This is a genomic window from Amycolatopsis tolypomycina (assembly GCF_900105945.1).
GTDB lineage: Bacteria > Actinomycetota > Actinomycetes > Mycobacteriales > Pseudonocardiaceae > Amycolatopsis > Amycolatopsis tolypomycina.
Map to the genome: position 1 here is coordinate 1020851 of NZ_FNSO01000004.1, position 57671 is coordinate 1078521.

Here is a 57671-nt window from a genome sequence, read left to right on the forward strand (position 1 = left end):
GGCCGACCAGCGGCACGTACGCCGCCTTCGGCATGACCGGCTGCTGGTCCATCTCGATGCCCATGGGGTTGTCGTCGGTCGCCGCGAGCACGCCGACCGCGCGCGGGCGGTTCGCGTCCCGGCGCAGGTAGCCCTTGCGCTGCAGCGCGCGCAGCTGGTGCGAGACCGACGACGTCGACGTCAGCCCGACCGCCTCGCCGATTTCGCGGACGCTCGGCGGGTAGCCGAACCGGCTCACCCACGTGCGGATCACGTCGAGCACCTGCTGCTGGCGGACGGTGAGGGTCTCGTCCACGTCGTACACCTCGGGCATGGCGTGCACCTTGCCCGAGCCGCCGGGGGACCCGCTGGTCCTGCCCGCCTTGTTCTCCTTCGCCACTGCGTCGCCTCCCAGACGTTCGCTGCACGTATTGCGCGCCGGCCGCCGCCCGCGGGTGCGGGCAGCCTCGCCGGCGGCATCTGCCCGGCAGATGCCCTGGTCACCGACGTTAGCCCCCGGGCACGACGATTTCAAACATCTGTTCGATCGACACGCCGTGTCCGCTCGATTTTGTCGGTGGTAGGTGGTAGACCTTCGCACGAGCGTTCGATAGAACGCCTGTTCGACCTTGATCCACGGGCCGCTCCCGGTCCGGGAAACGGGCGGACACCAGGGTTTCGAGGAGGTTCGGATGTCCATTCTGGCCGAACGCGGGCACGTGCGCCCGGCGACCCCGGTCCCGGCGCCCCTCCGGCCGGTGCGCCTCCTGCGCGGACGCCGCGGCGAGGTGCACCGCCCGCCGACACGCGCACGGGTCGTGGCCGGCCGCCGGGCGGCCGGCGCGCCCTGCGCGGCCCCGCGGAGGGTGTCGGTGCGGTGGCCGTGGCTGGTGGCGCTCGCCGTCGGAAGCTGCCTGGTGGTGACCGGCCTGGGCCTCTTCGGCGGCGGGGTATCGGGCGCCCCGGTCCCGGACCGCACGGCGACGGTGTCGGTCGAGCAGGGCGACACGCTCGCATCGCTGGCTGCGCGGTTCGCCCCGGAGAGCGAGGCGGGTGCCGTGGTGGCCCGGATCAAGGAGCTGAACCGCCTCGACGGCGCGGCTTTGGTGCCCGGCCTGCCGCTGACGGTCCCGGTTTCGGGGCCGTGATCCCTGTCCCGGCCGGGGGCGGGTTCCGGCGAGGCCGCTTTCCCGTGGGTCCAGTCGAGGTGGGCAATGCCGAGGTGACGGCTCGGCTGCGGGAGGGCTGACGCTGGTGCAGTGAATGACTCATTCATGACGCCGCAGTCCGCACGAGCCCGCCCGGCTCCGCGAACCCCGCCGCAAGATCACCCGCCCCAGTGAAACCTGTGCCCACCGGAACCGCCCGCGCACCCGTTCCGAGGCGCCCCGTCGCGCCACCCGAACAGACCAACCCCGCCCCGACCTGGGCGCGCGCCCCGCGACCGCCTCGCCACCGCCGTCGCGGCTTCTCCGAACGTGCCGAGCCGACCTCACCCGGGCGAGGTGGGAGCCGTCGTGTCGCTTGCGCACACTCCCGCCGGGTTCTACGCTCGCCCGCTATATGTAGTAGTTACACCGCTGTAGTTGGTCCACAGGTTGGGGTAGACTGGGCAGCAGTTGTCCACAGCTGGTCGGCTTTTACCCACCGGATGTCCACAAAACGATCACCAGGTGCGCAGGGGTTGCGTGGTGGCCGCGGGGGCGTCGACCGGGGCGGCCGACTTGGAGGGGAAGGTGATCGGCGGATGCGGTGCCCGTTCTGCCGGCATGCGGACTCTCGGGTCGTCGACTCCCGAGAGGTGGATGAAGGCCAGGCGATCCGCAGGCGGCGCTCGTGCGCGTCGTGCGGGCGGCGGTTCACGACGTCGGAGACGATGGTGCTCGCCGTCGTCAAGCGGTCCGGGGTCACCGAACAGTTCAGCCGGGACAAGGTGGTGAGCGGCGTCCGCCGCGCCTGCCAGGGCAGGCCGGTCGACGACGACGCGCTGCAGCAGCTCGCGCAGCGCGTGGAGGAGTCGATCCGCTCCGCCGGGCTGGCGGAGATCCCGAGTCACGAGGTCGGCCTGGCCATCCTGGGCCCGCTGCGTGAGCTCGACGGGGTCGCCTACCTCCGGTTCGCCAGTGTCTACCGCTCCTTCTCCTCGGTCGAAGACTTCGAGAAGGAGATCGCCGACCTCCGTGAGGCCATGGCGGGTGCTGCTGCCCAGAAGGACAGCGATCAGCGCGAAGACGGCGACTGAGCCGTCCCGCTGCGGGAGAGGGTTCAACCGATGACGGAAACCGTGGGAACGGGGGCCCGCGCGGCCGCCGGCAAGAAGAGCAAGGCCGCCGGCGGGCTGAGCGTGCAGCGCGTCTTCACGACCGAGGGGCAGCACCCGTACGACCAGGTCACCTGGGAGCAGCGGGACGTCGTCATGACCAACTGGCGCGACGGCTCGGTCAACTTCGAGCAGCGCGGCGTCGAGTTCCCCGAGTTCTGGTCGGTCAACGCCACCAACATCGTCACCAGCAAGTACTTCCGCGGCGCCGTCGGCAGCCCGCAGCGCGAGCGCAGCCTCAAGCAGCTCATCGACCGGGTCGTGCACACGTACGTCAAGGCCGCGCGCGACCACGGCTACTTCGCCACGCCGCAGGACCTCGAGATCTTCGAGCACGAGCTCACCTGGATGCTGCTGCACCAGGTCTTCAGCTTCAACTCCCCGGTCTGGTTCAACGTCGGCACGCCGTCAAAGCAGCAGGTCAGCGCCTGCCAGCCGTACGACGCCCTGGTGAGCACGCCCGGCGGTGCCGTGCCGATCGGCCGCTTCGTCGAGCTGAACGCCGTGGGTGCCAAGGTCTACGACGCGCACGGGCTGACCAAGGTCGTCGCCACCAAGGCGAACGGGATCAAAGAAGTCCTGCGGGTCACGACGAAGTCCGGCCACGTCCTCGACGTCACGGCCGACCACCTCGTGTGGCGTGCGAGTGCGGGCGGCGGGAAGTTCGTGCCCGCCGGCGAGCTGCGGGTCGGAGACCAGCTCGAATGGCACCGCCGCAGCGCGTTCGGCGAGGAAGAGATCCGGGAAACCGACATCGCCGAAGCCGCGCTCGCGGGCTGGTTGCAGTCGGACGGCTTCGTCGGCCAGTACCAGGGAACGAATCGCTCGCTCACCATCGAAGCCATGACAGTGAACGACGCCGAACTGGCGTGGGTGCGTGACGCGCTCGACCGCGTCTTCCCGGATGTCCACCGCCACGAACGCGCCGTCGAAACCCAGGACGAAACGCTCGACTGCCGCCGTACCCGGCTTTACGGCAATGTTCTCGAGAACTTCGTCGAGACCTGGGGCCTGCGCGCCCGGGGAACCGAGATGGCGGTACCGGAGCACCTTTACACGGCGCCGCTTCCGGTCGTGGCCGCGTATCTGCGAAGCATCTTCCAGGCCGAGGGCTACGTCTCCGCGCGGGAACGATCCACCTTGGTCGCGCTGGACATGATCGGCGAAGACCTCGTCCGTGGCCTCCAGCAGTTGCTGGCCCGGTTCGGCATCTTCGCTCGCGTCGGCCGCAAGAAGGAGAGCCGTCCGAACCGGCACGACCTCTGGGGTCTCCGGATCCAGAACGCCGGCGACCGGCGGATCTTCGCGGACGAGATCGGCTTCATCGATCCGGTGAAGACAGCGAAGCTCGAGGCGTCCTTCGAAAAGCCCGGCCTGCCCGCCCACGAGCGGAAGCGGCTGGAGATCGCCGCGATCGAGAGCCGCGGCGAGATGCCGGTCTACGACATCCAGACGGAATCCGGGGAGTACCTGTCCGGAAACCTCCGCGTCCACAACTGTTTCATCCTCGCCGTCGACGACACCATGGAGTCGATCCTCAACTGGTACCGCGAAGAGGGCCTGATCTTCAAGGGCGGCTCCGGCGCCGGGCTCAACCTCTCCCGCATCCGCTCCTCGAAGGAACTGCTCACCTCCGGCGGCACCGCGTCCGGCCCGGTCTCGTTCATGCGCGGCGCCGACGCGTCCGCGGGCACCATCAAGTCCGGCGGCGCCACCCGGCGCGCGGCGAAGATGGTCGTCCTCGACGTCGATCACCCGGACATCGAGGAGTTCATCCAGACCAAGGCGCGCGAAGAGGAGAAGATCAAGGTCCTCCGCGACGCCGGGTTCGACATGGACCTCTCCGGCGCGGACATCTCCTCGGTGCAGTACCAGAACGCGAACAACTCGGTCCGCGTGTCCGACGAGTTCATGCAGGCGGTCGAGAACGGCACCGACTTCGGCCTGCGCGCCCGGCTCACCGGCGAGGTCATCGACCGCACCGACGCGAAGAAGCTGTTCCGCACGATGGCGCAGGCCGCGTGGGAGTGCGCCGACCCCGGCATCCAGTACGACGGCACGATCAACGACTGGCACACCTGCCCGGAGTCGGGCCGGATCACCGCGTCGAACCCGTGCAGTGAGTACATGCACCTCGACAACTCCAGCTGCAACCTGGCGTCGCTCAACCTGCTGAAGTTCGTCACCCCGCAGGGCACCTTCGACGCGCCGCTGTTCGCCCGCGCCGTCGAGTTCGTCATCACGGCGATGGACGTCTCGATCTGCTTCGCCGACTTCCCGACCGAGCCGATCGCCGACACCACGCGGAAGTTCCGCCAGCTCGGCATCGGCTACGCCAACCTCGGCGCGCTGCTGATGGCGCTGGGCCACGCGTACGACTCCGACGGCGGCCGCGCGCTCGCGGCGGCGATCACGTCGCTGATGACGGGCGTGTCGTACCGGCGTTCGGCCGAGATGGCCCAGGTCGTCGGCGCGTACGAGGGCTACGCGCGCAACGCCGAAGCCCACCAGCGCGTGATGCGCAAGCACGCGGCGGCGAACGAGCTGGTCCGCACCTACCACTCCAACGACGCCGCGGTCCGCGCGCTCGCGACGGAGGAGTGGCAGAAGGGCATCGAGATCGGGGCGAAGCACGGCTGGCGCAACGCGCAGGCGTCGGTGCTCGCGCCCACCGGCACCATCGGCTTCATGATGGACTGCGACACCACCGGCATCGAGCCGGACTTCTCGCTGGTGAAGTTCAAGAAGCTCGTCGGCGGCGGCTCGATGCAGATCGTCAACCAGACGGTGCCGCGCGCGCTGGAGGCGCTGGGCTACCCGGCCGAGCAGGTCGAGGCGATCGTCGAGTACGTGGCGCAGCACGGCCACGTCGTCGACGCGCCGGGGCTGCGTCCCGAGCACTACGAGGTGTTCGACTGCGCGGTCGGCGAGCGGTCGATCGCGCCGATGGGGCACGTCCGGATGATGGCCGCGGTGCAGCCGTTCCTGTCCGGCGCGATCTCCAAGACGGTCAACATGCCGGAGTCGGCGACGGTCGAAGAGGTCGAGGAGATCTACTTCCAGGGCTGGAAACTCGGCCTCAAGGCGCTCGCGATCTACCGCGACAACTGCAAGGTCGGCCAGCCGCTGTCGACGGCCAAGAAGACCGCGGAGACCGCCGCCGCCGAGCCGGAGAAGGTCGTCGAGTACCGCCCGGTCCGCAAGCGCCTGCCGAAGAAGCGCCCGAGCCAGACGGTGTCGTTCACGGTCGGCGGCGCGGAGGGCTACCTGACGGCGGGCTCGTACCCGGACGACGGCCTCGGCGAGATCTTCGTCAAGCTGGGCAAGCAGGGCTCGACCCTGGCGGGCGTGATGGACGCGTTCTCGATGTCGATCTCGGTCGGCCTCCAGCACGGCATCCCGCTCGAGTTCTACGTCTCGAAGTTCTCCAACCTCCGCTTCGAGCCGGCGGGCATGACGGACGACCCGGACATCCGCATCGCGACGAGCGTGATGGACTACCTGTTCCGCAGGCTGGCCCTGGACTACCTCCCGTACGACAAGCGCTCCCAGCTGGGCATCCTCTCCGCCGACGAGCGATCGGCCGAAGTAGAGGCGACGTACGGCAACCCGGGCGTCGACCTGGAGGCCCTGCAGTCCACAGTGGACGCCTCACCCGAGCCGCACGCGGACGCCCCGGAGCACCCCCACCGCGAAGCCCAGACGACAACGGAGCTGATGGAGCTCCGCCTCGGCAAGGCAGCGGACGCCCCGTTGTGCATGACGTGCGGAACCAAGATGCGCCCGGCAGGTTCGTGCTACGCCTGCGAAGGCTGCGGCGCCACATCCGGCTGCAGCTGAGGAGTTTCCGGCTGAACCGGGCGGTCGGCGCCCGGTTCAGCCGGAGATGTAGTGCGCGTAGGTCTCGAAGCCGTACCGGGCGATCTTCAGCGACCACGCGTGGTAGAGCGCAGTACAGCGGCCGGCCACCGTCACGTGTTCGCCGATCAGGCTCGCCAGTGCGGTGGCCAGCTTGGCGCAGCCGGGGCCGGCCGCGCGCAACGTTTCGACGACGTCCTGGCGGCAGTCGCGGTCGTGGTCGCAGGTGCGGGCCTCCGCCAGGCAGGTGATCAAGGCCGCGAACTCGCCGGGCGAGCGGACGAGCCCGGTCGCGAGCACCGCGGCGACCTGGTACTCGGCCCGGACGAACTCCGCTCGGCGCGCGTATTCGCCGACGAGCACGAGCCGGTAGATGTTGGTGAGCTTCTTGACCGCGCGTGCGCCCGGGAGCGCCATGGCGAGCGACGAGAGCAGCGCGAGCTCGGCCGTGCCGATCCGCAACAGCCGGCCGGGCGGTGGCCCTGGCCGAGGCGCGGTGAGCGACAACAGGCGGCCCGGAGTGCCCGGCATCGGCCCTTCCGGCGCGGTGACCCGCGTCCCGGGTACCTCTGCCGGCTCGGCGGCCACCAGTGCCGTGGTTTCCTCCTCGGCGTCCGCCGCGATGTCGTGCAGCAGCCGCCGGAGGAACTGAGGTGCCCGGGCACCCAGCGGGCGCAAGGCGAACACGACGTTGAACACCTTGTCCAGCAAGCCGAAGTCGAGGATCTGCCGTTCTTCCGGGGTTTCCGACGCCGCGTTCGGGCGCGCGGCCTTGAGGGCGCGGAAGAGCGACGGCGGGTCCACCGCGACCACGACGAAGAACATCGGGATCGACATCAGCAGGTTCACCGCCTGCAAGACGTCGGTGACGCGGGCAGGCGGACACCGATCCAGATCGTCGATGTAGACGACGATGCGCCGGACCACCGGGGTCGTGCCCGACGAGCCGCCGGCTTCGGCCTTCTCGACGGCGTCGGCCAACCGCCGCAGGTCCTGGTGGACGAACCCGGTGAGCCCGCGGAAGTGCGCGTACCGGTCCGGCTCCGACAGTTCGGTGACCAGTTCGTTCATCCGGAAGACCGGGTCCACCTCCTTCAGGTGCCGGGTCTCCTCGTCGATCCGGTCCTGGAGGCGTTTCTTCTTCTTGCCGAGTTCCTCGGCGAGCCGGTCGTTCTGCCTGGAGAGCCACGGCAGCGCGATCTTGAGTTCGCCGGCCACGCCGATCCCGCCGGCCACCAGCGACGCCGCCCATCCGTAGCCATCCGGCAGCCACTGCCTCACCAGGAACCAGGCGGCGGCCGCCGTCGCGGCGAGTGACAGCGTCCAGGCGGCCGTTCCCCAGCGGCGGCCGCGGAGCTGCTTGCGGATCTTGCGTACCTGTTCGGTGGGCGCCGGGGTGGCGGGGTCGGCGTGGAACTTGAGGATCCGGCCCACGGCCCGGCTGAGGTACGCCGCGCGCCTGATCGGCCCCGCTGGGGGCAGCCCGGTGCCCGCGGACTCGGCCGCGTCGAGTTCCCGGGCCAGGCTCTGGTGCAACCGCAGCAGGCCATCCCGGCTTTCGTGGGCGCGCCTGCTCGCGGCCAGGTCGGTATCGGAAGGGGGACGGCGGGTGCGGAGGTCGGCGTCGTCGTCGGGGTGCTGCCGGAGCGCGGCCAGCAGCTGCTCGATGAGCCCGGTCCAGAGGTGGTCGTCGCTGTAGTGCCAAGCGTTGAAGCGCACCTGACGTACTTCGCGCACGAAGAACGAGTCGTCGCGGTGGGTGAGATCGTGCACGTAGTTCTTGATCTGCAGGATCAGGCTCGACTTCCCGGATCCCCAGTCGCCCAGCAGCGCGACCGACAGTGGCGCACGGGTGTGCTCGGCGGCGATCAGCTCGGCGATCGCGCGGACGTCGTCGGTGGTGCCGACGGCGTCCTGGGCCGTCGGCGCGTCACTGGTCAGGAAGGGGTGCGGCCGGCGGCCGAGCGCGGTGACACCGCCCTGCTCCGCCTCTTCGTCGCGGGTGGTGTCGATGGTCCGCACGAGTTCCAGCTCGCCGCGGCTGCCGCCGGCCACGACCAGCTCCCCGTCCGGCATCAGGGCGATCGTCTCGACGGCGTCGACGAAGTCGGACTGCACCTGGCCCAGCAGCTCACCGGTCGTCACGCTGCGCCGCTCGACGGCACCGTCGGCGCCGCAGGAGATGATCGACTTGCCGTCCCGGGACAGCAGCACCTTCCGCACGTCGCGGTGCCCGGTGGGCACCGGATCCAGCAGCCGCCGCCCGGAGGGGAGCTCCCACACGGTGATGGCGCCGTCGTTCCCGCCGACCACGGCGACGTGCCCGTCGAAGTCGACGGCGACCGAGCGGACCTGCCCACCCTCGACGGCGACCTGCTGGAAGCCCCGCTCGGTGCGCACGCCCCGGCTGAGGTCCCGGAAGGTGACGTGGCCGGAATCGTCGCCGACGACGGCCGCCTTGCCGTTGCCGGACAAGGCGATCGCCGACACGGCCTTGGTCGTGACCTCCCACGGAGGGCCGATCGGGTCCCAGGTGGATGCGCTCCACACCTTGATCCGGCCGTCGTTCCCGGCCGAGAAGACGCGTTTGCCGTCGGGGCTCACGGCGACGGCCCACACCTTCGCCCCGTGCACGAGCGGCAGCTTCCGGTCCACCGGTGCCCGTTGGTACTTGTCCCAGACGATAACCGTTCCGTCCTCGCTCCCGGAGACGATCAGCGCCCGGTCGCCGGGCCACGTGCTGACGGCCGACACCGGCGCGTCGTGCCCCTCGAAGACGAGCTCCTGCTCACCCGTTGCGGTCCACACCCGGACGGAGTGGTCCGCGCTCCCGGTCACCACGAAGTCGTACTTCTCGTCGGCGACGATCGCCCGGACCGCCGCCGTGTGCCCCACGAACGGCCGCTTCCGACGGCGGTCGCCGTAGCCGTCCCCGGTGAACTGGTCGAGCATCCCCTGGCCGCCGGCCACGATGGTCACCGGTTTGCCGGCGGCTTCGGGCACCGCGAGCGCGAAAACTCCGGCGCCGTCCTCGGCGACCAGGATCTCCTCGGTCGGGACGGTGCGGTTGCCGAGGTGCCAGCTCCGGAGCATGCCGTCGTTGCTGCCGGAGACGAACCGGCTGGCCCCGGACGCCGCGAGCGCGTGCACGACGTCACCCGGCACCGAACGGATGATGTCGAGCTCTCCCGTCTCCGGGTTCCAGAGCGCGATCCGGCCGCCGTCGCCGCCCACGAGCGCCTGACCGCCGGGTACGGGGAGCAGGCACCGGAACGTGCCGCCCTGGGCGAGGAGCAGTTGCGGGCCGAGTTGTTTCGGTGTCCGACCGCTCAGGTCCCACACCTGAGCCACCGCGTCGCGGTCACGCGTCCCGGCGACGACGGCCCGGGCGTCGTCGGCCAGGAACACGGCGGTGTGGATCTCGATCCCGGTCTCGGCGTCGGCGACGAGGACACCGTCGAAGTCGCAGATCCTGATCCGGCCGTCCTCACCGCCGCTCAGCAGGTGGTCTCCCGCGATGTGGAGCGCGCGGATCGGACCTGACCCGCGGATTTCGGGCAGTTCGGTGCTGCTCGTCCAGGTGTCCTCCGCGAACTGGGACCGGAACACCCGCCCGTCGGCGCCGGCGCTGAAGACGAGCCCGGCGCTCTCCACCATGGACAGCGCCAGCGTGCCGCCGGGGTGGACGAACGTCGAGTCCCGCCGGCGGAACGGGTCGGTGCCCCACAACCGGATCGTGCCGTCGTCCGCGCCGGTCACGAAAAGCCGACCGTCCGCCGTGGCGGCGAGCGCCCTGATATCGGTCGAGGTTCTGGTTCCTGGGCTGAGCATGGCCACACTATCGGCCGGTCGCCGGGATTTGTTTCGGATGTCCGGCCGTCGTGACATCGGCGTATCCGGGTGAATCGTGATCTCGGATTGTCGCACTTTCCCGTAACGGCCCGTGCAAGAGCGTCGACTTGGGTGGGTGAACCGGATCAGCCGGATGAACCAGCCACGGTGGAGGACCCCTTGATCGGCCGGGTCGGCATGGAAAAGAAGACGCGGGACGCGGTGACTGTCCTGTTCTGCGGACTGTTGCTCATCCTTTCGGGTGGTTTTGCCGATGCGGCTTCCCCGGCGAGCCGCCAGGGCTCCGCGGCGGCGCCGGAGGTGGAGGTGAAGCCCGCGCAGATCGTGCTTCTGGTCGACGAATCGGGCAGCATCAGCGCCGAGGACATGGTCCGGGAGCAGGACGCGGCCAGCTTGATCGCGCAGGCGGACCTGTCCGCCCGCTCGACGGTCTCGGTCGTCGGGTTCGCCAGTGACAGCGGCACCAAACCGCCGGTGGACGTCGTTTGCCCGCCGCTGGTGATGGCCGGCCCGGCCGAGCGGGAGCGCATTTCCCAATGTGTCCGTGATCTGCGCAAACGCACGACGGCCGAAGGTGCGGGAACAGATCACGCGGAAGCGCTCAAACAGGCCATGAGTTATCTTGGCAACGGCTCTTCTGACGACGGGCCGAAATTGATCTTCCTGCTCACCGACGGTGTCCTCGACGTCAGTGACAGCCCGCGTTACGGCGTCGGCAAGACCGCGCAACAGCGCAATGACGCAGCTCACGAAGTGATTCGTCAGAATCTGGCTGCCGCCAGGGAGCACCACGTCCAGATCTGGCCGCTGGGCTTCGGGAAAGTCGACAAAAACGCGCTGGACGAATTCGCGCGGGGCGGGTTCCAGAGTTCCTGCGGGCCGCAGGCGCCGACGCCGCAGGCCACGGTGGTGTCGGGCTCGGCGGATGTCGCCGAGGCGTTGCTGCGCTCCTTCAGTTCGGGGCGGTGTGCCGGCGTCGGCCCGGTCGCGAAGAACGAACTGGGGTCGGGAGGGAACCTCGAGGTGCCGGTCACGGTCCCGGCCATTGCCACCGACGGGTCCATCGTGGTCGTCAAACACGATGGCCGGGTCGTCGTCGACTACACGGACCCGGAAGGCAAGCCGGTGCCCAAGTCGGGCCAGAACGCGAGCGGCAAGTTCTCGGTGAGCGGTGAGAGCGGCGGGGTCGAGGTGCTGCACATCGTCGACCCCGTGCCGGGGGACTGGCGGGTCCGCCTGACCTCGCCGGCCGGTGTGCCGCCCCAGGACGTCCTGACCACCGTGACCTGGCAGGGTGCGGCGCAGGCCGCCCTGCTGATCGACCCGCCGTCACCCGCGGTGGGGCAGCAGGTGACGGTGTCACTGCAGGTGCTGCTGCGCGGCGGCAAGGCGGTCACCGATCCGAAGCTGTTGCAGGGGTTGAGCTTCGGCGTGCAGCTCGCCGGGGACAAGCTGCCGGCGCGGCCGGTGAACGTCCGCGACGACGGTCAGGACCCGGATGCCGCCGTGGACGGCACCTACACCGGGCGGACGACGATCCCGGCCGACGTGCCCGGTCAGGCGACCTTCCGCGGCCAGGTCACCGGGCTGGGGATCAGCGCGGCCGACGCGGTCGCCACCGTCCGGACCGCGCCCGGCGTGCCCCAGGTGCTGGCCACCGCGTCCCTGCCCACACTGGCCACGATGATCGCGCCGGGCGGGTCCACGGCGGCCCAGGTGAGCGTCACCAACAACTCGGGGCAACGGCGCCGGCTACGCGTCGAGGTGCGTGCCGACAGCGGGGCGACGATCACCGTGCCCGACCCGGTGCACGAGGTGGACCCGGGCACGAGCGTGTTCCCGTTCCAGCTCGTGGTCGGCCCGCAGAGCCCGATCGGGCTCACCTCCGGCACGGTGCGGATCGTCGACGACGCGAACCCCTCGCAGGTCTTCCACGAGAAGCCGTTCAAGTTCGCCGTCGGTTACCCGCCACCGTTCCCGTGGGTGCCGATCATCGCCGGAGTGGTCCTGCTCGCCGGGGTGGCCGTCATCGCCCTCGCGGTCTCGCGCCGGCGGACCCAGGAGGTGAAGGGGCTGACGGTGCAGGCGATCCGGCACGGCCGGCGGACCTACCTGGACACCGAATCCCGGCGCGCGAAAGCTTTCCGGTTCACCGTCGCGATCGACGCGCAGGTCCCGGTGCTCGACCACGCCCGTCCCGGTGACCCGGCGGCCTACCTGCTCACCCGGTCGCGGGCCGGGCTCAAGATCAAGACGCCCTACGGGGAGACCCGGTCGATCCAGCTCGGCGAAGAGGTCGAAGTGGACGAAGGCCTGACGCTGGTCGTCACGCCCACGGCGAGCGGCGCGGACACGCCGACGGCGGTCTACCCGGCCGGTCCGGCGACGGTCGCCGAGGACTACCCGGACCCGGACGCCACGCGGCCGGTCGCGCATGACCCGCTGCTCTGACGAACTCGCGCCGCCTCAGGATTTCCGGCCTCGCCGGCAGAAGGAGAGAAATGCAGATCTACCAGCCGATGTTGTTCGTGGGGCTCGGCGGCACCGGCTGCCGGATCGGCGCCGAGCTCGAACGCAAGCTCCGTGAAGAGCTCTGCGGGCCGGACGGGAACGCGCTGCGGGACCGCATGCCCGGCGAGCAGATGGCGTCCTACCAGCTTCCGGGGTGTCTGCAATTCGTCTACGCCGACCTCGCCGAAGACGAGTTCGGCCACATCGAAAACCGGGTGGTGCCCGACCGGACGCATCTGCCCGCCGCCGAGCGGACCTACACGATGGTCCGTGAACTGGTGCCGCCGTACGACACTTACCCCGAGGTGGCCCGCAGCCTCCGGCTGAGCGCCGCGCCGGTCGTCGAAGGCTGGCTGCCGCCGCCGCAGAACGAGCCGCGGGTCGGGCCGCTCGCCAAGGGAGCGGGCCAGCTGCCCACGGTCGGCCGGGCGGCGCTGTACGAGACGTTCCGGCACGGGCTCGCCCCGGCCCGGACGTCCTTGCTCAAGGCGATCGGGCAGATCAGCAACTCGGGCGGGCAGCTGTCGCGGCTCGGCGGGAAGCTGCGTGAGTCGGTCGACGTCTTCGTCGCGTTCTCGGTGGCGGGCGGCACCGGCGCGGGCCTGTTCTACGACTACCTTCACCTGGTCGGTGACGTCCTCGCCGCGGAGAAGTACAAGGCGCGGATCTTCCCGCTGGTCCTGATGCCATCGGCGTTCCAGGAAGGCCTCGGCGGCGGGCGGGCCGCCGAGCTGAACGCCGCCTGCGCACTGCTCGACCTGTTCCGGCTGGTCGACGACCAGAACTCCCAGGTCGCCGGCACGGCGCTGGACCGCCGGGGCATCAACGGCGCCCTGTCGGTGAGATACCCGGGTGGCAGCGAGATCCGGCTGCGGGCTTCGACCGTCCAGACGGCATTCCTGTTCAGCCTGACCGCCGGTATGCACCGCGACGACCTGCACCGGTCGGTGGTCTCCCTGCTGCTGTCCCTGATCGGCACCGATCTGCCCGCCGACGCCGAAGGCGTGAAGTACCTGGACCGCAATTTCCAGTCGTTCGCCGACAGCTTCATCAACAGCGCGAGCGAGCGTGGCGTGGCCGCTCCGACCGGCGTGGGCAGGCGCGGGGTGTCGACGAGCGCGGTCGCGTCGATGACCGTGCCGGTCGAGGATCTCGCCGACATCGTGAGCTCGCGGCTGCTGGCGGAGGCGATCGACGAGATGGCCACCCCCGGCGGCATGGCGGGGGAGAACAACCGGGACCTGATCACCCGGATGTTCCAGGACGCCAACATCGACCCGCTGCTGCACCGGGCGCCGCTGCCGATCGCGTCCCCGCCCGCGGTCGACGGCGGGGAAGCGATCCTGGCGATGCTCAACACCCGCAAGCGCACCATGGAGTCGAGTATTCACGCGCTCGAGCAGACCCTCGCCCAGGAGGTCCCGGAGCTGGCCGAGCAGTGCGATCCCGCCCGCGCGGCGAGCATGCTGGTCGGTGAACTCGGTGCCTTCCGGCTCGGCCGCGTGGTGCTGGGGGAAGCTGCGCTGACAGACCCGTTGAGCCGGATGGGGTTCCTGAAGCTGGTCGAAAGCCGCCGGGGGGAACCGCCGGCGCCCGCGGGCATCACGCTGGGCGGGCCCGAGCCCGAGGTGCGCAAGACCAAGTGGTGGAAGAAGATCCGGTTCTCGGACCCGATCGTCCGGGCGTCGTTGCAGCGCCAGGAGGAGTGGTTCAAGTGGCGCGCACAGCGGGCCTGGCACGCGGCGTGGAACGCGCAGGCGCCGCGCTGGGAGCGGAAGCTCCGGTCGGCCGAGCGGGAGATTTCCGCCCTGCTGGAGGGCTTCCGCGAGCACGCCCGGACCGAGGACGCCCGGTTCGCCCGCCGGGCGAAGGCGCTCTACGAGCCACGCGTCGGCGTGTCGTACCTGCTGCCGCGCCAGGGGCAGCTGCCGGCGTTCTACACGGCGGTGGTCCGCCGGCTCGTGTCCGTCTACGCCGACCAGAACCGGCTCCGGCCGACCGCGACGCCCGCCGCCGTGGTGGACGCGATCATCGGCCCCCAGGGCTGGAACGCGGTGCTGGCGGAGTTCGCCGACCACGACGTCAAGGAAGGTCCGATCCGGGCCGTGGCCAAGGTGCGCGAGCTGGTCAAGACCGAGATCATGCGGCTGTTCCGGTACCACGACGACGTCTACCAGCCACTGCTGGCCGGGCTGCACGAGCTGCTGTCCGCCGCGGCCGGGCGGAAGTCGGGCTCCGTCGACGAGGACGACCTCGCCCAGTTCCGTGAGAAGCTCGCCGGCCTGGTGCCCGGTGGGTTCGCCCCGAGCGGCCGGGGACGGCTGAAGATCCTGTTCTCGTACCCTTCGCCCGCCGGGAAGCGGGACGCGGGACTCGAAGAGTTCCTGCGCAAGGAAGTGAACCTGCCGCGCGAGGTGGACGCGGTCCCGGAGTTCCGGCCGATCGACGCCGAGTCGATCGCGGTGGTGCTCTTCCGCTCGTCGATGGGGCTCACCGAGGTACCGGAGGTGCAGAAGGTCCTGGTGCACTGGGCGGACGCGGTCGCCGAAGGGCGCAAGAACGACTTCCTCCCATGGCGCCAGCGGACCGGGTACCGGTTCGGCTACCTCGCGACCACGGCCGAGGACCGGGCCCGGATCCTGCACCACGTGCTGTGCGCCGCCTGGAACGGCTTCCTGCAGGTGTCCGGGGACGAGACGTCCCCGGACTCGGTCAACCTGTTCCTCGGCGACTCCGAGATCAACATGCGGCTCGACCTGACGTCGTACGCGCGGCTGTCCAGCTGGAGCAGCCTGCTGGCCGAGTACGAGCGCTGGGTGCTGGCCGACTCCGAGCAGATCCGCCAGGACTTCTGCGACCGCCTGATGGAGACCAAGCCGCTCGGTCTCAACGGCACCGTGACCGAACCCGCGCCGGTGTTCCACATGCTGATGGCGCTGGCTCGTGACGAGGCCGAGAAGACGGCCAAGCTGCTCGCCGAAAACCGCAACGCGGGGCGACGGCGGTTGGAGCTGGTGCACGAGTTCTGGACGACGACGTTCGAGTCCGCGCTCACGCTGGACTTCATGGGCGCCGAGGACGCCCCCGAGGACAACCTGGCCCGGCTGTACGAGTGGGTGGCTCGATGAGCGGCGATCGCCCGTCGGCGGTCAAGGTCCTGGACATCCGCGACGGCGGAGCCGATCTGTCCTTTCTGGACAAGCTGAACCGGGCCAGCGCCCACCGCCTTGGCCTGACCGCCCGGGTCGTGGTGGTCGACAACACGCAGTCGCTGCTGGACAACCACCTCCGGTTCCAGCGGCTCGTGTCCTTGCACCACGTACGCGCGGTGATCTGCGTGGCCGTCGGCCCGATCGACGTCGGCGGCGAGATCTCCCTGCGCCAGTCTTCGGCCTTCCGGGCCGCCGGCGTGACGCTCTGGGTCGGGGACGAGTGGGGCAGCACCTGGGCGGGGGGCGGTGCCCGGCCGGAGCCGATCGTCGACGGCACCCCGGCCCTGCCACTGCTCGTTGCCGCGCTGGGCAGCCCGCAGGTCTTCGACGAGGTGTACGAGACCGTCCGGCGCGTGCCGTACCAGGCCGCGTGCCCCGGGCTCGATGTCGTGCGCCCGCGGACCGGCGGGGCCGACCTCGACGCCGTGCGCGCCACGCTCCTCGAAGAGCTGGCCCAGCGCAGCCGTTCCGCCGGCCCGGTCGCCGGTGTTCCCGGGCCGGCCCGGGCCAGGTCGCCCCTCGATCCGGTGCGTGACGTCGTCACGGCGGGGTCCGATCTGGACGTCGGCCGGCGTGCCTTGCGCGACGCGGTGGCGGCCATGGCGGATCAGGCGGCGGCAACGGCCGCCACGACCGGCCTGGTCCGCGCCGGAGGTGCCGTCGACACGGACCGGCTCCGTCGGGCGGCGGCGGGGCATTTCGGCGCCTTGGACCGGATGCTCAACCTGATGGACCGGGAGTCGGCGGGCCAGGACGCGGGCGCGGACCTTCGCCGCCTCGGCGTACCCGCCGCCGACCCGCCCGATCATCCCCGCCTCGCGGGACTGATGGCCGGCCTCGTCCGCGAGGAACTGGGCCGAGGCCGGTCGCTGCGCGACCTGAGCACGGCGCTGCGCCGGGTTTCGAACCGCAGCATGATCCGCGACACCGACGTCGTGCGAGCCGAACTCGCTTCGCTGCGCGAGGTCTTCGAAGCCCGCCCGGCCGCGGCGCCGCGGCGGGTGTGGGCGGTTCCCGCGGCGATCGGCTCGGCCGTCGCCGCACTGCTCGCCGCCGGGGCGGCGTGGGCGAGCGCCTCCGTCGTGGCCGGCGGGGTCGCCGCGCTGCTCTGGAGCGCACTCCTCGCGCTGTTCCTGTTCCACCTGCCCGGCACCGGCTCGGCGACCGGGACGCGGGCCGGACTGCTGGGCGTGGGCACGGTCGCCGTCGCGGCCGCGGCCTACGGGGGCTGGACGGGTGCCACCGCCGAGGTGGTGCCCGCGCCCGGGGCCGCCGCGGCCGCGGCAGCTGGGCTCGTGGTGCTCACCGCCGTGCTCTGGTGCCGGGCCGCCACGGCCTGGCTCGTCGCGCTGGGACTCCCGGACCTGGATCGGGCGCTCGGCCGGGCCGAAGCCATCACGACCGAGCGGGTGGCCGACCACGTCCGCTCGCTCGAGCACCGCAGGCGGCTTTCGGATGCGGCCCTCCTGCTCGCCTCCGACGGCAACGCGCTGGCCGATTTCTACCTCGCCCGGGCGGCCGAACGCCGGGCGGGGGGCCAGGGCCGGACCGCGGAAATCCCGGCCGAGCTGCGCGCCGTCCTGCGTGGTGACCTGGTCTCCCTCGTGCTCCGGGCGCTCGACGAGCATCTGCGGGCCATCGGCTCGGCCGCCGTCCTCGCCGCCGATCCGTCCGGCGTCACCACGAAGGCCGCCCGGGATCTCGCGGCCTACGAAGCGTTCGTCGCCGGTCACGGCGTCTACGACCGCCCGCCGATGATCGAGGACGACGGCTTTCGCGCCGAGCTGAACCAGGGCTTCTGGCAGAGCTCCGACGCCGCCAAACGGATCCTCCGCTCCGACGGCCGCGCCGAGCTGACCCAGCTCTGCCAGGTGGGCGACATCCATGCACTGGACGTCTCGTGGGATCACGTCCAGGTCCTGAGATTCGCACCGGCGCCCGCCCAGCGGGTGCTCCTGGAAGCCGGCTCCGGGGCCGACGTCGTGACGACCAACCTGGACATGGCAGGCGTGCTGCGGCTGGTGCCGCTGGGTGCCGGCCGGGTCACCCACGAATACCCGGCGACGGCCGACGGGCCTGACGAACAGGAGCACGCCCGGTGACCGAGACGACCGACCCGCGGACCCTCGACGGCCATGACATCGACGGCCGGGTGTCGCAGTGGAAGATCACCGGCGCCGAGCCGCTGCCGGCGGCCGGCAGGCTGGCGGCCACCCGGGTGCACCTGGCCGACGGTGCCACCTACGTGTTGCGTTCGCCCCGGGGCCGGGCCGACGAACAGGCCCGGCGCGCGCTCGACAACGAAATCCGCGTCCTCGCCCGGCTCACCCTCGCCTTCGGCACGTGGCGGCCGCGGCCGTTCCCGGCGCTGATCGGCTACGACATGGACAGCTCCGAGCCGTGGGCCCTGGTCGGTGACTACCGCGGGATCCCGGCGCGCGAAGCGACGGCGGCGCTGCTCGGAACCGGGCTGATGGAGTTCACCGGCGGCTTGTTCGAAGCGCTCGCCCACCTGCCGCTCGCCGAGGTGGTGCACGGCGGCATCGGGCTGGACACGGTCTACGTGTCCGACGGCCGGATCCAGCTGGTCTCCTTCGACGACGCCGGGCTCATCGGGGAGCCAGGGCCGCGCCGCTCCGGCCCGATGGCCCCGGACCAGGACATGCTCGCATCGGGGCTGCTGCTCTACGAGGTGTTCACCGGCACACCCGCGTCGTCGACCCGGCCCGACCTCTCCGACGTGCCCCTGCTCGCCTCGCAGCTGCCGGACCTGTTCGCGGAACGCCGGGCGCGGCCGTCGGCGGTCGCGGTGATGGAACGACTCGGGCGCCGGGACTTCCCCAGCGTCGACGGGCCGGACGAACTCGACGCGGGCCGGGCCGCCTTCGAGGAGGCTCGCCGGCGCAAGCTGCCGCCCGAGCCCCCGACCGTCCGAACCCGGTCGGTGCCCCCGCCGGCGCGGCCGGTCCGAGCGGTCGCGGTGCCGCCGGCGGCGAGCCCCCCGAAGAGCTCGCCGACGAGCCGGTCCACGGTCGTCCTGCTGACGATCGGGGTGCTCCTGGTCCTCGCGGCCGTGGCGTATTTCGCTCTGGAGGGAATGCCGTGGTGACGCCCGCCGTACGACACGTCACGTGTCCGACCTGCCTGGATTCGTTCGCCTGGCAGGAGACCGAGCTGCTGGAGTACTCGCCAAAGGAGGGCAAGTACAACCCTGTCGTCTGGCCCGACGGGAAGAATCCGGCCAAGGTCGCCGACGCCCGCAGCCGCTGGTACGTCCGGTGTCCCAACCCGTCCAAGGACGGCGCCAACCACTACCTGCCGGCGACCTACGTCGACTACGACGATCCGTTGGTGATCGCCCTGGTGGGCCGGCCACGGTCGGGCAAGACGCACCTCGTCGTCGCGATGATCCGTGAGCTGCTCGGCGGCGCGGCCGCCGTCGCGTCCGGGCTGAGCGCCAAGGCGCTCGACTACCACCAGCACGTCACGTTCAAGCGGACGTTCCTCGACACGTTCGAGCGCGGGTACCAGCTGCCGGCGACGATGAACGAGTCGGGCAGCTACCTGGCCTGGCTGGTCGTCGAGGTGGGCGCGGTGAAACGGCCGGTGGTCTTCTTCGACGTGGCGGGGGAGGACTTCCGCAACCCCGGGGAGAACGGGCGCCACACGCGGTTCCTCGTGGCGGCGGGAGCCCTGTTGTTCGTCGAGGACGCTCCGCACGTCCTGCCCGCTTTCGCGGAACCGGAGGACCTCACCCTGGACCCGTCGTTGTCGAGCCCGTTCGGGGCGAACGCGACCAACGAGTACGTCCAGGAGGCGGTCAGCAGGCTGCCGGAGGGTGGGCGGCGGCTGCCGGCCGTGGTGGCGCTGACCAAGTCGGACCGGTTGCGCTACCTCTCGCCCGCCGATCGCTGGCTCCGGCACGACACCGGCGGCCACGTGCACGCGAAAGACCTGCTCGCCGAGAGCCGGGACGTCTACGCGCTGCTGCACCGGGCCAACGCGAGCTCGATCACCCGGCTGTACCACGAATTCGAAAGGTGCACGATGCACTTCGTCTCGGCCACGGGGGGCGCGGTCGGCAAGGACGGGCGCTACCGGTCCGGGACCCGCCCGGCCCGCGTGCTCGTCCCGTTTCTGTCCCTCCTCGCGATGGCCGGCGTCCTGACCGGCGCCGACGTCGAGGGAGCGGGCCGATGACCCATGCCGGGCCCGTTGGGCACATCCTGTTCGGCATGATCCCCCGAGGGGGGATCGGGGTCGTCGACCACTCACCGGAGATCCCCGCGGTCCGGGCCGAGGAGTGGGACGGCCGCCTCAACAAGCACAACCGGCTGACTCCCACCTTCGGGCAGAACGGACCGCAGCTGCCCGATCGAGCGTTCTCCTACCTGGAGTTCCGGGACGGCACGGCCGCGCTGCTGGCCAGGTTCGGGGGTGTCACCAGCGGGCGGAACAACTCCCACGCCCTGGTCGGCCCGGCCGCCACCCTGCGGCCGCACGCGTTGTTCCTCTCCGAGTGGGACGGCTGGCTCGACGGCGCGCGGCCGATGCCGCTCCGTCCGCCGCACGCTGAGGAATGGCGCCACCTCAAGGCACCGTGGCTGAACCGCGCTGAGGCCGCCGCCCACGCCGACCCGGCGCGGCTCACCGCGCTTGTCCGATCGATGTTGAGCCGTCAGGACGTCTACCTGACCCTGTCCGGATTTCCCGAACCGTTGCTCCTGCTGACCGCCGCGCACGAGGTGCTCGACCCGGCCTTGTCCACTGTGCACGATCCGTTCGACTGGACGTACTCCACGTACGAGGACTCGGACACGCGACCGGAGGCGTCCCCGCAGGTCGAGGGGGCACCGCGGTTCCTGTGCGTGGACGAGCTGCCGACTTCGGGCGAGACCGGCCGGGAGCGTCTCGGCGGATCGGATGCGCCGCCGCACGACAGCTACACCGACACGGCGTCCGCGCTCGTCGAGCACTACCTGAAGGACCCGCGGAGGCACCGCCAGGCGCTGGACACCCTGCTCGCCCGTGCGCACGACCGGAGCCGGCGGCTCGCGGTGATCATGCAGCACTTCCCGGAACGCCGCCCCACCCTCGGCGGCCGGAAATCGTTCGCCGACGGCGGCAGGCACGCCACGGTTCCCGTGGGCTCTCCGGTCGAGCTGCCGCCGAAGCCGTCACCGAAACCGTCGCCGAAACCGCGGTCGGGCGAGGAGGCCGTGGTGGGCGAACGGCAGCTGCCGCAGCCGTCCGGTCCGCGGCCGATGGCGGAGCCGGCGCGACCCGAACGGGTGCCTGCGCTGCTCGCGCAGCTCGGCGAAGCCGACCTGCGCGACGACGTCCGGCGCGAGCTGGTGACCCGGCTTGCCGAGGCGTGGCACGCGCGCGGCGAGCACTCCGACCGTGCCCGGCTGGATGACGTCATCATCGGCCTGCGGCGGCAGAATGCCGTCTTGTTCGCCATCCTGCTGCTCAGCACGATCGCCGTCGTGGCGGCGTTCCTCCGGTGAGGCGAGGCCGCTAAAGCGCCCCGGCCGCCAGGGCGCGGAGTGACGCTGTGATCCGCTCCGGCGTCACCCCGCGTGACGTCTGGTGCAGGAACAGTTCCGGAGCCAACGGCGCAAGCAGCACGTCCGCCAGCACCTCCGGGTCCGGCGCCCCCGCCGCCTCCGCCAGCACGCGCACATGCGTCCGCCAGAACCCGTACGCGCCCGTCGTGAACCGCGAATGGCCCACCTCCGCACCCAGCACCAACGGCGCGTGCCGCGTGAGCAACTCCACCATCGCCTCGTAGAACGCCGCCAGCCGCTCGGCGGGCGGTGCGCCCGGGCCCAGTGGTGGGTCGCCGCGCAGCAAAGACTCCTGGAGGCGGCGCTCGTGCTCGTCCAGCAGCGCCACCGCGATCGACGCTCGGTCCGGGTAGCGGCGGTACAGCGTTCCGCGGCCCACCCCCGCCGCCCGGGCGATGTCCTCCATGGTCACCTCGGCCGCGCCGCGGGTGGTGAACAGCTGCTCGGCCGCCGTGAGGATCTTGGCGCGGTTGCGGGCCGCGTCGGCGCGTTCGGGCATGTCCGGAGCCTAGGGAATAAGCGGACGAAGCGTCCAGTTGAGGCAAGTGGACACCGTGTCCACTTGAGGAGGAATCGTGCCCCACCTGCTGCACCTCGACTCCAGTGCCCGCCGCGCGTCGTTCTCGCGGGAGCTGTCCGCCCGGTACGCCGCCGGCTGGAGCGGCACCCGGACCTACCGCGACCTCGCCGCCGAGCCCGTTCCGGTGATCGATGCGGCCTGGACCGAAATCTGCGACGCTCTGCTCGCCGCAAGAATCACCGACCCCGCGCGCTACGCCGACGTCGTCGAGACGCCCGATCAGCAGCGGGCCTGGGCGGTCGTCGAGCCGCTGCTGGCCGAGCTGCTCGAAGCCGACGTCGTGCTGATCGGTGCGCCGATGTACAACTTCTCGATCCCGGCCGCCCTCAAGGCCTGGATCGACCAGGTGACGTTCCCGAAGATGTCCCTGCGCGGCAAGGAGTTCGTCATCGCGGGCGCCCGCGGTGGAACCTACGCCGAGGGCACGCCGCGAGCGCCGTTCGACCACCACGAGCGCTATCTGCGGGACTTCATCGCCGGGCACTACGACGTCGACGACGTCCGGTTCGTGCACGCCGAGCTGACCAACGCCCTGGTCGACCCGCACCTGGCCGCGCGCGACGGCGAACGGAAGGCGTCGCGCGAAGCCGCACTGGAGGCGATCTCGTGGGCTGGGTGACGCTCGTCTTCGCCGGGCTCGTCGAGATCGCCTGGTCGCAGAGCATCAAACCGACGGAGAACTTCACGCGGCCGTGGCCGACGCTGCTGTGCTTCGTGCTCGGCGCCGCCGCCGTGTACCTGCTGTCGCGCGCGATGGAAACCGTCCCGGTGGGCACCGCCTACGCGGTGTTCACCGGGATCGGTGCCGTCGGCGCGATCGTGCTCGGCGTCGTCGTCAACAAGGACCCGCTGAGCGTCGGCCGGGTGGCCGCGCTGGCCCTGATCGTCGGCGGCGTCGTGCTCGCACGCGTCACTTCGTGAGCTGCGCCCACAGGAACTCGAAGACCAGCGCCCACTTGAACGCCAGCTGCTCGTTGTCCGCCGCGGCGCCGTGGCCGCCCTCGATGTTCTCGTGATACCGGACGTCGTGCCCCTGCTCACGCATCCGCGCCACCATCTTGCGGGCGTGGGCGGGGTGCACGCGGTCGTCGCGCGTCGACGTCACGAACAGCGACGGCGGATACGGACGTCCACTGTGGACGTTCTGGTACGGCGAGTACTGCGAGATGTACTCCCATTCCGCGGCGTCGTCCGGGTCGCCGTACTCGGCCATCCAGGACGCGCCGGCCAGCAGCAGGTGGTAGCGGCGCATGTCCAGCAGCGGCACCTGGCTGACGATCGCGCCGAACCGCTCCGGGTAGCGCGTCAGCATGACGCCCATCAGCAGCCCGCCGTTGCTGCCGCCCTGGATGCCCAGCTTCTCCGGGGTGGTGATGCCCCGCGAAACCAGGTCCTCGGCCACGGCCGCGAAGTCCTCGTACACGCGGTACCGCTGCGCCTTGATGGCCTGGGTGTGCCAGCCGGGCCCGTACTCGCCGCCGCCGCGGATGTTCGCGACGACGTACGTGCCGCCGCGGGCCAGCCAGCCGCGGCCGATCATGCCGCTGTAGGACGGCGTCAGCGAGACCTCGAAGCCGCCGTAGCCGGTCAGCAGCGTCGGGCCGCCCTCGGCGCCGGACGGCCGGACGACGAAGTACGGGATCTTCGTGCCGTCCTCCGACGTCGCGAAGTACTGCGCCACGCTCATGCCGGAAGCGTCGAAGAACGCCGGAGCCTGCTTCAGCACTTCGACCTCTTCGCCGACATGCCCGTAGCTCAGCGTCGACGGCTGGAGGAAGCCGCTGGAGTTGATCAGGTACTCGTCGCTGACGTCGGGGTCGGTGTCGAAGATGTCCGCGCTGCCGAACTCGGGCCCGCCGGCGAGGGGCTCCCCGGTCCAGGCGCCGGGGCCGGGCGTCAGCGTGCGCAGCTCGGTGCGGACGTCGCGCAGCGTGCCGAGCAGCAGGTGGTGGCGCGTCCAGGCCCAGTAGCTCAGCGAGGTGTGCTCGTCGGGCGTGAACAGCGTCGTGAAGTCCCGGTCGCCGGCCAGGAACGCGTCGAAGAGGATGGCGATCAGCGAACCGGCCGGGTGTTCGGTGCCCCCGGTGGTCCACGCCGTGCGCGGCCGCACCAGCAGCCACTCCCGGTGCACCGACGCGCTCGCGTCGTCCGGGACGTCGATCTTGACCAGCCCGCCGGGCGTCCGCAGGTGCAGTTCGGAGCGGTAGAAGTCGATCGCGCGGCTGACGAAGTCGCGTTCGAAGCCTTCGGTCGGGTCGTGGGACGCGCCGATCGAGACGTCATCGGGCTTGCCCTCGAAGACCGTGACGGCTTCGGAGAGCGGCGTGCCGCGGCGCCACTCCTTGGCCAGCCGCGGGTAGCCGGAGCTGGTCAGGGAGCCTTCGCCGAAGTCGGTGCCGATGTAGACGCGGTCGGTGTCGATCCAGCCGATCCGCGTCTTCGCCTCCGGGACGGTGAAGCCGTCCTCGACGAACTCGTGCGCGTCGAGGTCGAACTCGCGCACGACCGTGGCGTCCGCGCCGCCACGGGACAGCTCGACCAGGCCGCGCCGGTAGTCCGGCCGCAGCACGGTCGCGCCCTGCCAGACCCAGTTCTCGCCCTCCGCCTCGGCCAGCGCGTCGACGTCGAGCAGCAGCTCCCACGCGGGCTCGGCGGTGCGGTAGGACTCCAGCGTCGTCCGCCGCCACAGGCCACGCGGGTGGCTCGCGTCCTGCCAGAAGTTGTAGAAGAACGCGCCGCGGCGGCGCACGTACGGGATCCGGTCGTCGGCGTCGAGCACCTCGCGCAGCTCGTCACGCAGTTCGGCGAACCGCGCGCCGGCGGTCAGCTCGGCCAGCGTCTCGTCGTTGCGGGCGCGCACCCAGTCCAGCGCGTCGTCGCCGGTCACGTCTTCCAGCCACAGGTAAGGGTCCTCGACACTCATGGGTTCAGTCTCGCCTGGTCCGCGGCCCGGTGGCCACCCGGTGGCGTTTTCGTTTCGTGATCCCTGCCTCCCGGGGTGTCCGTATGCTGGTGCGACACAGCAGGGGGAGAACGTGAACGACACCGAGCCGTCATGGCCGGGGCCGGGGCGGCCGCCGGAGCCCGCGTGGGCGCCGGAGCCGAACCCGTGGGCGCCCAACTGGGCGGCGGCCCCGCCGGTCCCCATCGCGCCCCCGCGCAACCGGCTCTGGGGTGCGGTCACCGGCGTGCTGATCGTCGTCGTCTCCGCCTCCCTGATCGCCGCCACCATCCCGCGCCGGGTGGACGGCCAGGCGTTCGCCGCGGCGGGTGCCGACGCCGGCCGGGCCTACGGCAACACCGGGAAGACCCCGAAGGCCGTCCCGGAGCTGGCGGGCAACCCGCTGCTCGGCGACGGCATCAGCCCCGGGCCCGCCGACTGCGCGCTGCCCGAGCTCGGCCGGGACCCCGAGCAGCTCAAGGCTTACTACCGCGCGCTCGTCGGCTGCCTGGAGCAGTCGTGGCGCCCGGCGCTGGAGAAGGCGAACGAGCCGACGCTGACCGCGACCGTGTCGGTGACGCTGCCGGAGCACAGCGCGTGCGGCGAGGCACCCACGGAGAACGAAGCCGTCGCCTACTACTGCGGTGGCGACACGACGATCTACGCCCCGACCGACTGGATGCTGTCGGACGCCGGGCTCAACAAGGCCCGGCACATCGCGACGATCGCCCACGAGTACGGCCACCACGTGCAGCGCGAGAGCGGGATCCTCGCCGCGGCGTCGGACAAGATGACCTCGCCGGACGAGAACAGCCCGGCCGACAAGGAGGCCGTGCGCCGGATCGAACTGCAGGCCAACTGCTTCGGCGCGCTGTTCCTCACCGCCGTGGCCGGCTCGGGCTCGATCAGCCGGTCGCTGGCGAACGCCGCGGTCGCCGACTACGGCCGGGCCAACGACAGCGACACGCACGGCTCGCGCGAGCACCAGCTGTCCTGGGCGAAGGCCGGCTACGACGGCAAGGCGACGAAGGCGTGCAACACGTGGAGCGCCCCGGCCGGCGAGGTCAGCTGAGCGTCCAGGCGGGGTCGCGGCCGAGGAGGGCGAGGAACCGGTCGAGTTCGCTCGCGCCCGCGGGCACCTCGACCCGGCGGGCGAACGAGCCGTTCTGCTCGCGGCCTTCGTCCGGGATCCGCTCGGCCAGCTTCGTGGCGATGTACACGGCTTCGGCGTCGGGCTCGTAGGGCAGGCCGAGCGTGCGGGCCAGGTCCCAGCCGTGCGCGACCGTGTCGACCAGGTGCATGTGGGCGGCGATCGCGCCGGGGAACGTGCCGAAGTGGTTGATGACGAGCGGCCGGTCCAGCACGGCGTCGTCGGCGAAGGCGTCGAGGAAGTCGTCGACGGACGCCCGGTAGGCGGCGTGGACGTCGTCGCCGAGGACGCCGGCGTCCCAGTCCGGGGCCGAGCCCTCGCGGGCCGCCGTCGCGAAGGCGTGGTTCTCGCTGACCTGGTGGCGGAGCAGGTCGGCGAGCGTCCAGCCGGCGCACGGGGTGGGGCGGGCGAGGTCGGCGGGTGTCACGCCGGCGACCAGCTTGTCGAGGAGGAGCAGGGTGCGGCGGTCGAGTTCGCGGAGGTCCATGCCGGGCACGTTAGGCGGGCCAGCGGACCACGAACAGTGCCAAAACCGCGGCAACCTTCGTGGGCCAATCTAGACTGGCGCGGGTGGAGATCCACATCGACCTGACCGGGCCGCGCGGCCACCGCGACGCGATCTACCGGCAGCTGCGCGCGGCGATCCTGGCCGGCCGGATCCGGCCCGGCGAGGCGTTGCCGCCCACCCGCGAACTCGCGCAGCGCCTGGCGGTCTCCCGCACCACGGTGAGCGCGGCCTACGACCGGCTCACCGCCGAGGGGTTCCTCGCCGGGCGCGTCGGCGCGGGCACGTTCGTCACCGCGTCGCCGGTTTCCGCCGAGCCGGTGCCGGACGTTCCGGGCGTGCGGCCACTGCCGGAGTGGGACGCCGTCCCGCCGCCGCCCGCGCCCTTCGCCCCGGCGCCGGAGTTCGACTTCCGGCCGGGCGTCCCCGACCTGTCGCGGTTCCCGTTCGACACCTGGCGGCGGCTGGTCACGCAGCGGCTGCGGGCCGGCCAGGCCGACCTGATGACCTACGGCGACCCGCAGGGCCACCCCGCGCTGCGCGAGGAGATCGCCCGGCACGTCGGCGTTTCGCGGGACGTCCGCGCGAGCGCGGCGCAGGTCGTCGTCACCGCCGGCGCCCAGCAGACGACCGACCTCGTCGCGCGGGTGCTGCTGCGGCCCGGTGACCTCGCCGCCGTCGAGGACCCGGGGTACCCGCCGCCGCGGCTGGTGCTCGGCGCGCGCGGCGTCCGCGTCGCCCCGGTACCGGTGGACGCCGCCGGGATCGTCGTCGGCGCCATCCCGGCGGGGACGCGGCTGGTGTACGTGACACCGTCGCACCAGTACCCGCTCGGCCTGGCGATGTCGCTGGACCGCAGGCTGGAGCTGCTCGACTGGGCCGAGCGGACCGACGCGGTGCTCGTCGAGGACGACTACGACACCGAGTTCCGCTACACCGGGCGGCCCCTGGAACCGTTGCACAGCTTGGATTCCCGCGGCCGCGTCGTGTACGTCGGCTCGTTTTCCAAGGTGCTTTCGCCTGCGCTGCGGCTGGGTTTCCTGATCGCGCCGCCGTCGCTGGTGCCGGCCCTGGTCAAGGCCCGCTACCTGACCGACTGGCACGCGCCGAACGTCGAGCAGGCGGTGCTGGCGGCGTTCATGGCCGAAGGCGGTTTCGCCCGGCACGTCCGGCGGATGCGGAAGGTCTACCGCGCCCGGCACGAGATCCTGTCCCGGTCGCTGGCTTCGTTCGCGGACTTCCTGACGCCGTTGCCGTCGTCCGCGGGCCTGCACCTGAGCGCGGTCGCGGCCGCGGACTGCGGCCCGCTGGTCCGCGCCGCTCGCCGTCGCGGCGTCCGGCTGTACTCGTTGGGGGACTTCGGGGTGGGGGTGCGGCGGCACGGTCTCGTCTTCGGTTACGGTGCGGTCGCGACCGAGCGGATCGAGCCCGGACTGGCCCGGCTGCGCGCACTGGCGGACGAAGGAGCGGCATGACCGACGACGTGATGGTGGCGATCGACGCCGGTCTGCGGCAGCACATCGGCGGCGACCGCGCCGGCGCGTACGCGACCTTCAAGCAGCTGTGGGCCTCGATCGGCGACGGCGGCGACCCGCTGCACCGCGTCGCGCTGGCCCACCACATGGCCGACGTCTGCGACGACCCGGCCGAGGAGCTCGAGTGGGACCTGCGGGCCCTGCACGCGGCCGACGCGCTGACCGACTCGCGGGCCCAGGAGTACCACTCGTCCCTGGCCGTGCGCGGGTTCTACCCGTCGCTGCACCTCAACCTGGGCGAGGACTACCGCAAGCTCGGCGACCTCGCCGCCGCGCGCGAGCAGCTGGCGCTGGCGCGGGCCCGCCTGGACGCCCTCGGCGACGACGACTACGCGGCCGGGATCCGGCTGGCACTGGACGGCTTGGCCGAACGGCTGGGCTGAATCGGTTCGAATACCACGAAGACGCCCCGTTTGCCGGACTTTCGCGGGGCGCCGGAGGGCCCTAACCTGTGGTGATCCAGCTCACCGACGGGAAGGATCGCCATGCGGATTGCGGATCTGCTGCGCACGAAGGGGTCGGCGGTCGCGACGGTCACCCCCGACACGACGGTGACCACGCTGCTGGCCGGACTGGCCGAACACAACGTCGGCGCGATGGTGGTGGTCGCGCCGGACGGGACGATCGCCGGAATCGTCTCGGAACGCGATGTCGTCCGGCGCCTGCACGACCACGGCCCGGCCCTCCTCGACGGCCCGGTCTCGGAGATCATGACGAAACTGGTGGCGAGCTGCACCCCGGACGACTCGGTCGAGGGGCTGTCGGTCCTGATGACCGAACGCCGCATTCGCCACGTCCCGGTTCTCGCCGACGGACGGCTGGCGGGCATCGTGTCCATCGGCGACGTCGTGAAGAACCGGATGGAACAGCTGGAGCAGAGCCAGGAACAGCTGCAGGCCTACATCTCGCAGGGCTGAACGGCCGTGGTGGCGCCCGCGGGGCTACGCTCTCGCGGGCGCTCTACGGGTATTTCGCAGCGGCGGACGACGACGCCGCGGTCCGCGCCTTCGACCTCGACGGAAGCGGTCCTCAGGAGCTGGTGGTCAAGAACGCCGACCCCCTCGACGACCTGCTGCCGGCCGAGATCCACCTGACCGGCCGGACGGCTGCCGAGGTCGAGGCGGACCCTCGGCGCGGGCAGCTCGTCCAGGAGTTCCACGACGGCGAACTCGTGCTGCTGTCGCTGTCGGACGAGCTTTCGGTGCTAGCGCGCCGCGGAGAACGGTTGTACTGCTGGATTTCCCTGTAGCGCTATTCCCGCCAGCCGGACAGTTCCACGCCCTTCGCGACATCCACCCGGTACGACAGCGTCACGGTCTTGGTCTCGTTCGGCGCCAGGGTGAGCTGCCACGTGAACTCGCCCAGCGCCGACGTCTCCACCGGTTCGGGGGACGTGCGGACGTCCTTCACCGTGATCGTGTCGTCCCGGGAAACCGGCGCCTGGTCCAGCACGGTCACCACCGCTTCCCGCGGCCCGTGGTTGCCGACCGAGATCCGGTACTCCGCCTCGCGCCGCTTCTGCCCGGACAACGTGGCCTTCGAAGCCGTCCGCCGCACCAGTTCCCGCTCGACCCGGATCCGGTCGTCGACCCCCAGTGCCAGCTCCAGCTCTTCGCCGGGGGCCCACGGTTCCAGCACCGTCGTCCCGACGAACTCCGCGTCGTGGAACACCGAAGCGCGCCCGGGCCGCAGGGCCTGCTCCGACGTGTTCACCACCGTGGCGCGCAGGTACGCCTCCTCCGCCAGCACCGGTGCGGTGACATACCCGAGCGAAGCCGTGAGCGAAAGCTGCGCCAGCGTGGTCCGGTGGCCGGAAGCCCCCGACGGGACCGCCACCGGCCGCGAAGGCCGGTAGGTGACCGCCGTCGTGCCCTGCTCGACCGTGGCCGGTTTCGGCGCCATCGCCGGTGCCGCCGGCGCGAACTGCCGTGCGCGTTCCGGCATCGCGGCGGCCGAGTCGCCGTACGCCGCCGCGGAGGCCACGTACGCGCCCGGCTCCGGCAGGACGCGGTCCAGGTACCACGGCCGCAGTTCCGGCACCACCACCGACACCGCGGGCCGGGCCGTCGACAGCGCCAGCTCGCACTCCGGCCAGTCCTCGCCCGTGTGCTGGCTGACGAGCCCGTACGACACCACGGTGACTTCCGTGCCGCGCACCCGGACGTCGTAGCCCGGTTCCCAGCTCGCGCCGGGGACCACATAGGACAGTTCCAGCTCGGCTTCCGCAGTGGTGTCGGAGATCTCCAGCTCGACGATCACCGACGTGCTGTCCTGGCCGGACTGCGCGCGGTGCGTTTCGATCCGCCGGTCGAGCGCGGCGAGGTCCTCGCGCAGCCGCGCGATCCGCTCGGTGAGCACCCGCCGCGCCTTCAACGCGGACGCCAGGCGTGAGCTCAGCGCGTCGGTGACCTCGGCGACGCGCGAAGGTTCGGCGGTACCGGCGGCCAGGGCCTTCGCAAAGCTGCCGCCGCTGCGCTTCGCGAGCGAAGTCAGCAGGTCCACCTTCATCGTTTCGGCCGCTTCGTCGTCCAGGACGCCGTCGAGCGTCGCCTGGTCGGCACGCCGTTGCTCGACGAGCGCCTCCAGGGCGGGGTCGGCCGGGGCGGCGTGCCATGCGGTGCGCACGTCGACGCCGGTGATCAGCGCCGGTCCGCTGCCGGTGACGCGCACCGAACCCGGGTCGAGCGCCGGGGGCAGTCCGGCGAAGGTGACGCGCGGCCCGCCGCCGAGCGGGGTCGTGGCCCGGCGGGTGATCCGCGCCTGCTGCGGGTAGACGGTCACGGCGGTGATCGGCGCTTCGACGGTCGGCATGCCTCCGACGTTAGTCTCTTGACACCCCCGCGGGCGGAGCGGAAGTGTCTTGAAGCGTCCGCTTCGCCCGGCTTGGGGGTTTGAGTGAAAGCCGCAGTCCTGCTCGCCGCCGTCCTCGCGCTGCCGCTGACCGCGGGTATCGCCGAAGCCGCGCCACCCGCCCCGGTGTTCACCGGCGGCCAGGCGCAACCGGTGTTCGACCCGGCCGACGTCGTCCGCGAGGACGTCTGGGTCACCGCGCCCGTCGACAGCGACCACGACGGCGCCGACGACCTCGTGCACGCCCAGGTCGTGCGCCCGCGCGCGACCCAGCAGGGCCTGAAGGTGCCCGTCGTCTACCAGGCCAGCCCGTACTACGCCGGCGGCAACGACGTCGCCAACCACAACGTCGACGTCGAGCTGTCCGCGCCCGGGTTCGCGCGTGGTCCGGAAGGCCCGCGCGTCGCCGCGCACGGCGTCGGCCCGGCCACCCCGATCAACTGGCGCTACCAGGACTACTTCACCGCGCGCGGGTTCGCCGTCGTCTACGGCGAATCGCTCGGCACCGGGCTGTCGACCGGCTGCCCGACCACCGGGGACGTCAACGAGACGATCGGCGCCCGCTCGGTCGTCGACTGGCTCAACGGCCGGACCGCCGCGAAGGACGCGAATGGCGTCGCGGCGAAGGCGGACTGGACGACGGGCAAGACCGGCATGATGGGCGTCTCCTACAACGGGACGCTGCCCAACGCCGTCGCGAGCACCGGCGTCGAAGGCCTCGAGACCATCGTGCCGATCGCGGCCATCTCCAGCTGGTACGAGTACTACCGCCACGACGGCGCGGTGGTCGCGGCCGGCGGGTTCCAGGGCGAGGACGCCGACGTGCTCGCCGAGTACGTCTACACCCGGGCCGACCGGCAGGTCTGCCGCCCGGTGATCGACGGGCTGACTCGCGACCAGGACCGCGTCACCGGCGACTACACGCCGTTCTGGGACGTCCGCAACTACCGCAACGACGTCGGCAAGGTGCGCGCGTCGGTGCTCGCGGTGCACGGCCTCAACGACTGGAACGTCAAGACCGAGCAGGTCGCGACCTGGTACGAGGCGCTGAAGGCCCGCGGCGTCGAGCACAAGATCTGGCTGCACCAGGCCGGGCACGCCGACCCGTACTCGCTGCGGCGCGACGTCTGGCTCGCGACGCTGAACAGGTGGATGTCGCACTACCTCTACGGCATCGACAACGGCATCCAGAACGAGCCGAGGGCGACGATCCAGCGCGAGGACAAGTCGTGGGTCGACGAGGCCGACTGGCCGGCGCCGGGCACCGCCGACGTCCGCGTGTACCCCTGGCCGGGCGGCCGGGCGAAGGGCACGATCGACACCCGCAACCCGGTCCCGGGCACCGCGGCCGCCGAGACCCTCGCCGACGACTCGGCGAAGACGATCGAGCAGCTGGCCGGTCTCGCTTCGTCGGGCAACCGCCTGCTGTACGCGACTCCTGCGGCGAAGCAGTCCGTACGCCTTTCCGGCACGGCCCGCGCCGACCTGGCGCTGGCGTTCGACCGGCCCGCGGCGAACGTCTCGCTGATCCTCCTCGACCGCGCCCCCGACGGCACGTCGCACGTGATCACCCGCGGCTGGACCGACCCGCAGAACCGCACGTCGCCCGCCCGCACCGAGCCGATCACGCCGGGGCAGACCTACCGGATCGGCGTCGACCTGATGCCGAAGGACTACGTCCTCGCGGCGGGGCACCGGCTGGAGGTCCTGGTCGCCTCCAGCGACCACGACTACACGCTGCGGCCGAAGCCGGGCGCGGGGCTGGCCCTCGACCTGACGAAGACGTCGATCACGCTCCCGGTCACGGGCGGTAAGCCCGCGCTGCGGGCCGCGTTCGGCTGAGGTCCTCACCCGGCCGCGCTCATGCGTGTAACGGTTCTCGCAGGTCAGGCGACTAACGGGCGCTCTGTCCGCTGCGAGAGGACCCGTCATGACCTCGACCGCCGAACCCACCTTGGAGCGCCTGCGCACCCAGCTGTCCGGAACCGTGCTCACTCCCGGTGAACCGGGCTACGACACCGCCCGGTCGATCTGGAACGGGGAAATCGACCGCCACCCCGCCGTCGTCGTGCAGCCCGCCGTCGCCGCGGACGTGGCGGTCGCGCTCGCGTACGCGCGCGAAGCCGGCCTCGACGTGTCGGTGCGCGGCGGCGGGCACAACTTCGGCGGTGCCGCGGTCGTGGACGGCGGCCTCTGCGTCGATCTGAGCTCCCTCGACGCGATCATGGTCGACCCGGAAGGCCGGACCGCCCGGTGCGGCGGCGGGACGACCTGGGCCCAGCTCGACGCCGCCACGCAGGCGCACGGGCTCGCGGTGCCGGGCGGCACGGTCAGCCACACCGGCGTCGGCGGGCTGACCCTCGGCGGCGGCTTCGGCTGGCTCACCGCCAAGCACGGCCTGTCCTGCGACAACCTGCTCTCGGCCGAGGTCGTCACCGCCGACGGCGACATCCTGCGCGCGTCGGCCGAGGAGCACGCCGACCTGTTCTGGGCGCTGCGCGGCGGCGGTGGCAACTTCGGCGTCGTCACCGAGTTCGAGTTCCGGCTGCACCCGGTCGGCCCGATCGTCCACCTCGGCCTGTTCTTCTGGGGGCTCGAAGACGGCGTGGCCGCGCTGCGCACGGCCCGCGAGGTGCTCGAAACGCTGCCCGGCGAGATGGGGGTGCTCGTCGCCGGGCTCAACGCGCCGCCCGCGCCGTTCGTGCCCGAGGCCCACCACTTCCGGCCCGGCTACGCCCTGCTGATCGCCGGGTTCGCGGGGGAGGACCAGCACGCCGAGGCGATCCGGCCGGCACGGTCGGGACCGGCGCCGCTGTTCGAGTTCGTCTCGCCGATCCCGTACGTCGAGCTGCAGCGGATGATCGACGACGCCGCGCCGTGGGGCATCCTCGGCTACGAGAAGGCGGCCTTCGCCGAGGCCTTCAGCGACGAGCTCATCGAGGTGATCGCGGACTTCCTGCCGCGCAAGAGCTCGCCGATGTCGATCATGCCGATCTTCGCGCTGCGCGGGGCGTTCGCCGAGGCCGCCGACGAGAGCACGGCCTTCGGCGGGGCCCGGCGGCCGTGCCTGGCCGTGAACATCGCCGCGCTCGCGCCCGAGCCGGAGCCGTTCGCGGCCGACCGCGCCTGGGTGCGGGACTTCTGGGCGGCGGTGGCGCCGTTCTCGGCCAACGCGGGCGGCTACGTCAACTTCATGGCCGAGTACGAAGCCGATCGCGTCCGGACGTCGTACGGTGCCGAGAAGTTCGCGCGGCTGGCCCGGATCAAGGCGGCCTACGACCCGCGGAACGTCTTCCACCACAACGCGAACATCCCGCCCGCGCCGTGAGCGGTCAGCCCGCGATGCCCGCCCGGTAGGCGAAGGCGACGGCCTGCGCGCGATCGCGCAGGCCCGCCTTGGCGAACAGGTGGTTCACGTGGGTCTTCACGGTGGCCTCGCTGACCACCAGTGCGCGGGCGATCTCGGTGTTCGACAGGCCCGCCGCGATCAGCCGCAGCACCTCGACTTCGCGCGCGGTCAGGCCTTCGACGGCCTTGCCGAGCGGCGGGGTGCCGCGCGCGGCGGCTTCGACGAGCCGCCGCTGCAACTCGCCGTCCACTGTGGACTGGCCGGCGGCCGCCGAACGCAGCGCCCGCGCGATCGACTCGGCATCGGCGTCCTTGGTGAGGAACCCGCGGGCCCCGGCGCGCAACGCGGCCAGCAGCGACTCGTCGTCGGCGTAGGTGGTCAGGACGACGACCTCGGTGCCGGGGTGCTCGGCGCGGATCCGCTCGGTGGTCTCCACGCCGTCGCAGCGCGGCATCCGCAGGTCGACCAGCACGACGTCGGGGTGGTGTGCGGCGACGAGGTCGAGTGCGGCCAGGCCGTCGGCGGCGGCGCCGACCACCTCGACGCCGGGCAGCAGCCCGAGCAGCGTGACCAGGCCTTCGCGGACCACGGCCTGGTCGTCGGCCAGCACGACGCGCAGCGTCACGCCGGCACCGTCAGGTGAATCCGCCATCCGTCCTCCCCCGGCCCGCTGTCCAGACGCCCGTCGAGCAGTGCGACCCGTTCGCCCATCCCGCGCAAACCGTAGCCTGCCGCCGCCGCGTCCGGCGGGCGCCTGCCCTGCCGGTCGGCCACGGTCAGCTCCACCGACCCGCCGGCGTAGCCGAGCGTGACGTCCACTTCGGCCTGCGCCGCGTGCTTGCGGGTGTTGGCCAGCGCCTCCTGCACCGCGCGGACCAGCGCGGTGCCGACCGCCGGGGCGAGCTCGCGCGGCTCGCCTTCGACCGCGAGGTCGGCGCGGGCGCCGGTGTCGAGCCGGTACGCGGCGAGCAGGTCCGCGATCGCGCGTTCGACCCCGACGGCGTCCTCGCGCAGCGCGGCCACCGCCTGCCGGGCCTCGGCGAGCCCGTCCGCCGCCAGCGCCTGCGCCCGCTCGATCTGGGCGACGGCGTCCGGGCTCGCGCCGTCGCGCACCAGCATCAGCCGCGCGCCCTGGAGGTTCAGCGAGAGCCCGGCCAGCGAATGGGCCAGGACGTCGTGCAGCTCGCGGGCGATGCGGGCGCGTTCGGCGAGCGCGGCCGCGCGGGCGTGCTCCTCGTTGGCGGTCTGCGCGCGGGCCAGCGCCAGCTCCGTCTGCTCGACACGGGCGAGCCGGGCCCGCCGGTTGAGCGCCATCAGCACGATCACGGCCAGCACCGCGTACGTCGACAGGGCGTCGTCCCACAGGTCGTGCCGGGCCGCCCAGGTGGTGATCACCCCGGCGTCGAGCGCGATCGCCAGCACGATCGGCACCGTGGACTGCTTCAGCACCACGAAGAACGTGGTGCTGAACATCGCCACCGACGCCCAGCTGCCCGGGTGGAGCACCCACAGCGCGCCCGTGCTCGCGATGAGGGCGAGCGTCAGCGCCGTCATCGGTGGCCGGAGGACGGCGTCGTGGATCCACGGCAGCGGGAGCGACAGGGCCAGGGTCACCCCGATCAGCGACCAGGTGAGCGCGTCCGCGCGGGGCATGGCGGCGACCATCGGGACCGCGACGAGCGCCCAGCGCAACCAGCCCTGGGCGCGGGGGAACGTGGCTGGTCGGATCGGCATTTCGGCAGTCCTCCGCGAGTGCTTGTACGGAAAATGTACCGACGGGGACTTCCCTTCGTGGTGTCAAGTTGTCCCGTTTGTGCAGGAGGTTCTCCCATGTCCAGGTTGCGACGGCTCGCCCTGATCGCCGCCGCCGCGGCGCTGCCCGCGCTCGGCCTTTCCCTCGCCGGTCAGACGACGGCCTCGGCCGCGCCCAACTTCCAGGTGCCGTTCAAGTGCGGCGTCACCGTCACCGCCGCGACGTTCAGCGGTCACAGCCCGGCCTACTCGGTCGACTTCCAGAAGGACGGCATCACCGGCATGCCGGTGCTCGCCTCGGCGTCGGGCACCGTGACCCGGGTCGCCGACGAAGGCGGCTCGAGCTACGGCAAGTGGATCGAGGTGGACCACGGTGGCGGCTGGCGCACGCGGTACGCGCACCTGTCGGCCCAGGAGGTTTCCGTCGGGCAGTCGGTCGCGGGCGGCAAGCAGATCGGCAAGGCGGGCGCGACCGGCGGCGTCACCGGCCCGCACCTGCACTTCGAAGAGCGCCTCGACGGCGTGGTGCAGAAGGCGAAGCTGAACGGCGTCGCCGTGCCGTACTACGGCCACACCAGCTTCACGAGCAAGAACGGCTGCGGCGGCAACCCGTACTCGGCCGACGAGGTCTGCGGTGACGGCTTCGACGTCGTGGACCAGCAGGCGCTGGCCAACTCCTCGGGCACGGCCTACCTGCTGTACAACGCTTCCACCAAGGCGAACTGCGTGACCACGCTGAAGTCGACGTCGCTCGGCACGGCCAGCCAGGTGTCGGCGTTCCTGGAGGTCCAGGGTTCGGCGCGGGTGACCGATTCCGGTGACTTCACCTACTACGCCGGGCCGGTCAAGAAGACCGCCGAAGCGACCTGCGTGAAGTGGGGCGGCTCGGTGGGCGCCAACACCTACGAGAGCGGGTTCGAGCACTGCGGCTGACCTGTGCCACCGGGCTTCGTCCCGGCCGGGGGCCTGCCCCCGCAAGACGATCCGGCCGGTGGGGCCGGACAGCATAGTCCGCCCCACCGACAGGAACACCCCGCCCGGCCCCGGCCGGGCGGGTTTCGTCCACATCGGCCCCCGCCATCCACAGATTTCCCGCCACCGCCCCATCCGGCCGCGGCGTGCCCCACTGTGGAGGCATGACCGCAACCACCCCGGCCGACCTCCGCGACCCCGCGCAGCTGCTGGCCGCCCTCCCGTACCTGATCGGCTTCCGCCCCGCGAAGTCCGTGGTCCTGATCGGCCACGAAGACCCCGGCGACACCCCGGGCCTGGTCCTGCGCGGCGACCTCCCGCGCCGCGAACACCGCGTCCACCAGGCACGGGCGCTGGCCGCCCGCTTCGCCGCTGGCCGCCACATCGGCGTGACGCTGGCCGTCGTCGGCGGCCACCGAAGACCCGGAAAGCCGCCGCCGCACCGGGATTTCGTCGACGAGCTGGCGGCGGCGCTGGGGGAGCGGGATCTCCCGGTCCTGCACGCCCTGTGGACACCCGCCATCAGCACGGGCGCGCCCTGGGCGTGTTACCGCCTCGAAGAATGCGCGGGCGCGTTGCCGGACCTGCGCACCACGGTCATCGCGGCGGCCGCGACCGAGTACGGCACGGTGGCGTTCGACAGCCGCGAGGAACTCGAGGCGCTGCTGGCCCCGCGGACCCCGGAGGCGGTCGCTCGACGCGCGGATCGCTTGTCCCGCATGACATCCCCGCCATGGCCGGTCGCCACCCGAGTCAACGAGGCGGCGTCGGTGGTCCGCGCGGCGTTCGTCCGTCAGCGAAAAGGCGAAGGTGCCCTGACGGACGAGGAGGCGATCCTGCTGGCCTGTGCCCTGCGGCTGCCGGAAATCCGCGACGCCTGCCTGGCGATGGCGGTACCCCCGAAGACCACGCAGGCCAGGGAAGCGGAGCGCTTGTGGCTGACACTGGTCCGCGAGACACCGGCCCCCGATCGAGCAGAGGCGGCGACGCTGCTGGGCTTCACGGCGTACATGCGCGGAGACGGAGCCTTCGCGGGCATGGCCCTGGACAACGCCCTGGAGGCACAACCGGGCCACGTGCTGGCGTCGTTGCTGAAGAGGGTGCTGCACCACGGAACACCCCCGAAGGTGATCCGCGGCTTGGCGACGGCGGCAGCGGGGCACCTCGTCGGCTTCGGCCTGGAGCCGGCGGAATTCGATGCCGAGCAGGCGGCGTGACGGTGATGTCCATTGTGGACGGCAGGTGCCGGAGTCCCGGCCAGCCCGCCGACCACCGTCGATCAGCGCACGGATCAGCCCCGCCGTGCCTGCGTGAACTCCCAGGCGTCCCGCACGATCCCGGCCAGGTCGGTCCGCTCCGGCTTCCAGCCCAGCTCTTCCCGAGCCCGGTCACTGGCCGCCACGAGCACCGACGGATCCCCCGCCCGGCGCGGAGCCACCGCCGCCGGCTTCGGTTTGGAGCCGTTGGAACTCGATGCGGAGCAGGCGGCGTGAACGTGGTGTCCACTGTGGCCGGCGGGGTACCGGAGTCCCGGCCAGCCCGCCGACCATCGTCGATCAGCGCACGGATCAGCCCCGCCGTGCCTGCGTGAACTCCCAGGCGTCCCGCACGATCCCGGCCAGGTCGGTCCGCTCCGGCTTCCAGCCCAGCTCTTCCCGAGCCCGGTCACTGGCCGCCACGAGCACCGACGGATCCCCCGCCCGGCGCGGAGCCACCGCCGCCGGCTTCGGTTTGGAGCCGTTGGAACTCGATGCGGAGCAGGCGGCGTGAACGTGGTGTCCACTGTGGCCGGCGGGGTACCGGAGTCCCGGCCAGCCCGCCGACCATCGTCGATCAGCGCACGGATCAGCCCCGCCGTGCCTGCGTGAACTCCCACGCGTCCCGCACGATCCCGGCCAGGTCGGTCCGCTCCGGCTTCCAGCCCAGCTCTTCCCGAGCCCGGTCACTGGCCGCCACGAGCACCGACGGATCCCCCGCCCGGCGCGGAGCCACCGCCGCCGGCACCGGGTGCCCGGTGACCGCGCGACAGGCCTCGATCACCTCGAGAACGGAGAACCCGGTGCCGTTGCCCAGGTTGTAGATGCGGTGCTCGCCCGCGGTGGCGTGCTTCAGCGCCAGCAGGTGCGCGTCCGCGAGGTCCACGACGTGGATGTAGTCGCGCACCGCCGTGTGGTCCGGCGTCGGGTAGTCGTCGCCGAAGATCTGGATGCGCTCGCGGTCGCCCGAGGCGACCTGCAGAACGAGAGGAATGAGATGGGTTTCCGTGGCGTGGCGCTCACCGAAGGCGCCGTACGCACCCGCGACGTTGAAGTACCGCAGGCTCACCGCCGCCAGGCCGTGCGCGGCGGCGAAGCTGGTGATCGCGGCGTCGATGGCGAGCTTCGTGGCGCCGTAGGTGTTGGTCGGCCGGGTCGGCGCCGTCTCCGCGATCGGCGACTGCTCCGGCTCGCCGTAGGTCGCCGCCGTCGAGGAGAACACCAGCCGGGGCGTGCCGTGCTCGTGCATGGCCTCCAGGAGGCGCAGCGAGGTGACGACGTTGCCTTCCCAGTACTTCGCCGGCTCTGTCATCGACTCGCCGACCAGCGACTTGGCCGCGAAGTGCAGCACGCCGTCGAAGCCCTCGCGCAGCAGGCTGCCCGCCACCTCCGCGGCGTCGCCCTCGATGAACCGCGCGTCCGGGTGAACGGCGTCGGCGTGGCCGGTGGACAGGTCGTCGACGACGGTGACCTGGTGCCCGGCCTCGATCAGCCGGGCGGCGCAGACACTTCCGACGTACCCGGCTCCGCCCGTCACGACCAGCTTCAGGGCGTTGCTCTGCTCCGACACATCCAGGCCTTCCTGCCGAGGGTGACTGTGCCCCACAGTCTTCCCCCATGGCGACGCGCGGGTCCGGGCGGGGGTTGCCCCGCACGGACCCGCGCGGCCTCAGAGCTCGTCGCGGCCGGCGCCGCGGGAGGGCACCGCCGTGAACATCCGCGGCCGCCGGTAGCCGGCCTTCTCGTAGGCCGCCTCGACGGCCTCCTTGACCCGCTCGAGGTCGGCTTCGCGGACCAGGGCGATCGCCGAGCCGCCGAAGCCGCCGCCGGTCATCCGCGAGCCGAGCGCGCCGGCCGCCCGCGCCGAGTCGACCGCGAGGTCCAGCTCGGCCGTGGAGATCCGGTAGTCGTCGCGCATGCTGACGTGCGAGGCGTCGAGGTACGGCCCGATCTCGGCCAGCCGGCCGGCGCGCAGCAGCTCGACCGTCTCGAGCACCCGCTGGTTTTCGGTGACGACGTGCCGCACCAGCGGCACGAGGTCCGCCGGCAGCCGGTCGAGGGCGTCGGCGAGCCCTTCGACGGTGACGTCGCGCAGCGCCTTCACCCCGAGCAGCTCGGCTGCCCGTTCGGTGCCGCGGCGGCGCTCGCCGTACCCGCCCTCGGCGTGCGAGTGCTTGGTGCGGGTGTCCATGATCAGCACCTGCAGCCCCGCCTCGGCGAGGCCGAACGGCACCTGTTCCTGCTCGCCCGAGCGCACGTCGAGGAACAGCACGTGGGACTCGGTGCAGCAGAGGGACGCCGTCTGGTCGAGCAGGCCGGTGGGGGCGCCGACGAAGTCGTTCTCCGAGCGCTGCACCCACCGCGCGACCTGGGGCCGCGTCGGCGCCTCGGCGCGGCTGCCGTCCAGTTCCAGCCCGGCCAGGCCCAGCAGCGCGAGCGAGACCGCGCACTCGAGCGCGTGGGAGGAGGACAGCCCGGCCCCCGACGGCACGTCCCCGGCGATGACCAGGTCGGCGCCGTTCGCGAAGCCCTGGTCGCGCAGCACCCAGGCGACGCCCGCCGGGTACGCGGCCCACCCGTCGACCGTGCCCGGCGCCAGGTCGGCGATCTTGAGCTCGCCGGAGCGCTGGAGCTGGCCGTCGTCGCCCAGGGTGGCCACGGACAGGACGCCGTCTTCGCGGGGTGAAGCCGCCGCGGCCAGGCGGTGGGGCAGGGCGAAGGGCAGCACGAAGCCGTCGTTGTAGTCGGTGTGCTCGCCGATCAGGTTGACCCGGCCGGGTGCCGACCACACGCCCGCGGGCGCGGTGCCGTGGACCGTGCGGAACGCCGCCACGGCCTCCGAAGCGGGGCTCATCGGGCCTGCGCCAGGACGGCGTGCAGCGCGGAGCTGGCGACCTGGGCGGTGGTGTCGCCGCCGGTGACCTCGATGGTGGCGCCGTTGGCCTTGCCGACGGTGACCGTGCCGCCCGGCACGATGCCGACGGACTTGAGCTCGGTCATCAGCGACTCGTCCAGCTGGACGTGCTCGGCGATGCGCCGGATCTCGACGCGGCCGCCCCCGGTGCGGGCGAATTCGTCGAGCCGGACCAGGTCCGCCTCCGCCGGCGGGGCCGGGTCGCCGTCGCCCAGCTTGTCCAGGCCGGGGATCGGGTTGCCGTAGGGCGACGTGGTGGGGTGGTCGAGCAGCTTGACCAGCTTGCGCTCGACGGCCTCGCTCATCACGTGCTCCCAGCGGCACGCCTCGTTGTGCACGTGCTCCCACTCGAGCCCGATCACGTCGACGAGGAGGCGCTCGGCCAGGCGGTGCTTGCGCATGACGGCGATGGCCAGTTCGCGGCCGTGGTCGGTCAGCTGGAGGTGCCGGTCGTCGGCGACCACGACCAGCCCGTCACGCTCCATCCGGGCGACGGTCTGGCTCACGGTCGGGCCGCTCTGCTGCAGGCGCTCGGCGATGCGGGCGCGCAGCGGAACGACACCCTCTTCTTCGAGCTCGTAGATGGTACGCAAGTACATCTCGGTGGTGTCGATGAGATCGTTCACGCTGTCCCCTTCGTCCGCGTTGCTCATCGTAGTCGTTGACCGCGGCAGCGGCGGCGGCCCTCGGGGGTACGGCGCCGATGGTTATCGATCCGACCACATCGGTGACAACTCGCCGGTGGGGGAGAGGTCCGCACCCGGGAGCGGCCGGGTGGGCGGCCGCTGGAAGATGGGAGGCATGCGTCCGCTGATCAGCACCACCGACCTCGCCGCCGCGCTGGCCGGCCCGGCCGGGGACCGCCCCGTGGTCCTCGACGTCCGCTGGCGGCTCGCCGGCCCGCCCGGCGCCGACTCCTACCGCGAGGGGCACGTGCCCGGAGCAGTGTTCACCGACCTCGACCGCGTGCTCGCCGGAGAGCCGGGCGAAGGCGGCCGTCACCCCCTGCCCGACCCGGCGGACCTGCAGCGCGACCTGCGCGCGGCGGGCGTCCGCGCGGGCGTCCCGGTGGTGGCGTACGACGACGCGGACGGCTCGGTGGCGGCGCGCGCCTGGTGGCTCCTGCGCTGGGCGGGCCACGAAGAGGTGGCGGTCCTCGACGGCGGTTACGCGGCGTGGACGGCCGAGGGGCACCCGGTGAGCACGGAGGAGCCGCACCCGGAGCCGGGCGACATCGAGGTCCGGCCGGGCGCGATGCCGGTCCTCGACGCGGACGAAGCGGCCGCCCTCGCCCGCGACGGCCTGCTCCTCGACGCCCGGGCCACCCCGCGCTACGCGGGCGAGACGGAGCCGGTGGACCCCCGGGCGGGCCACATCCCGGGCGCGGTGAACGCCCCGTTCCCGGCCCACCTCGGCCCCGACGGCCGCTGGCGGCCCCCGGCCGAGCTGGCGGAGCGGTTCGCGGGCCTGGGCCTCCGCCCGGGCGAGCCGGTCGGCGCGTACTGCGGCTCGGGCGTGACGGCCAGTTCGGTGGTCCTGGCACTGGAGCTGGCGGGCCACCCGGGAGCGGGCCTGTACGCGGGCTCGTGGTCGCACTGGTCCCGGGACCCGCAGCGCCCGGCGGCGACCGGCACCCTGCCCGGCTGAGACACCGGCGAACCGGACCCGGGGCCGCTCAGCCGCGCAGTGCCGGGGCGATCAGTGACACCACCAGGTCCGGTTCCGCCAGGTGCACGTCGTGACCACCGGCCGTCTCGTGCAGCCGGAACCCGGCCACCGCCGCCTCCGTCCGGCGCAGCTCGGCGAGCGTCCACCGCTCGTACGCCCGCCACGGCTCCTGAGCCTCCGCGGGCAGCAGGTCCGCCATCGACTGCTGCCCGCGCGTCACCACCAGCGGTCCGCGGATGCGCCGGTAGGCCGCGAAGAGGTCCAGGGCGTCGATCGCGCGCATGACGGCGAGGAAGTCCTCGTCGAGGCCCGCCGACATCGCGGCCGGCGCTTCCCGGACCGCCCGGTGCCCGGCCGGTGGGTCGGCGAGCCGCAGACCACCGGCCGCTCCGGTGTCGGCCCGGCGACGATCTCGCGGACGTCCGCCAAAGCCGACTCCCACGTCCACGGGGCTGCCGGGGTGGCGCCGTGGCCGCGCAGGTCGAACGTCACCGGGCGGGCGCCCCGTGCGCTCAGCCGCGACCACCGGGTCCCAGCCGAAGCTGTCGCGGCCGCCGCCGTGATCGGTGCGGTGCACCGGCGGAGGGAACCAGGCCGGGGCCGGTCCGGTCCACGGAATTGCGCGATCGGCACTAGAGTCGGGAGGTATGTCGCCGGCCGTTGTTTGGGACCGTGCCCTGCTGGGTTACGACCTGGGTGGGGAGCACCCCTTCAATCCCGTCCGGCTGGAGCTCACCGTCCGGCTGGCCACCGAGCTCGGCGTGCTGCGGGACGTCGAACTGCTCGTCCCCACCGGCGCCGGGGACGAAGAGCTCCTCCGGATCCACGCCCCCGAATACCTCGCCGCCGTGCGGGACGCTCCGCTCGTCGGGTGGGATGTCGGGCACGGGCTCGGCACCTCCGACAACCCCGTCTTCGCCGACATGCACGACGCCTCCGCTCTCGTCGTCGGCTCCACGCTGCTCGCCGCGCGGAAGGTCGCCGAGGGCGAAGCGAACCGGGCCGTCAACATCGCCGGCGGCCTGCACCACGCCATGCGCGACCAGGCCGCCGGCTTCTGCGTCTACAACGACTGCGCCGTCGCCATCTCGTGGCTGCTCGACCACGGCTTCGACCGGATCGCCTACATCGACACCGACGTCCACCACGGCGACGGCGTCCAGGCCGCCTTCTACGACGACCCGCGCGTCCTCACCATCTCGATGCACCAGCACCCCTTCACGCTCTGGCCCGGCACCGGCTACTCCGCCGAGACCGGCCGCGGGAAGGCCGACGGCACGTCCGTCAACGTCCCGCTGCCGCCGCGGACCACGGACCCCGGGTGGCTGCGCGCGTTCCACGCCGTCGTCCCCTCGCTGCTCGCCGACTTCGAACCGCAGTTGCTGTTCACCCAGTGCGGTGTCGACTCGCACGAAGAAGACCCGCTGGCCGACCTCTCGCTGTCCGTCGACGGCCACCGCACCATCTACGCCACCCTCCGCGAGCTCGCCGAGACCTACGCCGGCGGCAAGTGGATCGCCGTCGGCGGGGGCGGTTACCAGCTGATCCGGGTCGTGCCGCGATCCTGGACGCACCTGATCGCCACCGTCCTCGACCGGGACGTCGACCCGGCGACGCCGCTGCCGCCCGCCTGGCGGGAGACCGTCACCAAGGCCGCCCCGCACGCCGAGCTCCCGCAGACCATGTCCGACGACCGCGACACGGGGTTCAAGCCGTGGGGCGACGGCGAGGACGACCCGGTCGACATCGCCGTCCGGGACACCCGCCGCGCCGTCTTCCCATTGCACGGCCTGGACCCCGACGACCCCAGGGACTGACGATGGCCGGACGGGACCCCTTCGACTACCCCCGCGACTGGGAGGCCGACGTCGTGCTGTCCGACGGCGGCACCGTCCACCTGCGGCCGATCGTGCCCACCGACGCCGACGGTCTCGTCTCCTTCCACGCCAAGCTGTCCGAGCGCACCCGCTACTTCCGGTACTTCGGCGCCTACCCGCGGATCCCGGAGAAGGACCTGAAGCGCTTCTCCACGGTCGACCACCACGACCGGGTCGCGTTCGCCGCGTTCCTGGGCGACGACATCGTGGCCGTCGGCCGGTACGAGCGGCTCGACCACGGGCCGTCGGCCGAGGTCGCCTTCGTCGTCAGCGACAACCACCAGGGCCGCGGGCTCGGCTCGATCCTGCTCGAACACCTCGCCGCGGCCGCCTCCGAATGCGGGCTGCGCCGGTTCGTCGCCGAGGTGCTCGCCGAGAACTCCGCCATGGTGCGGGTCTTCCGCGACGCCGGCTACCAGGTCAGCCGCGAAATCGAGGAAGGCGTGCTGCACCTGGAGTTCGACATCGACCCGACCGAGGAGTCCCTCGCCGTCGCGCGCTCGCGCGAACAGGCCGCCGAAGCGCGCAGCGTGCACAACCTGCTGCACCCGACGTCGGTCGCGGTGATCGGCGCGTCCACCGAGCCGGGCAAGGTCGGGCACGTCGCGTTCGCGAACCTCCTGGTCGCCGCGTTCACCGGCACCGTCTACCCGGTCAACGCGGAGCACCGCTCGGTCCGCGGCGTCCGCGCGTACCCGTCGGTGCTGGACATCCCGGACCCGGTCGACCTGGCCGTCGTCGCGGTGCCCGCCGAGTCCGTCGAGTCCGTCTTGGACGCTTGCCTGGCGAAGGGCGTGAAGACGCTGCTGATCCTGTCGAGCGGGTTCGCCGAAGCCGGCCCGCACGGCCTGCACGCCGAGCTGCGGCTGGTCGGCGAGGCGCGGGCGCACGGCATGCGCGTGGTCGGCCCGAACGCGCTCGGCGTGCTGAACACCGCGCCCGGGATCCGGCTGAACGCCACCCTCGCGCCGCGGCTGCCCGGCCGCGGGCGCACCGGCTTCTTCTGCCAGTCGGGCGCGCTGGGCACCGCGATCCTCGCCGACGCCGAGGCGCGCGGGCTCGGCCTGTCGACGTTCGTCTCGGCCGGCAACCGCGCCGACGTCTCGGGCAACGACCTGCTCCAGTACTGGGAAACCGACCCGGACACCGACCTCGTGCTGCTGTACCTGGAGTCCTTCGGCAACCCGCGCAAGTTCGCGCGGCTGGCCCGCCGCCTCGCCCGGACGAAGCCGATCGTCGCGGTGAAGTCCGGGCGGCACGCGGTCCGGCCGCAGCTGGCGGCCACGTCGACGGAGATCGACGAAGCCAGCGTCCAGACGTTGTTCGAGCAGGCCGGGGTCGTCCGGGTCGAGTCGCTGGCGCAGCTGTTCGACACCGCGCTCGTGTTCGCCCACCAGCCGCTGCCCGCCGGGCCGCGGGTCGGCATCGTCGGCAACTCCAGCGCGATCGGGCTGCTGGCCGCCGACACCGCGCGGATGCAGGGCCTGCGGCTGGCGACGGACCCGGTGGACGTCGGCCCGCAGGCCCCGCCGGAGGAGTTCGCCAAGGCCGTCCGCGAAGCCCTGATCTCGCCGGAGACCGACGCGCTCGTCGTCGTGTTCGCGCCGCCGATCGCGATTCCCGGCACCGCGTACGCGCGCGCCCTGCGCGAGACCGTGGTCGAGCTGGCGCAGCGCAAGCCGATCGTCTCGACGTTCCTCGCCGCGGAGGGGGTCCCGGACGAACTCGCGGTCCTCACCGAAGACGGCGTCCCGACGCGGGGCTCGATCCCGTCGTACCCGAGCCCCGAACGCGCGGTCAACGCGCTCGCCAGGGTCGTGCGGTACGCGGCGTGGCGGCAGCGCCCGCAGGGCACGCTGGTGCGGCCCGCGGGCATCCACACCGAGCAGGCCCAAGGCATCGTGCGCGAGCTCCTGGACGCCGGCAGCGGCAAGACGACGTTGCTCTCCGACGCCGAAGTCGTGCGGCTGCTGGACTGCTACGGCATCGGCGTCGTGCCCTTCCGCATCGTGTCCACTGTGGACGAAGCGGTGGCGGCGGCCGGCGAGCTGGGCTACCCGGTGACGCTCAAGGCGGTCGACGAGCGGCTGCGCGGCCGGCCCGACCTGGCCGGTGTCCGGCTCGACCTGGCCTCGGAAGACTCGGTGCGCAACGCCTACGAGACGTTGCGCGAGGTCTCCGGCGACGACGAGGTGTACGTCCAGCGGATGGCGCCCAAGGGCCTGTCGTGCGTGATCGGGCTGCAGGACGACCCGTCGTTCGGCACGCTCGTGTCGTTCGGGCTGTCCGGGCTGGTCAGCACGCTGCTCGGCGACCGCGCCTACCGCGCGGTGCCGCTCACCGACGTCGACGCCGCGACGCTGCTGCGCGAGCCGCGGACGGCGCCGCTGCTCACCGGCTACCGCGGTGACGAGCCGGCCGACCTCGCCGCGCTGCAGGACATGGTGCTGCGCGTGGCCGCGCTGGCCGAGGACAACCCGGAGGTGCGGTCGCTGGTGCTCGACCCGATCCTGGCCTCGCCGGACGGCGCCTTCGTCGCCAACGCCCGCCTGGTGCTGGGCGCGCCGCCGTCCCGGCCCGACACCGGCCCGCGCCGGCTGCGCGCGATCAACCCCCAGGACTGAGCACCCGTTCCGGCCGGGACGGCGCCACGGAACGCACGCGGGCGGCTGAGAAAGGTGCCGAGCATGACCTCGCTGACGGAGCTGCTGACCCGGCACACCGGCGACGTCCCGGGCGCGGTGGCGCTGGTGGCCCGCGGCGACCAGGTCGAAGCCGCGGCCGTCGGCTCGGCCGACGCCGGGGGCACGGTGCCGATGGCCCGGGACTCGCTGTTCCGCATCGCGGCGCTCACCAAGCCGATCACCGCCGCGGCCGTCCTGCTGCTCGCCGACGACGGCGAGCTGGCCCTGACCGACCCGATCGCGCGCTGGCTGCCGGAGCTGGCGGCTCCCGTGGTCGTCCGGACGCCGGCGGGCCCGGTCGACGACGTCGTGCCGGCCGTCCGCCCGGTCACGGTCGCCGACCTGCTCACCTTCCGCTGCGGGTACGGCCTCGCCGAGGACATGACGTCGCCCGCGCTCGACCTGCTGCTGCAGGTGCTGGGCCACCCGGCGGCGTCCCCGCGGGCGCTGACGCCGGACGAGTGGCTGGCGGCGCTGGCCCAGGTCCCGATGCTGAACCAGCCGGGACAGGGATGGCTCTACGGCACCGGCTCGGACCTGCAGGGCGTGCTGATCGCGCGGGTGGCGGGCCGTCCGCTGCCGGAGTTCCTGGCCGAGCGGCTGTTCGAGCCGCTCGGCATGACCGACACCGGGTTCACCGTGCCGACCGCGGCGCTCGGCCGGTTCACCAGCGCCTACCGCCGCGGCGAGGCGGGACTGCGGCTGGCCGACTCCCCGGAGGGCCGCTGGAGCGCGCCGCCGCCGTTCCCGTCCGGGGCGGGCGGGCTCGTCTCGACGGCCGACGACCTGCTGGCGTTCGCGCGCTTCCTGCGCGACGGCGGCACGGCGGGCGGCCACCGCCTGCTGACGCGGGAGTCGGTCCACCGCATGACGACCGACCACCTGACCCCGGCCCAGCGGGACGCGGCGCGCCCGTTCCTGAACGGCCAGGGCTGGGGTTTCGGCGTCTCGGTCGACGTCGACCCGAAGCACCCCTGGGAGATCCCGGGCCGCTGCGGCTGGGTCGGCGGCGCGGGCACGGCCTGGCACCTGGTCCCGTCGACGGGCACGGTCTCGGTGCTGCTCACCCAGGTCGAGCTGACCAGCCCCGAGCCCACCCCGCTGATGAAGGAGTTCTGGACCTACGCGGCGAGCTAGGCCGGACCGGCGAGGAGGTCGCCGAGGGCCAGCAACTGCTGCGTGGCCCCGCCGAGCTGGAACTCCAGGCGCTTCGCCGCCGCGAAGTAGCGGTGCACCACGTGGTCCACGTCGATGCCGACGCCGCCGTGGACGTGGACCGCCGTGTGGGCCACCCGGTGGCCCGCTTCCGCCGCCCAGAACTTCGCCGTCGCCACCGCCGCCGCGGCCGGGACGTCCGACGAAAGCTGCCAGGCCGCCTGCAGCGTCGCCAGGCGGACCGCTTCGACGTCCAGGTAGGCGTCCGCGAGCCGCTGGCGCACCGCCTGGAACCCGCCGATCACGTGGTCGAACTGCTTCCGCTCGGCCGCGTACGCCGCGGTCAGTTCCAGTGCCCGCTCGACGACGCCGAGCTGCTGCGCGCACACCCCGGCCGTCCCGCGCAGGCGCAGCCACTCGCCGATGTCGCCCAGTGGCACTCCCGGCACCCCGGACAGTTCCAGGAGACCGGCGTCGGCGTGGTCGGTCGTCTGCTGAGGCCGCACCGAGACACCCGTGGCCGCGGCGTCGACCAGGAACACCTCGCCGGGCGTGGCCACCAGGAACCCGTGCGCGAAGGCCCCGAAGGGCACGGCCGTCTGCGTGCCCGACACCCGGCCGTCCGCAGCCGTGAACCCGGACAGCGCCACCGCGAGCACCCGCTCGCCGCGCAGGACCGGCAGCACCCAGCGGTCCACCAGCTCCGGCGTGCCGAACTCCGCCAGTGCCGACGCCGCCATCGTGATCGACGGGAGATAGGGGACCGCCGCGACCGCGCGGCCGATCTCGGTCAGCACCGCGCACTGCTCCGGCAGCCCGAACCCGCCGCCGCCGAGGGACGACGGCAGGGCCGCGTCCAGCACGCCCGCCTGGCCGAGCGCCGCCCACGCGATCGCGTCGAAACCGCCGGTGCCGTGCGGGTCGTGGGTGGCCTTGTCGGCCAGCAGCCGCCGGGTCAGCGCGGCGAGGTCGGCCGACGCCTCGGAAGGGGTGAAGTCCATGGGTGCTCCTAGCGCGTGACGGGCAGGCCGAGGGCGGTGGCGGCGATCATGTCCCGCTGGATCTCGTTGGTGCCGCCGCCGAAGGTGAGGATCAGCGCCGACCGGTGCAGCCGCTCGATCCGCCCGGCCAGCTGCGCGCCCGGCGAGCCTTCGCGGACGACGGCGGCCGCGCCGAGCACCTCCATCAGCAGCCGGTAGGCCTCGATCGCGAACTCCGTGCCGAACACCTTCGTCGCCGACGCCTCCGCCGGGCCGAGCTCGCTGTTCGCGGCCGCCCAGGCGATCCGCCAGTTCCGCAGCTTCAGGTACTCCGCGCCCGCGTGCACCCGCGCCAGGTGCAGCCGCACCCACTCCTGGTCGAGGGCGCCGGTCTCCCGTGCCCACGCCAGGACGTCGGCCAGTGCCTTGCGGATCGGTGCCGACGACGTCAGCGCGACGCGTTCGTGGTTGAGCTGGTTGGTGATCAGCGGCCAGCCCGCGTTCTCCTCGGCGACGCGCGCCGACACCGGCACGCGCACGCCGTCGTAGTAGGTCGCGCTCGTCCCGGCGCCCGCGACCGTGTGCACCTTGGTCCAGGAGAACCCCTCGGCGGACGTCGGCACGATGAGCATCGAGAGCCCGCGGTGCTTCTTCGCGGACGGGTCGGTCCGGACCGCGAGCCAGACGTAGTCGGCGTACTCGATCAGGCTCGTCCACATCTTCTGGCCGGTGACGACGTACTCGTCGCCGTCGCGCTCGGCGCGCGTCCGCAGCGACGCCAGGTCGGTGCCGGCCTCCGGCTCGGAGTAGCCGATCGAGAAGTGCAGCTCGCCGGCGGCGATCTTCGGCAGGTAGAACGCCTTCTGGTCTTCGGTGCCGTAGCGCATGATCGTCGGGCCGACGGTGTTCACCGTCAGGAACGGCACCGGCACCCCGGCGACGGCCGCTTCGTCGGTGAAGATCAGCTGGTCGAGCATCGACCGGCCCTGCCCGCCGTACTCGGGCGGCCAGCCCAGCGCGAGCCAGCCGTCCTTGCCCAGCTGCCGCACGATCTCCTTGTACGCCACGCCATCGCCGTACTCGCCGCCGCCCGAGCGGAGGCCGGCGCGCCGTTCGGGCGTCATCAGCTCGGCGAAGTACTCCCGAAGCTCCGCGGCCAGGGCCTGCTGCTCCGGTGTGTAGTCGATCCGCACCCGTCACCTCGATCCGGCGTTACACTAGAACCTGTTCTAGTTGTACCAGGACTCACGTGGTGGAGGAAGCATGGAGATCGGGGTCGACCGCGAGCTGTGCGAGGCGAACGCGGTGTGCGTGGGGTTCGCACCGGAGATCTTCGACCTCGACGACGACGAAGAACTCGTCATCCGACCCGGCGCGGTCCCGGTCGACCAGGTAGAACGCGTTTCTGATGCGATCAAGGGCTGTCCGAAGAACGCCCTGTTCACCATTGGTTAGCGGCGTTCACCGAAAGGGTTGCCCCGAACGAGAACAGATTCTACTGTAGGCGCGAGATCCAGGAGTCGGCGAGGAGGCCGCGGTGAGCTTGACCGGCAGGACGGCGATCGTCACGGGTGCCGCCGCGGGGCTGGGCCGGGCCGAAGCGCTCGCGCTCGCGGCCGGCGGCGCCACGGTCGTCGTCAACGACATCAGCGAGCCGAAGGACGTCGTCGCCGAGATCGAAGCGGCGGGCGGCCGGGCCGTCGCGGTCGCCGGCGACGTCGGCGAACGCGCCACGGCCGACGCGCTCACCGAAGCCGCGCTCGACCTCGGCGGCCTCGACATCGTGGTCAACAACGCCGGCGTCGTGCGCGACCGCATGCTGTTCTCGATGTCCGACGACGAGTGGGACACCGTGCTGCGCGTCCACCTGCGCGGCCACTTCCTGTTGTCCCGCAACGCCGCGAAGCACTGGCGCGACAGGTCCAAAGCGGACGGGAAGCCGGTGTACGGGCGGCTGGTCAACACCGCGTCCGAGGCGTTCCTCTTCGGCTCGCCCGGCCAGCCCAACTACGCCGCGGCGAAGGCGGGCATCACCGCCCTCACCATGTCGGCCGCCCGGAGCCTGGCCAAGTACGGCGTCCGCGCCAACGCGATCTGCCCGCGCGCGCGGACGGCGATGACCGAGGGCGTGTTCGGCGCTGCTCCTGCCGACAGTGTCGATCCGCTCTCGGTCGAGCACGTCGCCCCCTTCGTCGCCTACCTCGCCTCCCCGGCGGCCGAGCACGTCAACGGCCAGGTGTTCGTCGTCCACGGCGGCACGGTCGCGCTCGTCGAGGCCCCGCGGATCGAGCAGCGCTGGACCCTCGACGAGCTCGAGACGTCGGTCAGCGCGTTCTTCGCCGGGCGGGACCCCGCCCGGATGTTCGCCGTCACCGAGAGCCAGGGAGAGTCATGAGGCTGGACGGGAAGATCGCCCTGATCACCGGCGCCGCGCGCGGGCAGGGCGAGGCCGCCGCCCGCGCGTTCGTCGCCGAGGGCGCCAAGGTGGTGATCGCCGACATCCTCGACGACGAGGGCAAGCAGCTGGCCGCCGACCTCGGCGAGCAGGCCGTCTACCAGCACCTCGACGTCGGCGACGAGGACGGCTGGGCCGCCGCGGTCGAGCGCGCGACCACCGAGTTCGGCCACCCGAACGTGCTGGTCAACAACGCCGGCATCCTGCACTTTTCCGAACTCGGGCAGACGACGCTCGCCGATTACGAACGCGTGATCCGGGTGAACCAGATCGGGGCGTTTCTCGGGATGCGTTCGGTCGTTGAACCGATGACCGCCGCCGGCGGTGGCTCCATCGTCAACGTGTCCTCTGTGGAGGGTCTGGCCGGGATGCCCTACCTCGTCGCCTACACCGCGAGCAAGTTCGCGATCCGCGGGATGACCAAGGTCGCGGCGATGGAACTCGGCAAGAAGCACATCCGGGTCAACTCGGTGCACCCCGGCGCGATCGACACCAAGATGGTCGAGACCGCGGCGGGCGGCCAGAAAGTCGACATGTCGTACGTCGGCAAGAAGGTCGCGCTGAAGCGGGTCGGGCAGCCGGAGGACGTGGCCAAGCTGGTGTTGTTCCTGGCCAGCGACGAGAGCGCGTACTGCACGGGTGCGGAGTTCGTGGCGGACGGCGGGGCGACGGCGACGCACGCCCTCAACTTCTGAAGGAGAACTGCCGAAGGGGAGAGTGAACACCGCTAACAAAAGCGGATACCGGGTGTGGAGCAGACTCGGAGGTCAACGGCGATCTACTGGGAGGTGTGGTGAGCGGAGGTACTGGCACGCTCCCGGGAACCGCGGCCCTGACCCAGGTCGGCCGCCTGGCGACGCTGTCCTGGGAGGTCCTGCGCGCGATCTTCAAGCGCCCGTTCCAGACCCGCGAGTGGATCCAGCAGTGCTGGTTTTTCGCCAGCGTCACGATTCTCCCGACGGCGCTGGTCGCCATTCCGTTCGGCGCGGTGATCGCGTTGCAGCTCGGTTCGCTGACCGCGCAGATCGGCGCGCAGTCGTTCACCGGCGCGGCCAGCGCGCTGGCCATCGTGCAGCAGGCCAGTCCGCTGATCACCGCGCTGCTGGTCGCGGGCGCCGGTGGTAGCGCGGTCTGCGCGGACATTGGCGCGCGCAAGATCCGCGAAGAGATCGACGCCATGGAGGTCCTCGGCGTCAACCCGATCCAGCGGCTGATCGTGCCGCGGGTGCTCGCCGCGATGGTCGTTTCGGTGCTGCTGAACGGCTTGGTCAGCGTGGTCGGGGTGCTCGGCGGCTACTTCTTCAACGTCGTCCTCCAAGGCGGCACGCCGGGTGCGTACCTGGCCAGCTTCAACGCCCTCGCGCAGGTCCCGGACCTCTGGGTCAGCGAGATCAAGGCGCTGCTGTACGGCTTCGTCGCCGGGGTCGTCGCCGCCTTCCGCGGGCTGAACCCGGCGGGCGGGCCGAAGGGCGTCGGCGACGCGGTCAACCAGGCCGTCGTGATCACGTTCCTGCTGCTGTTCCTGATCAACGTCGTGCTCACCGCGATCTACCTGCGGATCGTCCCGCCGAAGGCGATGTGATGACCGCCGAACCCCTCGACACCACCGATCGGACGCTCGAGTACATCGCGCGCCCGGGCCAGAGCCTGGAAGGGCTCGGCAAGCAGCTGGCGTTCGCGGCGAAGGCGCTCGCCTGGTCGCCGCGCACGATCCGCCGCTACAGCCGGGAAACGCTGCGGCTGCTCACCGAGGTCTGCTTCGGCACCGGCGGCCTCGCGGTCATCGGCGGCACGCTCGGCGTGATGATCGGCATGACCCTGTTCACCGGCCTCATCGTCGGCCTGCAGGGCTACTCCGCGCTGAATCAGCTCGGCACGGCCGCGCTCACCGGCTTCATCTCCGCCTACTTCAACACCCGCGAAGTCGCGCCGCTATCCGCGGGACTCGCGTTGAGCGCGACCGTCGGCTGCGGCTTCACGGCCCAGCTCGGCGCGATGCGGATCTCCGAGGAGATCGATGCGCTCGAAGTCATGGGCGTGCCGAGCATGCCGTACCTGGTGACGACCCGGGTGCTCGCCGGGGTCGCCGCGGTGATCCCGCTGTACGCCGTCGGCCTGCTGTCGAGCTACCTCGCGTCCCGGCAGATCACCATCTGGCTCTACGGCCAGTCCGCGGGCACCTACGACCACTACTTCACGCTGTTCCTGCCACCTGGCGACGTCCTGTGGTCGTTCGGGAAGGTGATCGTGTTCAGCGTGCTCGTGATCCTGTCCCATTGTTATTACGGGTTCAACGCCAGCGGCGGCCCGGCCGGCGTCGGCGTCGCGGTCGGCCGCGCGGTGCGGACGTCGATCGTGCTGATCTCGGTGCTGGACTTCTTCCTGTCGCTGGCCATCTGGGGCGCGAACACCACGGTGAGGATCTCGGGATGAGGCGCGAGCTCTGGCAGCGGCTCCGGTACCAGGTGCTGGGGCTCGTCTTCCTGCTCGTCGCCGCCCTGTTCATTGCGCTCACCCTTGCCGTCTACAACAAGGCGTTCACGCCGGTCACGCTCGTGAAGCTCGAGACCGATCGCGTCGGCAGCCAGCTGCGCACCGGCGGCGACGTCAAGGTCCGCGGCATGCTCGTCGGCGAAGTCCGGTCCGTCGTGGCGAAGGGCGACCACGCCGAGCTGGAGCTCGCGCTGGATCCGGACAAGACGCACGTCATCCCGAAGAACGTCGCCGCGCGGCTGCTGCCGAAGACGCTCTTCGGCGAACGCTACGTCGCCCTCCAGCTGCCGGAGAACAAGGAACGGCCGATCGAGGCCGGCGACGTCATTCCGCAGGACCGCAGCAGCGCCGCGATCGAACTGCAGAAGGTCCTCGACGACGTGATGCCGCTGCTGCAGGCCGTCCAGCCCGAGAAGCTGTCCAGCACGCTCACCGCGGTGGCGACCGCGCTCGACGGCCGCGGCAAGCAGCTAGGCGAAACCCTCGTCGGGCTGTCGGACTACCTCGGCAAGCTCAACCCGTCGCTGCCGGACATCAAGGCCGACATCACCGGCCTGGCGAATGTCGCGAACACCTACGACAAGGCGGCGCCGGACATCCTGCAGGCGCTGTCCGACCTGACGACGACGAGCCGGACGATCGTCGACCAGCGCGCGCAGCTGAGCGACCTCTACGCCACGGTGACGGCAGCGTCCATTGACCTCACGAGCTTCCTGCAGGTCAACAAGGACAACCTGATCCGGCTCACCACCGCCATCCAGCCGACGCTGGACGTCCTCGCCAAGTACGCGCCCGAGTACCCGTGCCTCATGCGGCAGCTCGCCGAGTCGGTGCCGCGGGCCGAGCTGGCGTTCGGCAAGGGCACCGCGCACCCCGAGGTCAGCCGGGTCACCATCGAGTTCGCCGCCAGCCGCGGCAAGTACCTCCCCGGCGTCGACGAGCCGAAGTACGAGGACAAGCGCGGGCCGCGCTGCTATCCGAGCGTCCCGCACCCCGGCGTGTGGCCGCAGTACCCGCCGGACGGCGCCATCAAGGACGGCTCCAGCAAGCCCCCGCCGCCGAAGTACCCGCCCGAGACGCTGCCCGCCGGGGGCGGCGCCGTCGGCGGCGACGGCACGATCGTCGGCTCGGCCTACGAAACCGACCTGATCGACCTGCTCGCGTCGCCCGCGCTCGGCACCGCGCCGGGCGACGTGCCCGGCTGGGCCGGCCTGCTCGTCGGGCCGCTCTACCGCGGAGCGGAGGTGGAACTGAAATGAGGAGCTTCCTCCCGTCGCTGCTCAAACTCGGGGTGTTCGCGGTCGTCACCGTGCTGCTCACCGGGATCCTCGCGGCCACCATCGCCAACACCAACTTCGGCGAGACGTCGGGGTACCTGGCGAAGTTCACCGACGCGTCGGGCCTGAAGGAAGGCGACGACGTCCGCATCGCCGGGGTCAAGGTCGGCCAGGTCGACACGATCGAGGTCGTGGCGGGCGAGCGGAACCTCGCCGAGGTCCGGTTCGACGTCGAGCACGCCTACCGGCTGCCGGAGACGGTGACCGCGACCATCAAGTACCGCAACCTCGTCGGCCAGCGCTACCTCGCGCTCGGCACCGACGTCCCCGGCGACAAGACGCTGCCCGAAGGCGGCACGATCCCGCCGGAGCGCACGAAACCCGCGTTGAACCTGACCGTGCTGTTCAACGGGTTCAAGCCGTTGTTCAAGGCGCTGAACCCGCAGGACGTCAACCGGCTCTCGGCCGAGATCATCAGCGTCTTCCAGGGCGAAGGCGGCACGATCACCAGCCTGCTGCAGCACACCGCGTCGCTGACGTCGGCGATCGCGAGCAAGGACCAGGTGATCGGCCAGGTCATCGCCAACCTCAACACGGTGCTCGCCACGGTCAACTCCCGCGGCGCGCAGCTCGGCGACCTCATCGAACAGACCCAGAAGCTGGTCAGCGGCCTGGCCGAGCAGCGCAAGCCGATCGGCGACGCGGTCAGCGCACTCGGCGACCTCGCCGTGTCCACCACCGGGCTCCTCGCCGACGCGCGGCCGGCGCTCAAGGACGACGTGGCCCAGCTCGGCGCGCTGTCGCAGAACCTCGGCGACTCCGGCGAACTGCTCAACCACCTCCTCGAGGTGCTGCCGGGCAACCTGCAGAAGTTCACCCGGACCCTGAGCTACGGCAGCTGGTTCAACTACTACCTGTGCGGGATCACCGGCACCATCGGCATTTCCTCGCTCGACATCACCCTGCCGATCATCCCCATCCCCGGCACCCAGCGCGCGGAGAGGTGTGGTCCGTGAAGCCGCTGAAAGAACGCAACCAGGCGATGGTCGGCACGGTCGCGCTCGTGCTCATCGTGCTCGTCACCGCCACGACGTACTTCGCCGACCAGCTCCCGTTCTTCGGCAACGGCACCACGTACTCGGCCTACTTCGGCGAGTCCGCCGGGCTCGCCGCGGACAACGAGGTGCAGGTCGCCGGCGTCAAGGTCGGCACGGTGTCCTCGGTGAAACTCGCCGGCAAGCAGGTCCTGGTCCGCTTCCGCGTCAAGGACGTCCGGGTCGGCGACGCCACCACAGCATCCATCGAGATCAAGACGCTGCTGGGGGAGAAGTACCTCGCGCTCGACCCGAAGGGCGGCGGCGCGCAGGAGCCGGACGACACGATCCCGCAGGCCCGCACGCGCACGCCGTTCCAGCTGCAGGACGCCTTCGAACAGCTGTCCACCACCGTCGGCGACATCGACACGAAACAGCTCGCCGACAGCTTCAACGCGTTGTCCGACAGCCTCAAAGACAGCCCGCAGTACCTCAAGGACACCCTGAACGGGCTGTCGTCGCTGGCGAAAACGGTGTCCTCCCGGGACGCCGACCTGCACACACTGCTGGCCAACACGAGCCAGGTCTCGAAGACGCTCTCCGACCGCAACGCCCAGCTGCAGCGCGTGATCAGCGACGGCAACCTGCTGCTCACCGAACTGCAGAACCGCAAGCAGGCCATCCACGCGCTGCTGACCGGCACCCAGCAGCTTTCGCAGCAGCTGACCGGGCTGGTCCAGGACAACCGCGAGCAGCTCAAGCCGACGCTGGAGAAGCTCGGGAAGGTGACCGACATCCTGCAGCGCAACCAGGGCAACCTCGACAAGAGCCTGCAGCTGATGGCCCCCTTCGCCCGCGTCGGCGCCAACGCCACCGGCAACGGCCGCTGGTTCGAGGGCTACCTGTGCGGACTGCTGCCGCCGACGATCACCGTGGGCGGGC

The 57671-nt window shown here is 71.9% G+C and carries 46 protein-coding genes and 2 pseudogenes (2 of these 48 running past the window's edge); 32 read left to right on the plus strand and 16 right to left on the minus strand.

Features of this window, described 5'->3' with window-relative positions; translation table 11 throughout:
• Nucleotides 1-313, minus strand: the 5' end (the start) of a protein-coding gene (gene lexA, locus BLW76_RS15420; RefSeq protein ID WP_167384977.1) for a transcriptional repressor LexA. It extends 347 nt beyond the left edge of the window; the window shows 313 of its 660 coding nt (coding positions 1-313); the start codon lies at nucleotides 311-313; the stop codon falls past the left edge of the window.
• Between the two features lie 358 nt (nucleotides 314-671).
• Between lexA and BLW76_RS15425 the strand changes: the two genes are divergently transcribed.
• The 3 genes from BLW76_RS15425 (at nucleotide 672) to BLW76_RS15435 (ending at nucleotide 6139) form a co-directional block, all read left to right on the plus strand.
• Nucleotides 672-1127 (plus strand): LysM peptidoglycan-binding domain-containing protein, encoded by a 456-nt coding sequence (locus tag BLW76_RS15425; protein WP_091307656.1) that lies wholly within the window; start codon nucleotides 672-674, stop codon nucleotides 1125-1127.
• Nucleotides 1128-1726: 599 nt separating this feature from the next.
• Nucleotides 1727-2221: a transcriptional regulator NrdR gene (gene nrdR, locus BLW76_RS15430; RefSeq protein ID WP_091307659.1), complete on the plus strand. Its 495-nt coding sequence runs from the start codon at nucleotides 1727-1729 to the stop codon at nucleotides 2219-2221.
• A gap of 30 nt (nucleotides 2222-2251) precedes the next feature.
• Nucleotides 2252-6139 carry a vitamin B12-dependent ribonucleotide reductase gene (locus tag BLW76_RS15435; protein WP_091307660.1) on the plus strand — a complete coding sequence of 1296 codons (3888 nt, stop codon included), beginning with the start codon at nucleotides 2252-2254 and terminating at the stop codon, nucleotides 6137-6139.
• A 36-nt stretch (nucleotides 6140-6175) separates the two neighbouring features.
• Here the strand turns inward: BLW76_RS15435 and BLW76_RS15440 are convergent, their stop codons facing one another.
• Nucleotides 6176-10045 carry a P-loop NTPase fold protein gene (locus tag BLW76_RS15440; protein ID WP_091307663.1) on the minus strand — a complete coding sequence of 1290 codons (3870 nt, stop codon included), beginning with the start codon at nucleotides 10043-10045 and terminating at the stop codon, nucleotides 6176-6178.
• A gap of 111 nt (nucleotides 10046-10156) precedes the next feature.
• Between BLW76_RS15440 and BLW76_RS15445 the strand changes: the two genes are divergently transcribed.
• Genes BLW76_RS15445 through BLW76_RS15470 form a run of 6 tightly spaced genes read left to right on the plus strand, consistent with a single transcriptional unit; the run spans nucleotide 10157 to nucleotide 21242 of the window.
• On the plus strand, nucleotides 10157-12460 hold the full coding sequence (locus BLW76_RS15445; protein WP_244170174.1) for a VWA domain-containing protein: 2304 nt from the start codon (nucleotides 10157-10159) through the stop codon (nucleotides 12458-12460).
• A 50-nt stretch (nucleotides 12461-12510) separates the two neighbouring features.
• Complete coding sequence (locus BLW76_RS15450) at nucleotides 12511-15648, plus strand: tubulin-like doman-containing protein (RefSeq protein ID WP_091307665.1); 3138 nt, start codon at nucleotides 12511-12513, stop codon at nucleotides 15646-15648.
• On the plus strand, nucleotides 15645-17834 hold the full coding sequence (locus BLW76_RS15455) for a hypothetical protein (protein ID WP_091307667.1): 2190 nt from the start codon (nucleotides 15645-15647) through the stop codon (nucleotides 17832-17834). Before BLW76_RS15450 ends, BLW76_RS15455 begins: the two co-directional genes overlap by 4 nt.
• Entirely contained in the window at nucleotides 17831-18841 is a 1011-nt protein-coding gene (locus BLW76_RS15460; protein WP_091307670.1) for a hypothetical protein, read from the plus strand. The genes BLW76_RS15455 and BLW76_RS15460 overlap by 4 nt, the downstream gene beginning before the upstream one ends.
• On the plus strand, nucleotides 18838-19932 hold the full coding sequence (locus BLW76_RS15465; RefSeq protein ID WP_091319428.1) for a hypothetical protein: 1095 nt from the start codon (nucleotides 18838-18840) through the stop codon (nucleotides 19930-19932). The genes BLW76_RS15460 and BLW76_RS15465 overlap by 4 nt, the downstream gene beginning before the upstream one ends.
• Before the next feature lie 35 nt (nucleotides 19933-19967).
• Nucleotides 19968-21242 (plus strand): hypothetical protein, encoded by a 1275-nt coding sequence (locus tag BLW76_RS15470; RefSeq protein ID WP_143060632.1) that lies wholly within the window; start codon nucleotides 19968-19970, stop codon nucleotides 21240-21242.
• 10 nt (nucleotides 21243-21252) lie between these two features.
• On the opposite strand, the gene BLW76_RS15475 is transcribed toward BLW76_RS15470, so the two are convergent.
• Complete coding sequence (locus BLW76_RS15475) at nucleotides 21253-21801, minus strand: TetR/AcrR family transcriptional regulator (RefSeq protein ID WP_091307674.1); 549 nt, start codon at nucleotides 21799-21801, stop codon at nucleotides 21253-21255.
• Between the two features lie 76 nt (nucleotides 21802-21877).
• On the opposite strand from BLW76_RS15475, the gene BLW76_RS15480 reads away from it, so the two are divergent.
• Nucleotides 21878-22501, plus strand: coding sequence for an FMN-dependent NADH-azoreductase (locus BLW76_RS15480; RefSeq protein ID WP_167384616.1), 624 nt, complete (start codon nucleotides 21878-21880; stop codon nucleotides 22499-22501).
• Nucleotides 22489-22803, plus strand: a complete 315-nt coding sequence (locus tag BLW76_RS15485) for a DMT family transporter (protein ID WP_091307675.1) — start codon at nucleotides 22489-22491, stop codon at nucleotides 22801-22803. Before BLW76_RS15480 ends, BLW76_RS15485 begins: the two co-directional genes overlap by 13 nt.
• Here BLW76_RS15485 and BLW76_RS15490 read toward each other — a convergent pair.
• Nucleotides 22793-24805, minus strand: a complete 2013-nt coding sequence (locus BLW76_RS15490) for a prolyl oligopeptidase family serine peptidase (RefSeq protein WP_091307678.1) — start codon at nucleotides 24803-24805, stop codon at nucleotides 22793-22795. The genes BLW76_RS15485 and BLW76_RS15490 overlap by 11 nt on opposite strands.
• Nucleotides 24806-24917: 112 nt before the next feature.
• Here BLW76_RS15490 and BLW76_RS15495 point away from each other — a divergent pair, with 112 nt between their 5' ends.
• Entirely contained in the window at nucleotides 24918-25895 is a 978-nt protein-coding gene (locus tag BLW76_RS15495; RefSeq protein ID WP_091307679.1) for a neutral zinc metallopeptidase, read from the plus strand.
• Here BLW76_RS15495 and BLW76_RS15500 read toward each other — a convergent pair.
• The gene (locus BLW76_RS15500) at nucleotides 25888-26460 is read right to left on the minus strand and encodes a TIGR03086 family metal-binding protein (protein WP_208613303.1); all 573 of its coding nucleotides are present in this window, start codon (nucleotides 26458-26460) and stop codon (nucleotides 25888-25890) included. The two genes, BLW76_RS15495 and BLW76_RS15500, sit on opposite strands and share 8 nt — an antisense overlap.
• 83 nt (nucleotides 26461-26543) lie before the next feature.
• On the opposite strand from BLW76_RS15500, the gene pdxR reads away from it, so the two are divergent.
• The 4 genes from pdxR to BLW76_RS49140 all read left to right on the plus strand — a co-directional run bounded on the left by pdxR (nucleotide 26544) and on the right by BLW76_RS49140 (nucleotide 29262).
• Nucleotides 26544-27953, plus strand: coding sequence for a MocR-like pyridoxine biosynthesis transcription factor PdxR (gene pdxR / locus BLW76_RS15505; RefSeq protein WP_091307684.1), 1410 nt, complete (start codon nucleotides 26544-26546; stop codon nucleotides 27951-27953).
• On the plus strand, nucleotides 27950-28396 hold the full coding sequence (locus tag BLW76_RS15510) for a hypothetical protein (protein WP_091307686.1): 447 nt from the start codon (nucleotides 27950-27952) through the stop codon (nucleotides 28394-28396). Before pdxR ends, BLW76_RS15510 begins: the two co-directional genes overlap by 4 nt.
• 102 nt (nucleotides 28397-28498) lie before the next feature.
• The gene (locus BLW76_RS15515; protein WP_091307689.1) at nucleotides 28499-28930 is read left to right on the plus strand and encodes a CBS domain-containing protein; all 432 of its coding nucleotides are present in this window, start codon (nucleotides 28499-28501) and stop codon (nucleotides 28928-28930) included.
• A gap of 122 nt (nucleotides 28931-29052) precedes the next feature.
• The gene (locus tag BLW76_RS49140; RefSeq protein WP_208613304.1) at nucleotides 29053-29262 is read left to right on the plus strand and encodes a hypothetical protein; all 210 of its coding nucleotides are present in this window, start codon (nucleotides 29053-29055) and stop codon (nucleotides 29260-29262) included.
• A gap of 2 nt (nucleotides 29263-29264) precedes the next feature.
• Here BLW76_RS49140 and BLW76_RS15525 read toward each other — a convergent pair whose 3' ends face one another.
• Nucleotides 29265-30824 (minus strand): DUF4139 domain-containing protein, encoded by a 1560-nt coding sequence (locus BLW76_RS15525; protein ID WP_091307691.1) that lies wholly within the window; start codon nucleotides 30822-30824, stop codon nucleotides 29265-29267.
• 84 nt (nucleotides 30825-30908) lie between these two features.
• Between BLW76_RS15525 and BLW76_RS15530 the strand changes: the two genes are divergently transcribed.
• Nucleotides 30909-32705: a Xaa-Pro dipeptidyl-peptidase gene (locus BLW76_RS15530; protein ID WP_091307693.1), complete on the plus strand. Its 1797-nt coding sequence runs from the start codon at nucleotides 30909-30911 to the stop codon at nucleotides 32703-32705.
• Nucleotides 32706-32793: 88 nt separating this feature from the next.
• On the plus strand, nucleotides 32794-34191 hold the full coding sequence (locus BLW76_RS15535) for an FAD-binding oxidoreductase (protein WP_091307695.1): 1398 nt from the start codon (nucleotides 32794-32796) through the stop codon (nucleotides 34189-34191).
• 4 nt (nucleotides 34192-34195) lie between these two features.
• Here the strand turns inward: BLW76_RS15535 and BLW76_RS15540 are convergent, their stop codons facing one another.
• Both BLW76_RS15540 and BLW76_RS15545 read right to left on the minus strand, forming a co-directional pair.
• Complete coding sequence (locus BLW76_RS15540) at nucleotides 34196-34837, minus strand: response regulator (protein WP_091307697.1); 642 nt, start codon at nucleotides 34835-34837, stop codon at nucleotides 34196-34198.
• Nucleotides 34834-35946, minus strand: a complete 1113-nt coding sequence (locus BLW76_RS15545) for a sensor histidine kinase (RefSeq protein WP_091307701.1) — start codon at nucleotides 35944-35946, stop codon at nucleotides 34834-34836. The genes BLW76_RS15540 and BLW76_RS15545 overlap by 4 nt, the downstream gene beginning before the upstream one ends.
• Before the next feature lie 96 nt (nucleotides 35947-36042).
• On the opposite strand from BLW76_RS15545, the gene BLW76_RS15550 reads away from it, so the two are divergent.
• Nucleotides 36043-36897, plus strand: a complete 855-nt coding sequence (locus BLW76_RS15550; RefSeq protein WP_091307704.1) for a M23 family metallopeptidase — start codon at nucleotides 36043-36045, stop codon at nucleotides 36895-36897.
• A 203-nt stretch (nucleotides 36898-37100) separates the two neighbouring features.
• Nucleotides 37101-38153: a DUF4192 domain-containing protein gene (locus tag BLW76_RS15555; RefSeq protein WP_091307706.1), complete on the plus strand. Its 1053-nt coding sequence runs from the start codon at nucleotides 37101-37103 to the stop codon at nucleotides 38151-38153.
• Between the two features lie 74 nt (nucleotides 38154-38227).
• On the opposite strand, the pseudogene BLW76_RS47745 reads toward BLW76_RS15555, so the two are convergent.
• From BLW76_RS47745 to BLW76_RS15580, 5 genes and pseudogenes are all read right to left on the minus strand, one after another.
• A pseudogene (locus BLW76_RS47745) lies at nucleotides 38228-38389 on the minus strand (UDP-glucose 4-epimerase GalE); the annotation flags it as partial.
• 115 nt (nucleotides 38390-38504) lie between these two features.
• Nucleotides 38505-38666, minus strand: a pseudogene (locus tag BLW76_RS47750) (UDP-glucose 4-epimerase GalE); the annotation flags it as partial.
• Nucleotides 38667-38781: 115 nt separating this feature from the next.
• The gene (gene galE / locus BLW76_RS15570) at nucleotides 38782-39762 is read right to left on the minus strand and encodes a UDP-glucose 4-epimerase GalE (protein WP_091307713.1); all 981 of its coding nucleotides are present in this window, start codon (nucleotides 39760-39762) and stop codon (nucleotides 38782-38784) included.
• 99 nt (nucleotides 39763-39861) lie between these two features.
• Complete coding sequence (galK, locus tag BLW76_RS15575) at nucleotides 39862-41046, minus strand: galactokinase (protein WP_091307716.1); 1185 nt, start codon at nucleotides 41044-41046, stop codon at nucleotides 39862-39864.
• Nucleotides 41043-41759 (minus strand): iron-dependent transcriptional repressor DtxR, encoded by a 717-nt coding sequence (locus BLW76_RS15580; RefSeq protein WP_091307717.1) that lies wholly within the window; start codon nucleotides 41757-41759, stop codon nucleotides 41043-41045. The genes galK and BLW76_RS15580 overlap by 4 nt, the downstream gene beginning before the upstream one ends.
• 148 nt (nucleotides 41760-41907) lie before the next feature.
• Here BLW76_RS15580 and BLW76_RS15585 point away from each other — a divergent pair, with 148 nt between their 5' ends.
• Entirely contained in the window at nucleotides 41908-42753 is an 846-nt protein-coding gene (locus tag BLW76_RS15585; protein ID WP_091307720.1) for a sulfurtransferase, read from the plus strand.
• A 28-nt stretch (nucleotides 42754-42781) separates the two neighbouring features.
• Here the strand turns inward: BLW76_RS15585 and BLW76_RS49595 are convergent, their stop codons facing one another.
• Nucleotides 42782-43216 (minus strand): hypothetical protein, encoded by a 435-nt coding sequence (locus tag BLW76_RS49595; RefSeq protein WP_244170176.1) that lies wholly within the window; start codon nucleotides 43214-43216, stop codon nucleotides 42782-42784.
• A gap of 205 nt (nucleotides 43217-43421) precedes the next feature.
• Here BLW76_RS49595 and BLW76_RS15595 point away from each other — a divergent pair, with 205 nt between their 5' ends.
• The 3 genes from BLW76_RS15595 (at nucleotide 43422) to BLW76_RS15605 (ending at nucleotide 48472) form a co-directional block, all read left to right on the plus strand.
• Nucleotides 43422-44591, plus strand: coding sequence for an acetoin utilization protein AcuC (locus BLW76_RS15595; RefSeq protein WP_091307721.1), 1170 nt, complete (start codon nucleotides 43422-43424; stop codon nucleotides 44589-44591).
• 2 nt (nucleotides 44592-44593) lie between these two features.
• Nucleotides 44594-47275: a bifunctional acetate--CoA ligase family protein/GNAT family N-acetyltransferase gene (locus BLW76_RS15600; RefSeq protein WP_091307724.1), complete on the plus strand. Its 2682-nt coding sequence runs from the start codon at nucleotides 44594-44596 to the stop codon at nucleotides 47273-47275.
• A 63-nt stretch (nucleotides 47276-47338) separates the two neighbouring features.
• Nucleotides 47339-48472 carry a serine hydrolase domain-containing protein gene (locus tag BLW76_RS15605; RefSeq protein ID WP_091307726.1) on the plus strand — a complete coding sequence of 378 codons (1134 nt, stop codon included), beginning with the start codon at nucleotides 47339-47341 and terminating at the stop codon, nucleotides 48470-48472.
• Here BLW76_RS15605 and BLW76_RS15610 read toward each other — a convergent pair.
• Complete coding sequence (locus BLW76_RS15610) at nucleotides 48469-49491, minus strand: acyl-CoA dehydrogenase family protein (RefSeq protein ID WP_091307729.1); 1023 nt, start codon at nucleotides 49489-49491, stop codon at nucleotides 48469-48471. The two genes, BLW76_RS15605 and BLW76_RS15610, sit on opposite strands and share 4 nt — an antisense overlap.
• 8 nt (nucleotides 49492-49499) lie before the next feature.
• On the minus strand, nucleotides 49500-50663 hold the full coding sequence (locus tag BLW76_RS15615) for an acyl-CoA dehydrogenase family protein (protein ID WP_091307732.1): 1164 nt from the start codon (nucleotides 50661-50663) through the stop codon (nucleotides 49500-49502).
• Between the two features lie 70 nt (nucleotides 50664-50733).
• Between BLW76_RS15615 and BLW76_RS15620 the strand changes: the two genes are divergently transcribed.
• The 8 genes from BLW76_RS15620 to BLW76_RS15655 all read left to right on the plus strand — a co-directional run.
• Nucleotides 50734-50925, plus strand: a complete 192-nt coding sequence (locus BLW76_RS15620; RefSeq protein ID WP_091307734.1) for a ferredoxin — start codon at nucleotides 50734-50736, stop codon at nucleotides 50923-50925.
• A gap of 82 nt (nucleotides 50926-51007) precedes the next feature.
• Nucleotides 51008-51865 carry a 3-oxoacyl-ACP reductase gene (locus BLW76_RS15625; protein WP_091307736.1) on the plus strand — a complete coding sequence of 286 codons (858 nt, stop codon included), beginning with the start codon at nucleotides 51008-51010 and terminating at the stop codon, nucleotides 51863-51865.
• Nucleotides 51862-52620: a glucose 1-dehydrogenase gene (locus BLW76_RS15630; RefSeq protein ID WP_091307739.1), complete on the plus strand. Its 759-nt coding sequence runs from the start codon at nucleotides 51862-51864 to the stop codon at nucleotides 52618-52620. The genes BLW76_RS15625 and BLW76_RS15630 overlap by 4 nt, the downstream gene beginning before the upstream one ends.
• Before the next feature lie 98 nt (nucleotides 52621-52718).
• Entirely contained in the window at nucleotides 52719-53507 is a 789-nt protein-coding gene (locus BLW76_RS15635; protein WP_086838139.1) for an MlaE family ABC transporter permease, read from the plus strand.
• Nucleotides 53507-54358, plus strand: a complete 852-nt coding sequence (locus BLW76_RS15640) for an MlaE family ABC transporter permease (RefSeq protein WP_167384618.1) — start codon at nucleotides 53507-53509, stop codon at nucleotides 54356-54358. The genes BLW76_RS15635 and BLW76_RS15640 overlap by 1 nt, the downstream gene beginning before the upstream one ends.
• A complete protein-coding gene (locus tag BLW76_RS15645) occupies nucleotides 54355-55677 on the plus strand; it encodes an MCE family protein (protein WP_091307742.1) in 1323 nt (440 codons plus the stop codon). Before BLW76_RS15640 ends, BLW76_RS15645 begins: the two co-directional genes overlap by 4 nt.
• Nucleotides 55674-56711 (plus strand): MCE family protein, encoded by a 1038-nt coding sequence (locus BLW76_RS15650; RefSeq protein ID WP_091307744.1) that lies wholly within the window; start codon nucleotides 55674-55676, stop codon nucleotides 56709-56711. Before BLW76_RS15645 ends, BLW76_RS15650 begins: the two co-directional genes overlap by 4 nt.
• Nucleotides 56708-57671: the 5' portion of an MlaD family protein gene (locus BLW76_RS15655; RefSeq protein ID WP_167384619.1), read on the plus strand. 68 nt of this gene lie beyond the right edge of the window; only the first 964 of its 1032 coding nucleotides appear in the window; the start codon lies at nucleotides 56708-56710; its stop codon lies beyond the right edge, outside the window. Before BLW76_RS15650 ends, BLW76_RS15655 begins: the two co-directional genes overlap by 4 nt.

Excerpts from the sequence above, each read along its gene's own strand:
- BLW76_RS15605 (WP_091307726.1), top strand. The coding sequence starts at position 47,339 with ATGACCTCGCTGACGGAGCTGCTGACCCGGCACACCGGCGACGTCCCG.
- BLW76_RS15595 (WP_091307721.1), top strand. The coding sequence starts at position 43,422 with ATGTCGCCGGCCGTTGTTTGGGACCGTGCCCTGCTGGGTTACGACCTG.
- BLW76_RS15450 (WP_091307665.1), top strand. The coding sequence starts at position 12,511 with ATGCAGATCTACCAGCCGATGTTGTTCGTGGGGCTCGGCGGCACCGGC.
- BLW76_RS15555 (WP_091307706.1), top strand. The coding sequence starts at position 37,101 with ATGACCGCAACCACCCCGGCCGACCTCCGCGACCCCGCGCAGCTGCTG.
- BLW76_RS15475 (WP_091307674.1), bottom strand. The coding sequence starts at position 21,801 with ATGCCCGAACGCGCCGACGCGGCCCGCAACCGCGCCAAGATCCTCACG.
- BLW76_RS15610 (WP_091307729.1), bottom strand. The coding sequence starts at position 49,491 with ATGGACTTCACCCCTTCCGAGGCGTCGGCCGACCTCGCCGCGCTGACC.
- galK (WP_091307716.1), bottom strand. The coding sequence starts at position 41,046 with ATGAGCCCCGCTTCGGAGGCCGTGGCGGCGTTCCGCACGGTCCACGGC.
- BLW76_RS15440 (WP_091307663.1), bottom strand. The coding sequence starts at position 10,045 with ATGTCACGACGGCCGGACATCCGAAACAAATCCCGGCGACCGGCCGAT.
- BLW76_RS15535 (WP_091307695.1), top strand. The coding sequence starts at position 32,794 with ATGACCTCGACCGCCGAACCCACCTTGGAGCGCCTGCGCACCCAGCTG.
- BLW76_RS15470 (WP_143060632.1), top strand. The coding sequence starts at position 19,968 with ATGATCCCCCGAGGGGGGATCGGGGTCGTCGACCACTCACCGGAGATC.
- BLW76_RS15620 (WP_091307734.1), top strand. The coding sequence starts at position 50,734 with ATGGAGATCGGGGTCGACCGCGAGCTGTGCGAGGCGAACGCGGTGTGC.
- BLW76_RS15510 (WP_091307686.1), top strand. The coding sequence starts at position 27,950 with ATGACCGACGACGTGATGGTGGCGATCGACGCCGGTCTGCGGCAGCAC.
- BLW76_RS15515 (WP_091307689.1), top strand. The coding sequence starts at position 28,499 with ATGCGGATTGCGGATCTGCTGCGCACGAAGGGGTCGGCGGTCGCGACG.
- BLW76_RS15490 (WP_091307678.1), bottom strand. The coding sequence starts at position 24,805 with ATGAGTGTCGAGGACCCTTACCTGTGGCTGGAAGACGTGACCGGCGAC.
- BLW76_RS15545 (WP_091307701.1), bottom strand. The coding sequence starts at position 35,946 with ATGCCGATCCGACCAGCCACGTTCCCCCGCGCCCAGGGCTGGTTGCGC.
- BLW76_RS15645 (WP_091307742.1), top strand. The coding sequence starts at position 54,355 with ATGAGGCGCGAGCTCTGGCAGCGGCTCCGGTACCAGGTGCTGGGGCTC.
- BLW76_RS15425 (WP_091307656.1), top strand. The coding sequence starts at position 672 with ATGTCCATTCTGGCCGAACGCGGGCACGTGCGCCCGGCGACCCCGGTC.
- BLW76_RS15455 (WP_091307667.1), top strand. The coding sequence starts at position 15,645 with ATGAGCGGCGATCGCCCGTCGGCGGTCAAGGTCCTGGACATCCGCGAC.
- BLW76_RS15630 (WP_091307739.1), top strand. The coding sequence starts at position 51,862 with ATGAGGCTGGACGGGAAGATCGCCCTGATCACCGGCGCCGCGCGCGGG.
- nrdR (WP_091307659.1), top strand. The coding sequence starts at position 1,727 with ATGCGGTGCCCGTTCTGCCGGCATGCGGACTCTCGGGTCGTCGACTCC.
- BLW76_RS15585 (WP_091307720.1), top strand. The coding sequence starts at position 41,908 with ATGCGTCCGCTGATCAGCACCACCGACCTCGCCGCCGCGCTGGCCGGC.
- BLW76_RS15525 (WP_091307691.1), bottom strand. The coding sequence starts at position 30,824 with ATGCCGACCGTCGAAGCGCCGATCACCGCCGTGACCGTCTACCCGCAG.
- BLW76_RS15550 (WP_091307704.1), top strand. The coding sequence starts at position 36,043 with ATGTCCAGGTTGCGACGGCTCGCCCTGATCGCCGCCGCCGCGGCGCTG.
- BLW76_RS15500 (WP_208613303.1), bottom strand. The coding sequence starts at position 26,460 with ATGGACCTCCGCGAACTCGACCGCCGCACCCTGCTCCTCCTCGACAAG.
- BLW76_RS15580 (WP_091307717.1), bottom strand. The coding sequence starts at position 41,759 with ATGAGCAACGCGGACGAAGGGGACAGCGTGAACGATCTCATCGACACC.
- BLW76_RS15600 (WP_091307724.1), top strand. The coding sequence starts at position 44,594 with ATGGCCGGACGGGACCCCTTCGACTACCCCCGCGACTGGGAGGCCGAC.
- BLW76_RS15640 (WP_167384618.1), top strand. The coding sequence starts at position 53,507 with ATGACCGCCGAACCCCTCGACACCACCGATCGGACGCTCGAGTACATC.
- BLW76_RS15435 (WP_091307660.1), top strand. The coding sequence starts at position 2,252 with ATGACGGAAACCGTGGGAACGGGGGCCCGCGCGGCCGCCGGCAAGAAG.
- BLW76_RS15650 (WP_091307744.1), top strand. The coding sequence starts at position 55,674 with ATGAGGAGCTTCCTCCCGTCGCTGCTCAAACTCGGGGTGTTCGCGGTC.